This is a genomic window from Pseudonocardia bannensis (assembly GCF_012911875.1).
GTDB lineage: Bacteria > Actinomycetota > Actinomycetes > Mycobacteriales > Pseudonocardiaceae > Pseudonocardia > Pseudonocardia bannensis.
Map to the genome: position 1 here is coordinate 1 of NZ_JAAXKZ010000002.1, position 56,500 is coordinate 56,500.

The following is a 56,500-nucleotide window of genomic DNA, read 5'->3' on the forward strand; positions in this document are numbered from 1 at the left end:
GGGCAGGGCGGCGAGGGGCGGCGGTAGTTCGTCGTCCGGCGCGGCCAGGACCACCTCGGGAGCGGCGTCCGACACGACATGCCCGAGCTCGCGCTCACCGATCTTCGGGTTGACCGGGACGGCCGGCACGCCGGCCAGCAACGCGGCGACCACACCGACGGCGGTGTTCAGGCTGGGCGTCGCCCACACCGCCACCCGGCCCCGCCCGGCGAGGCGCCCGGCCAGTCCGCCCGCGACCTCGGCGAGCTCGCGGTAGGTCAGCGCAGCACCGGGGTCGGTACCGAAGGCCAGCGCCCGGCGGTCCGATGGATCGGCCAGCGGGGGAAGCAGGCGCCCGGTGCTCACCGCGCACCGTCCGTGATCGGCACCCGGGAGTCGGATCCGCGAGATCCGCGGTCGCCGGCTTCCGGCCGGTGATCAGGTGGGGCTGGGCGCTTCGGGGCGGCGGTCACCCGATCACTTTGCCCGGGTTGAGGATGTCGTGCGGATCCAGGGCCGCCTTGATCGCCCGCTGCATCGCCAGCGCACCCGGCCCGAGCTCGCGGCGCATGCCCGCGCGCTTGAGCAGCCCGACGCCGTGCTCCCCGGTCACGGTGCCACCGAGGTCGATGGCGGCGATCACGATCTCGTCGAAGGCGGCCTGGGCACGCGCCTTCGCCGCCGGATCGCCGTGCGGGACGATGATCAGCGGGTGCAGGTTGCCGTCGCCGGCGTGCGCGATGTTCGCGACCAACGTCCGGTGCCGGGCCGCGATCTCCTCGACCCGCCCCAGCATCTCGGCCAGTCGGCCCCGCGGCAGGCAGACGTCCTCGGTCAGCACCGCGTCGCCCCGCTGCTCCAGTGCCGGGTAGGCGAGCCGGCGGGCATCGAACAGCGCCTCGGCCTCCACCGGGTCGGTGGACATCATCGCGTCCTTCGCCCCGGCCGCGACGAACTCGGCGTGGATCGCCTCGGCCTCGGCGCTCGCCGCCGGCTCGGGCAGGTCGGTCTGCGCGAGCAGCAGCGCCGCCGCGTCCTCCGGCAGCCCGGCCTGCTTCCACTCGTTCACCGCGTGCAGGCAGTGCCGGTCGATCAGCTCGAATGCGGCGGGCTGCAGGCCCCGCGCCGTGACGGCGGCGACGGCGGCTCCGCAGTCGGCGAGGGTGTCGAAGAACCCGACGACGGTGCGCGGCGGCGTGGCACGCAGCGGCCGCAGCTTCACGGTGATCTCGGTGATCACCCCGAGGGTGCCCTCGGAGCCGACCATCAGCCCGGCCAGGTCGTAGCCGGCGACGCCCTTGGCGGTGCGCCGGCCCAGGCGGACCACCTCCCCGGACGCGGTGACGACCTCGAGCGCGAGCACGTAGTCGCGGGTGACCCCGTACTTCACGCAGCACAGCCCGCCGGCGTTCGTGGCGACGTTCCCGCCGATGGTCGACCAGGGGGCGCTGGCCGGGTCGGGTGGGTACCACAGGCCCTGGGCGGCGACCGCCGCGCGCAGGTCGTCGTTGACGACCCCGGGCTGGACGACGGCGAGCCGCTCCCCGGGGTCGATCTCGACGATCTCGCGCATCCGCTCGGTGCACAGCACCACGCACCCGTCGACGGCGTTGGCCCCGCCGGACAGGCCGGTCCCCGCTCCCCGGGTGACGACCGGGACGCGGGCCGCGGCGCACGCGGTGACCACCGCGGCGACCTCGGCGGTGCTGCGCGGGCGGACGACGGCGACGGGGCTGCCGTGGTCGGCCCATTCCGCCTCGTCGTGCACGTAGGGCGCGATGGTGTCGGGGTCGGTGAGCACCCGGTCGGCCGGCAGCGCGGCGACCAGATCCGACAGCACGGCCGCCCCTGCCGGGTCGTCGGCCGGCGGAGCCGGGACCGGCCCCGGCCCCGGCCCGCCGAAGGGGCGGGCGGGACGCACATCGACGGGCTCCACCATGTGCGCGACGCTAACCGGTGAGCCGCCGGCGGGCCACCTCCCGGCCGAGCAGGGTGCCCGACCGCCAGGCCGTCTCGATCCGGGCACTCCCCCAGCCGTCGCCGGCCAGGCCGATCCCGTCGTCGGTGAGCAGGAACGGCTCGTCCCGGTCGGACTCGGGCGCGGCGAAGCGCCACCGGTGCGCGTTCGTCCACTCCGGAGCGTGCTGCAGGTCCAGCAGGTCCTGCATGGCCTCGACGACCTCGGGCACCGCGGCGTCCGGGTCCTCGTCGTGGCGACGGGCCACGGCACTCGTGGTGTGCGCGACCAGCACCGGGGCGCCGTCGCCACGGCGGTCCCCGTCGTCGGCGATCAGTGACAGCACCGGGTGGTCGTTGACGAACGCGGCGGGCAGTTCGGTCCACTCCCGGAGCGGGTAGCGGGCCGTGACCGCCACCACCGGACGCCAGGTGCGGCCGGTGACGGCCGCTGCGGCGCACGACGACGGATCGAGCAGCCGCGCCGCCTGTGGATCGGGCATCGCGAGCACCACGGCATCGGCCGGCCGACCGTCGACCACCGGACCGGGGCCCACGTGGCGCACCTCGTGTCCCAGCTCGACGTCGAGGCCTGCCGCCAGCTCGGCGACCAGGCTGCGCAGCCCGTGCGAGGCGGCCCAGCGCATCGGCCCGGGCGAGCGCCGCCGGCCCCCGGGACCGAGGACGGCGAGTTCCGAGGTCCACGGCCGGGCCAGGCCCGCCGTCCGCCAGCGGCCGACGACCTCGGCGAACTCCGGGTCACGCATCGTGAAGTACGCGGCCCCGTAGTCGACCTCGCGGCCCTCCATCTCCTTGCTGGCCATCCGCCCGCCGACCCTGTCGGCCCGGTCGAGCACACGGACGCCGACACCGGCGGCCCGCAACTCCACGGCGCAGGCGATGCCGGCGAGCCCGGCCCCCACCACGACGACGGACATGATGGATTCAGCGTAGGGCCCGGTCGGCGCCCCGCCCACCTCCCGCGCCGCCGTCCCCGGCCGACGGACTCATCGCCGGCCAGGGCGGCGGAGCACCGCTCAGCCTGCTCGACGCGGATCGATGAGGGCCGACACGCGGGCCAGGCGGCCCGACCACCAGTGCGCACGCTCCGGGCCGGCGGCCACGTCGGCACGGCGAACCGGCTCCGGCGCGGCGCGGCGCACCGGCAACCAGCCGTCGACGGGTCGCAGCTCCTCGACCGGGTCCACGACGTCCTCGCGCAGCAGTGCACGGGTGCCGAGCCCGCACGCGAAGTCCAGTTGCGGCAACGCGGCCGCGAGCGCGATCTCCGCCGCCAGCCCGACGCTCGTCTCCAGCGCGGACGACACCACGCAGGGCAGCCCGCAGGCCTCCGCCACGGCCAGGGCCCGGCGCACCCCGCCGAGCGGGGCGCACTTGAGCACCGCGACGTCGGCCGCCTCGGCGACCGCCACCCGCAGCGGATCCTCGGCTCGGCGGATCGACTCGTCCGCGGCGATCCGCACGTCCACCCGCCGCCGGACGGCGGCGAGCTCGTCGACGGTGACGCACGGCTGCTCGACGTACTGCAGTCCGCCCGCGGCCCGGTCCAGTGCCCGGATCGCGGTCACCGCCTCGTCGACGTCCCAGCGCGCGTTGGCGTCGACCCGGACGGCACCGGCCGGGCCCAGCGCGTCGCGGACCGCGGCGACCCGTTCGAGATCGGCCGGCAGCGAGCCCGGTTCGTCGGCCACCTTGACCTTGGCCGTCGCGCAGCCCGACGCGACGACCATGGCGTGCGCCCGCTCCGGGACGACCGCCGGGACGATGCAGTTCACCGGGATCCGCTCGCGGACCGGCTCGGGCCAGCCGTCGTGCGCCGCCTCGAGCGCCGCGGCGAGCCACGGCGCGGCCTCGGCGTCGTCGTACTCGGGGAACGGGCAGAACTCGCCCCAGCCCGCCGGGCCCGCGAGCAGCATCCCTTCACGGACGCTGATCCCGCGGAACCGGGTGGTCGTCTCGATCGCGTAGACGTCGGCCTGCACGCCGGGAGAACCTACGCCGGACGGTCAGACCAGCAGCTCGTGGTCCGCCGGATCGATCTTGCGGGTGCGCTTGCGGAAGTTGAACGTGTAGTCCGGCCACAGCGTCCGGTTCCTGCCGTGCTCGTCGAGGTACCAGCTCGCGCAGCCGCCCTGGGTCCACACCGACTTGTCCAGCTTGCGCTGGATCGCGGCGTTGAAGGCGTCCTGCCGGTCGCGGACCGTGTCGATGGCCCGCGCCCGGTGCCGGTCGGTCACCTGCATGGCGTCGACGATGTAGTTCACCTGAGACTCGATCATGTAGACCATCGAGCTGTGCCCGAGGCCGGTGTTCGGCCCGACGATGAGGAACAGGTTCGGGAAGCCGGACACGGTGGTGCCGAGCAGCGCCTCGACGCCGTCGCGCCAGACGTCGCCCAGCTTGACGCCGTCGCGGCCGGTGACGGCGACCTGGCTCATCCCGTCGGCGACCTTGAACCCGGTGCCGAAGATGATCGTGTCGACCTCGTGCTCGCGGCCGTCGGCGGTGACCACCCCGGTCTCGGTGATCCGGACGATCTCATCCGTCTCGACGGCCACGTTGTCCCGACGTAAGGCCGGGTAGTAGTCGTTCGACAACAGGATGCGCTTGCAGCCGATGGTGAAGTTCGGCGTGACCTTGGCCCTCAGCTCCGGGTCGCCGGCGAACTTGCGGTCGAGGTACTTGTGCGCGAACCGCTCGACCAGCTTCATGTACCTGGGGTTCAGGAACCCGCCGACCAGGGCCTCGTGCCGCCAGTACAGCGCCGTGCGGTTGAGCTTCTGCAGGAGCGGGAAGCGGGCGAAGAGCGTCCGGGCGCGCTCGCTGATGGGGCGGTCGGGCTTGGGCAGCACCCACGGCGCCGTCCGCTGGAACAGGGTCAGCGAGGCGACCTCGGGGGCGATGGCGGGCACGAACTGGATCGCGCTGGCCCCGGTGCCGATCACCGCGACGCGCTTGCCCGTCAGGTCGTGGGAGTGGTCCCACTGCGCGGAGTGGAAGGCCGTGCCGGCGAAGCGGTCGAGGCCTTCGATCTCGGGCACCGAGGGCTCGTGCAGCGCGCCGGTGCCCCAGATGACGAAGCGCGCCCGGATCGTCGACCCGTCGGCGGTGCGGACGTCCCAGTGCGTGCCGTCCCACTCCGCGCCGGTGACCGTGACGCCGTAGCGGATCCGGTCACGCAGCCGGTAGTGGTCGGCGACGTCCTCCAGATACGCGCGGATCTCCGGCTGCCGGGCGAACGTGCGCGTCCAGTTCGGGTTCTGCCGGAAGGAGAACGAGTACAGGTGGGACTCGACGTCGCAGGCGCAGCCGGGATAGGTGTTGTCCCGCCAGGTGCCGCCGAGGGTGTCGCCCTTCTCCAGGATGACGAAGTCGCGGCGCCCCGCCTCGTCCAGCTTCACCGCGGCGCCGAGGCCGGCGAACCCGCTGCCGACGATGACGACCTCGGTGACGTCCCCGCTCAGCGGGACCTGCTCGCTCATCTCGCGCTCCTCCCGATCTCGTTACCGGCGGTAAGTTACCACGGGTAACCTACTTGCGGTAGAGTCTTCTCGTGGAGACCAGCACACCCCGCCGCAGGGTCGGTCGCGCCGAGCGCGAACGCCAGATCCTCGACGCGGCCGTCGCCGTGTTCTCCGAGCGGGGGTACCAGAACGCGTCGATGGACGCCGTCGCGGAACGGGTCGGGGTCACCAAGCCCGTCGTCTACACCCATTTCGGCTCCAAGGAGGGCCTGCTGCTGGCCTGCGTCGCGCGGGCCCGTACCGACCTGCTCGAGGTCACCGCGGCCGCCGCGGCCGCCGCCCAGGGGTCCGAGGACATGCTGCGGCAGGGCACGAAGGCCTTCTTCGACTACCTCGACACCCAGCGTCCGGCGTGGACGCTGCTCTACTCCGAAGCCGCCATCTCCGCGGGCGCAGGCCCCGCGCTGGAGGAGATCCGCGCCCAGCAGACCGACTTCATCGCCGCGCTGCTCGCCACCCAGGCCCCCGACGCCGACCCCCAGCGGCTCGCCGGCTGGTCGCAGGTGATCGTCGGCGCGTGCGAGCGGCTGGCCCTGTGGCGCGGGCAGGACCCTCGCGTCAGCAGCGAACAGGCCACCGAGTACCTCATGGACCTGGCCTGGACGGGCCTCGCCCACCTCCGGTGAGCGGATGGCGCCGTTCCGGCACCCGTTGCCGCGCACGACCTGCGAAGCGGCAGAATCGGTACCGATGACGACGACGGCACCACGGCTGCTGCAGGTGCGGCGCAGCGAGCAGATCACCCCGCGGATGATCCGCGTGACCCTCGGCGGCGAGGAACTGGCCGGCTTTCCCGGCGAGGGACCGGATCGGCGGATCAAGATGTTCTTCCCGGTCGAGGGCCAGGAACGCCCCGCGATCCCGCGCGCGAGCACCGGCGGCCCCGTCTGGCCCACCGGCGAGGCCCGGCCCGCGATCCGCACCTACACCGTCCGCCGCTTCGACGCGGGCGCCGGCGAGCTCGACGTCGACTTCGTACTGCACGAAGGGCACGGCCCCGCCGCGGCGTGGGCGCGCGCTGCGGGCCCCGGCGCCTGGGTCGGGGTGTCGGAGCCCGGCGGGCGCTACGTGCCGGACCCGGCCGCGACGTTCCACCTGATCCTCGGGGACGAGACCGCGCTGCCGGCCGTCGCGACGGTGCTCCAGGCACTACCGGCCGGTGTCCCGGCGCTCGCGTTCCTCGAGGTCGCCGACACCGACGAGGAGCAGCGGCTGCCCGGATCCGCGGAGATCCACTGGGTGCACCGCGGGGGCCGCGAGGCCGGGACGCCGCTGGTCGAGACCGTCCGCGCCGCGGAGCTGCCCGACGGGGCCGGGCAGGCCTGGCTCGCCGGTGAGTCGGCCGCGGTCCGCGACCTGCGCAAACACCTGCTCGACGACCGCAAGCTCGACCGCCGCGCCGTCTACGCCACGGGCTACTGGCGCCTGCGCTGACCCCTGCCGCCCGCATCAAGGCTCCACAACGCGCCCGCAGCAGCAGCCCCCACTGCGTCAAGGCTCCACAACGCGCCCGCAGTAGCCCGTCGATCGCGTCGAGGGTCCACAACGCGGTCGGCGGTGGGGGCGGTCAGATGCGGTCGACCGTGGCGTGGCCGTCGGTGAGCGACACCCTGATCTTGCGGCCCACGACCTCGTCCTCCGGACCCTCGGCGAGCGCGTCCGGGTACAGCGACAGGGCCTGTGCGCTGGCGGCGTCCCCGGGCGGCGTCGACGCCGCGAACCGCCGTCCGTCCGCGGTGCGCGCGATGAGGAAGGCCTGCGCCGGCTCGCCGTCGCGGCCGTACTCGACGGTGGCGGTCTCCACCGTCATCTCGCCCTCGGCGGCCGGGGCGAGCTGCGGGGCCGGGCCGGCGGCGGCCGCGGTGTCCACGGCCTCCGGGTCGCCGATGTACCCGCGCGGGTGCGGGTCCCGGCCGAGCAGCACGGCGTGCTGGTGGGTGAGGTAGCCGCCGTTGGCGTGCACGAGCGCCGTGCGAGCACCGGTGCGCAGCCGGCCGGCCACCGCGACCAACGCGTGCAGGCTGTAGCTGCTCAACGGGCCGCCGAACGACGAGTGCCCGCCGGTCACGCTGGGCACGTCGGAGCGCGACATCCCCAGGTGGCCGGCCACGAGCTTGGGCACCACCGGGAAGCAGCTGTAGACGTCGACGACGTCGAGTGCGTCGGTGGGGATGCCGCCCGCGGCGAGGCAACGGTCCAGCGCCGACTCCAGGGCCGGCGACCGGTCGAAACCGGGCCTGGCCAGCACATCCGGGGAGTCGACGGCGCCGGCGCCACCCCACACGTACACGATCATGTCCTCGGGCACGCCGTACTCGCGGGCCGCGGCGAGTGAGGTGACGATCACCGCGGCGGCCTGGTCCACCATCGGCATCGCGTTCACGGCGAGCGGATAGGGCTCGCAGACCATCCGGTTGCCGGGGCCGACCGTCGCGATCTCCCCCGCCGACCGCACCTCCGGGTTCCAGGCCACGGGGTTGTCCGCGGCCACCCGCGAGAACGCGGCATAGAGGTCCGCGGCCCAGGTGGCGGCCTGCGCCGGGCTGTCACCGAGGCGGTGGCGCAGGGCGTTCTCGAACATCGGGTAGACCCGGGTCGGGAGTACCAGTCCGGCGGCCCGCATCGCCGGACTGCCCAGCTCGTCGGGGCTGAAAGCCGGGGGGCCACCGGGCTCGGCGCTCCAGCCGAGATCGCCCGCGGGGTCGACGCCGGCCTTGGCCAGGGCCACCACGCTGGCCTGCGCCTCGCCGCCGACGAGCAGCGACACCCGCGACTCCCCCGCCACCACCCGGGCGGCGGCGCGGTCGAGCAACTCGGCCGGCCGGTGCCCGCCGACCGGGGCGGCGAAGCGGTGCCTCGGCTGGGCGCCCAGCCGCTCGGCGAGGACGCCGGGCAGATCGTCGTAGCCCCAGCTCGCCACGTTGACCACATCGATGGCGTCGACGTCGCGCAGCAACCGGCAGGCGCCGCTGCCCGCGGCGTCGGACGCGGCGGCGGCCACCGCGTCGAGGATCAGGCGAACCGGTTCCCGGGCACCCGCCACCGTCCGGTCGCGGTTGCCCAGCACCTGGCCCGCACCGACCAGTACGGGCAGTCGTTCCTCGTCGCGCACCGCGCGCACGGTAATACAGACGGTTGCGGCCCGGAAACCGGGCCGACGGCGCGGGTACGATCGCCTGCGGCCGGCGCCGCGGCATCACCCGGCGACACACAGCTCCCGCACAGGAACCACTCACGACAGGCACAGCCCGCCGGGCGAGCCCGCACGCACACCCCGGCGGGTACCGAGGTGACGGTCGGGCTGACCCGCTCCGCCGACGGGGCCGCGCTGCTCACCGTCACCGACATCGGCCCCGGCATCCCGCCCGAGTTGCTGCCGCACGTCTTCGAGCGTTTCGCGCGCGGGGAGAAGTCGCGCTCGCGGGCCCAGGGCAGTACCGGGCTCAGGCTCGCGATCGTCGACGCGGTGGTGGCCGCGATCCGCGGGACCGTCGGGGTGCAGAGTGCGGCGGGCACACCGAGTTCACGGCGCGGCTGCCGGGCGGCGGCACGCCCGCACCGGACGTGACCGACCACGCGACCCCAGCCGGCACCCACCCTGACCCGGGGACTCCTCCTTCGGCCCCCGCTTCTCGACTCCCCGGTTCACCGACCGGCCGCGTTCACGGTCGTCCCGGAACGGCGGTGCGGGCGAGAACCGCGGTCAGTCGCGGGCGGCCCGGTGGTCGGTACACCGCGCGCAGTCGCGCCCGGGACGCAGGTGCTCGTGTGTCGCGCGCTCGGCGCCGCAGCGGCAGGTGCTCGAGATCGGGCCGCGGCGCGGCGTGGTACGGGCCGGGCGGGTGGCCCGGGCCGGCAGGGTGGCGGTGGTCGACCGGCCACGGCGCGGCAGGACGGAGGCGCTGTACAGCTGCATGAAGGTCCCCGACGAATCCGGTGGTGGACGGGCCGCGAGCGGCGGCCCACAGAATCGTCGTCATCCGCCCGTGACGTGTTGCAGGTCTTGATCGTGATTTCTGACACATTCACGGCGTTGTGAGTTCCGTCATGCGCCCCGGCTCACGGTCGATCGCCACGGCGCTGTGGGCGTTCCCGCTGTTCTGGCTGGTCGACATGGGTCAGACCTGGAGCATCACGCTCGCCCTGACCGTCGCCCAGCTGGCCCTGTCGATGATGTACGGCCCGCTCGCGGCATTCTTCTCCGAGATGTTCAGCGCCGAGCTGCGCTACAGCGGCGCGTCGCTGGGCTACCAGCTCGGTGCGCTGCTCGGCGGCGCGATCGCGCCACTGGTGTCAGTCGCCCTGCTCGAGACGACCGGCGGCACCGCCGCGATCTCGATCTACATCATCGTGGTGTCGCTGATCGCCATCGGCTGCACCCTCGCGCTCACCGAGACCTACCGGAACGAGATGGAGGACGCGAGGACCCACGCCTGAGCCGCCCGTCCCGGCCGTACGGGCGGCCCGCTGTCAGACTGAGGATCGTGATCGACGCATTCCGCGCGGCGGCCGGCACCACCTTCGAACGGACAGCCGGGACGGTGCGCGCCCTCGGCGCGCTCACCCGCTCCGGGGTGGTGCGGCCGATCCGCCCGGACCGGCTCGTCGGGCTGGCCGGCGGGGTGTTGCGCTACGGGCTCAGTGTCGCCGGCGGGTACGCGGTGGGCGCCGCCCGGCACCCCCGCCGCACCGCGATCATCGACGACGCGGGCGCGGTGAGCTACGCCGAGATCCACTGGCGGACCGACCGGCTGGCCCGCGCCCTCGCCGACACCGGGATCGGCGAGGGCACCGCCGTCGGGGTGCTGTGCCGCAACCACCGGGGGCCGATCGAGACGATGGTCGCGGCGGGCAAGCTGGGCGCCGACGTCGTCCTGCTCAACACCGGACTGTCCACCGAACAGCTCGGCGGGGTGGCCGACGAGCTCGACCTGCACACCGTGGTGGCCGACGCCGAGTTCTCCGAGTCCGGGGTGCTCGCGAAGCTGCCCGCAGGGTGCAACGTGATCACCGCGTGGGGATCGGCTCCGGAGGGTGGGACGACGCTCGAGGAGCTGATCGCCCGGGACGGGCGGTCGGCCCTGCCCGTCCGGCCGGCCCCGGGCCGCACGATCGTGCTCACCTCCGGCACCACCGGCACGCCGAAGGGCGCGCGCCGGCCGCACCCGTCCAGCCTCGCGCCGGCCGCGTCGATCCTGTCCGAGATCCCGCTGCGAGCGGGCGAGACGGTGTTCATCGCGGCCCCCCTGTTCCACACGTGGGGCAACGCCGGCCTGTTGCTGGCGGTGCTGCACGGATCGACGGTGGTGCTGCGCCGCCGGTTCACCCCGCAGGCGCTGCTCGACACCGTCGCCGAGTACCACTGCGACGTGGTGTTCGCGGTGCCGGTGATGCTGCAGCGGGTGCTGGAGTCCGACACCGGTGGCCGGCTCGGTGATCGGCCGCGGGTGGTCGCGGTCAGCGGCTCGGCCCTGCCCGGCGACCTCGCGGTCGCGTTCATGGACCGCTTCGGCGACGTCCTCTACAACCTCTACGGCTCCACCGAGGTGTCCTGGGTGAGCATCGCCGGTCCGGCCGACCTGCGTGACGCACCGGGCACCGCGGGCCGTGCACCGGTGGGCACGCGGCTGCTGATCCTCGACGACGACGGCCGCCCGGTCCCGCCCGGCACCGAGGGTCGCGTCTTCGTCGGCAACGACCTGCCGTTCGAGGGCTACACCCGCGAGGGCGTCGAGATCGAGCAGCACGACGGGCTGCTGGGCACCGGTGACATCGGCCGGCTCGACGAACGTGGCCGGCTGCACCTCACCGGCCGCGCCGACGACATGATCGTCTCGGGCGGGGAGAACGTGCACCCGGGCCCCGTCGAGGACCTCATCGCGCAGCACGACGAGGTACGGGAGGTGGCCGTGGTCGGGGTGCCCGACGAGTCGTTCGGGCAGCGCCTCGCGGCCTACGTGGTGGTGGCACCCGGCGCGTCGCTGGACGCCGACGCGGTGCGTGCACTCGTGAAGGGCCGGCTGGCCCGGTTCGCCGTCCCCCGCGACGTCGTGTTCGTCGACGAGCTGCCGCGCAACAGCACCGGCAAGGTCGTGACCCGCGAGCTCCCCCACCCGCAGTGAGCGTTGCGGCCGGCCCGGCGCCATCGCCGCCCGGCCGCGCGCGCCCCGTGCTTCCGACGCGCGCGTCCGGACGCGCTCGTGGTCGCACAACCCGCACGTAGGACCCCCCGGCCCACGCGCCGGGGCGCGGGGCCGTGTGGTGCGGTGGGGTTCGCGTAGCGTCGGGGGCCGTGCCGTCCACCGTCGAGGAGCTGTTCGCCCCGCCGGCCGCGATCGCCGGCCATCCGGCGGTCCGCGCCGCCGCCCGGCTCGCCGACGAGGTGCTGGCGCCGCACGCGACGGCCGCCGACGACCCGGCGCACGGCGTCGATCCGGCGCACCTCGCCCAGCTCGCCGGCGCCGGGCTGCTCAGCGTCAAGATCCCCCGCAGCGAGGGCGGGCACGGCGCGGACGACCGCGTGGACGCGGAGACCGTCGAGCTCATCAGTGGCGCCTGCGGGGCGACCTGGTTCGTCGCCACCCAGCACCGCACCCCGCAGGGCATGTCCCGGGGCCGGCTGACCGGGCTCGCGGACTCCGCCGTCGTGGTCGGCCCCGCGGCACAGCGGTTCCGGGCCGGCCTCGCCGACGCGAGCACGCTCTCGGGTATCGCCGTCGCCCACCTGCGCCGCCCGGGGACGCCCGCGGTGCGGGCCGAGCCGGCGCCCGGCGGGGGCTGGACCTTCACCGGGCACGCCGACTGGTGCACCGGCTGGGGCCTGACCGACCTGGTGATGATCGGCGCCACCACCGCCGACGACCGCTACGTCTTCGCTCTGCTGCCCGCCGCCGAGCGCCCCGGGTTGCGCGCCGGGACCGAGATCCCACTGGCCGTCATGGCCGGCACCCGGACCGTCGCCCTCGATCTCGACGGCCTGCAGATCGCGGGTGATGACGTCCTGTTCGACGTCGAGGGCCCGGCCTGGCGGGCCCACGACCTGGCCCGCACCGCCAACACGACGCCCGCGTCGCTGGGGCTGCTGCGCCGGGTGCTCGTCGAGCTGGAGCGGGTCGGCCTGCGCCGCGAGCGGCCGGAGGCCGCCGACCTCGCCGCACACCTCGCGGAGCTCGCCGCGGACCGCAGGTCGCAGGCGTACGCGCTGCTCACCGAGGTGCCGCTGGGTGTGCGGACCGCCGAGCGGACCGCATTGCGCGGCGAGATCACGGAGCTGACCGTCCGCGCCGCGCACGCCCTCATCGCCGCCCGGTCGGGAAGCGCGATGCTGCTGTCGAGCCCGGAGCAGCGGTGGGCGCGGGAGGCGGCGTTCCACCTGATCCAGGCCCAGACCGCACCGATCCGGGCCGCGCAGCTCGCGGCGTTCGGGGCGACCACACGGCTCGACCGGCGTCCGGAGATCGACACGGCGGTCTGATCCGGGGTACCGGTCGCCCACCCGTTGCTCCCACGCGACCGGCATGTCAGGTTGACCGGCGACGGCAGTGTCGCCGTCGGGAGGGAGCGCGACATGAGGGTCGAGACGCATCTGCCGCTGGGCAAGGTGGACCCGGGCATCCGGGCGGCGGAGATCAGCCTGGACCTCACGACGGTCGGCGCGCAGGCGGAGCTCGTCGAACGGCTGGGCTTCGACGGGCTGGTCCTCACCGAGACGAAGGAGGATCCCTTCGTCGTCATGGCCGTCGGCGCCGACCGCACCGAGCGGCTGCGGCTCACCACCGCGGTGGCCATCGCGTTCCCGCGCAGCCCCACCGTCACGGCGATGACCGCGTGGACGCTCGCCCGGCTGTCCCGGGGCCGCTTCACCCTCGGCCTCGGCACCCAGGTCAAGGGCCACATCGAGCGCCGCTACGGCATGCGCTGGTCGGCGCCCGGGCCGTGGATCAGGGAGTACGTCGACGCCGTGCGCGCGGTCTGGCGCACCTGGCAGGAGGGCGTCCCGCTCGACCACCGCGGCGAGCACTACCAGCTCACGCTGATGAACCCGCTGTTCGACCCCGGGCCCATCGAGCACCCCGACATCCCCGTGCACCTCGCCGCCGTCCGCCCGGGCATGGCCCGGATCGGCGGGCAGGTCGCCGACGGGGTGCGGCCGCACCCGATCTGCACCCGCGCCTACCTCGAGGACGTCCTGCGACCCGCCGTCGACGCGGGGGCCACCAGCCGCGGCCGCGCGCCGGAGGACGTCGAGGTGGTCGCGAGCCCACTGATCGTCACCGCGCCGAACGAGACCGAGCTGGCCAAGAAGGTCAGCGACGTCCGCGCGCGGATCTCGTTCTACGCCTCCACCCGCACCTACCGGCCGGTGTTCTCCCACCACGGCTGGGACGACATCGTCGAGCAGCTCTCCACGCTGTCCCGCGAGCAGCGCTGGGACGAGATGGAGGCTCTGGTGACCGACGAGATGGTGCACACCATCGGCGTCGTCGGCACCTACGACGAGATCGCCGAGAAGGTCTGGCGCCGCTACGAAGGAGTCTGCTCGGCCGTCGAGTTCAGCCTGCCGGTACACGGGCCGGAGGACCACGAGCGGTTGGCCGAGGCCGTGCGGGCCGTCCAGCGGGGCTTCTGAGAGCGGTCGACCATCCAGGCTGCTTGCCGCGACCGGCCCGCGCGGCGGCCCCCGGTTCGGCAGAGTGGAACCATGCAGACCGCACCGCCGCCCCCGCCGACTGCGCTCCCGCTGCGCCCGCCTGCCCACCAGGTGCACCCGCGGGCCGTGCGCTGGTGGCAGCTGCGCGACGTACTCGGCACGGTGCTGCTGACCGCCCCGCAACTGGCGGTGCTGCTGGTGCTCGGCGCCGACGCGCCGGGCTGGCTGCCGGTGACCGCCGGGGTCACCGCGGTGCTCGGGCTGGCGTACGCGCTCGTCGTCCCGCGGATCCTGTACCGGATCCACCGCTGGGAGGTCACCGGCGAGGCCGTCTACACGCTCTCGGGCTGGCTCGTGCGGGAGTGGCGGATCGCGCCGATCTCCCGGGTACAGACCGTCGACACCGAGCACGGGCCGCTGCAGCAGTTGCTCAAGCTGGCCAGCGTCACCGTGACGACGGCGTCGGCGCGCGGACCGGTCACGATCCGCGGGCTGGACGCGGACGACGCCGCCGAGCTGGCCCGCGTGCTCACCGAGACCACCCAGGCCGTGCCCGGGGACGCCACGTGACCGATGTGGAGCAGGTGGTGGCCCCGGCCGATCCGACCTCCGGTGCCCCGTGGCGGCACCTCGACCCCCGGATGCTCGTCGTCGGACCGCTGGGCGGCCTGATCCAGCTCGTCCCGGTCATCGCTGTGCTGCTGTTCACCGGTCGCGGAGAGCCGGTGCGGATCTGGGCGGCTCTCGCCATCGCCGGCCTGCTGGTCCTGACCGGCGTGGTGCGCTGGCGGACCACCCGGTACCGCGTGACCGAGGACCGTGTCGAGCTGCACAGCGGATGGCTGCGCCGGCAGCAGCGGTCGGTGCCGCGCGACCGCATCCGCACCGTCGACCTGACCGCGAAGCTGCTCCACCGGATCTTCGGGCTGAGTGTGGTCCGGGTCTGCGCGGCGTCCGGGTCGGGACTGGAGCAGCACGGGCTGAGCCTCGACGCGGTGAGCAAGGCCGAGGCCGAGCGGCTGCGCCGGGAGTTGCTGGAGCGGCCCTCCCCCGCCGTCGCCCGGCCCGCGGCCCCGGCGGTGGCCGGGCCGCCCGGCGGGCCTGCCACCGAGCCGCCTGGCGAGCTGCTGGCCCGGCTGCACTGGTCCTGGCTGCGGTTCGCGCCGCTGACCTTCTCCGCCCTGGCCGGCATCGGCGCCGTCGTGGCCGCGGTCCTCAACCTGCTCGACGACCTGGGGCTCGACCCGCGCGACGTCCCCGCCGTGGACGACGCCGCCGAACGGCTGGCCGGCGCGCCGGTGTGGGTCGGCGTCGGGATCGTCGGCGCGGTGCTGCTGGTGGTCGCGGTGGTCGGGTCGGTGCTGCTGTTCGCCGAGCGCTGGTGGGACTACCGGCTCACCCGGGAGCCGGACGGGACGCTGCGGGTGCTGCGCGGGCTGCTCACCCGGCGCTCGCTGTCGGTGTCGGAGGACCGGCTGCGCGGCGCCGCGATCAGCGAGCCGCTGTTGCTGCGCGCGGGCCGGGGTGCGCAGTGCCACGCCCTGTCCACCGGGCTCGGCCGCGGCACCCAGGGCGGCGCCCTGCAGCCGCCCGCACCCCGCTCCGAGGCCCACCGGGTGGCGTCCGCGGTACTGCGTGAGCATCCGCTGGTGATCACGCGGGCTCCGCTGCTCCGTCATCCCCGCGCCGCGCTGCTCCGGCGGATGTCCCGGGCCGTCGTGCCGGCGGGGGTTCTGGTGGCCGGTGCGTGGCTGCTGGGCGCACTCGTCCCCGCCCTGGCCTGGCTGGGGCCCGCGTCGCTGGTGCTGCTGCCGTCGGCAGTTCTGCTCGGCCTGGACCGCTACCGCAACCTCGGGCACGCGCTGACCGGCCGCTATCTCGTGACCCGGCTCGGCAGCGTGCATCGGCGGACCGTGGCGCTGCGGCGCAGCGGGGTGATCGGGTGGACGTTCCGCCAGAGCGTGTTCCAGCGAGGGTCCGGGCTGGTCACCGTCGAGGCGGTGACCGCAGCCGGCCAGGGTGGGTACCAGGTGCTCGACATCGGCGCGGCGGACGGCGTCGCGCTCGCCGACGCGGCCACCCCCGGGCTGCTCGCCCCGTTCCGCGGCCTCCCGTCACCGGGTCGGCGCCGGGCTGCCCGATGACGGCGGTGTGGCGCTCGACGTGCTGCTCCCCGGTGGCCTCGTCGAGCGCGACTTCGCCACGCTCCCACGACTGACCGCCCACCGTCGTCGTGCGCGGCGACGGCCGCCGGAACAGCGTTTCCCGCTCACGGGGTCAGCGGCGGCGGGTGCCGAAGAGCCCCCGGGTGATCTCCCGGCCCAGCGCGCTGGCCGCCGACCGCAGGAACGACTTCACCACCGGCGAGTCGAACGCCTTCTCGAGGAAGCCGGGCTCCTCGCGTTCGGCGCGCCGCTCGGGCTCCGGGGCGGGCGGCGCCGGCGCGTCGGCCGGCGCCGGCGCCGGCGCCTCGGCGATCTTCGCGGTGAGCTTCTCGTAGGCGGACTCGCGGTCGATCGTCTCGCCGTACCTGGCGTACAGCGGCGAGGCCTTGGCCGCGGCCGTCACCGCATCGGTCCCGATCGCGGCCATCAACGACCGCGGCGCGCGCATCCGGGCCCACGCGACGGGCGTCGGCGCTCCCCGCTCGGACAGCACGGTGATGATCGCCTCACCGGTGCCCAGCGACGTCAGGGCCTCGTCGAGCTCGTAGTTCCTGGTCGTCGGGTAGGTCTTGACGGTCTTGGCCAGCGCCGCCTGGTCCTCCGGGGTGAACGCGCGCAGCGCGTGCTGGATCCGGGCGCCGAGCTGGGAGAGCACCGCGTTGGGCACGTCGGTGGGCAGCTGGGTGCAGAAGAACACCCCGACGCCCTTGGACCGGATGAGCTTCACGGTCTGCTCGATGCGTTCCAGGAACGCCTTCGACGCGTCGTTGAACAGCAGGTGCGCCTCGTCGAAGAAGAACACCAGCTTCGGCTTGTCGAGATCGCCCGCCTCGGGCAGCTCCTCGAACAACTCGGCCAGCAGCCACATCAGGAACGTGGAGAACAGTCGCGGGTCGGCCTGCTGGTCGGCGAGCTCCAGCAGCGTGACGACCCCTCTGCCGTCGACCTGTCGCAGCAGGTCGGACGGCTCGAACTCGGGCTCGCCGAAGAACGCCTCACCACCCCGGACCTCGAGGTTGACCAGCGCGCGCAGAATCACCCCGGCCGTTGCCGGGGAGACCCCGCCGAGACCCTTGAGGTCGGCCTTGCCCTCGTCGGAGGTCAGGTGCTGGATGACCGCGCGCAGGTCCTTGATGTCGAGCAGTGGCAGGCCACGCTGGTCGGCCCAGTGGAAGATCAGGCCGAGGGTGGACTCCTGGGTGTCGTTGAGGTCGAGGACCTTGGACAGCAGGATCGGCCCGAACTGGGTGATCGTCGCCCGGATCGGCACCGCGGAGCTGCCGCCGCCCAGTGACAGGAACTCGACGGGGAACGCGGTGGGTACCCAGTCGTCGCCGGTGTCCACGGCCCGTGACTCGATCTTGGGGTTGGACTCCCCCGCCCGGGCCAGCCCGGACAGGTCACCCTTGACGTCGGCCAGCAGCACCGGGACGCCGGCCGCCGAGAGCTGCTCGGCGAGGCCCTGCAGGGTCTTGGTCTTGCCGGTACCCGTGGCGCCGGCGACGAGACCGTGCCGGTTGAGGGTGGCGAACGGGATGCGGACCCGGGCGGTCGGGTCCACGGCGCCGTCGATCAGGACGGTGCCCAGCTCGAGTGCGGCGCCCTCGGTGGCGTACCCGGCGGCGATCTCCTGCGCTGCTGTGATGTCCCCCACGGCGGTGGAGCCTAAGGCATGTCCGACGGGCCAACGCCCCAGGCGTACGCCCACCAGTGCAAACACAGCGCTTAGGCTGGGCTGGTGAACGACCGTCTGGTGTGGATCGACTGCGAGATGACCGGGCTGGACCTGAACCGGGACGCCCTCATCGAGATCGCCGTGCTGGTGACCGACGGCGAACTGAACGTGCTCGGCGAAGGCGTCGACGTGGTTATTCACGCCGACGAGTCCGCGCTGGCCGCGATGCCCGAGGTGGTCCGCGACATGCACGAGCGTTCGGGGCTGACCGAGGAGGTGCGGACCTCCACGATGCGACTCGCGGAGGCCGAGCAGCTCGCCCTGGCCTACATCCGCGAGCACGTGCCCGAGCCGGGGACGGCACCGCTCGCCGGCAACTCCATCGCCACCGACCGCGGCTTCCTGGCCCGCGACATGCCCGAACTCGATGCGTACCTCCACTATCGGATGATCGATGTGAGTTCGCTCAAAGAACTGGCCCGGCGCTGGTTTCCGCGGGTGTTCTACGCCAAGCCGGAGAAGGGCCTCGCCCACCGCGCGCTGGCCGACATCAAGGAGTCCATCCGCGAGCTGGCGTACTACCGCAAGACCCTGTTCGTCGCCCCGCCCGGCCCGACTTCGGAGGAGGCTCAGGCGGTGGCCGCATCCCTGGCCCCACCTGCGGAATAGCGTCGCCGGGAGGCCCGTTTCCGAGGGTGCCGGACGGGGCGCTACGATCGTTCCCGTCACCGACTCCGGTCGGTGGTGCGTGATGGTGGGTGTAGCTCAGCTGGTAGAGCACCTGGTTGTGGTCCAGGAAGTCGCGGGTTCGAGTCCCGTCACTCACCCGGCCGCGGTGCCCCACCGCGAGGGGCCTGAAGGACGCTGTGCTAGCGTTCCGCAGGCGCCGAGCGGTAGGGCGCAGCGACTGAAATACGGCAAGCGCCGCTAGCTCAATTGGCAGAGCAGCTGGCTCTTAACCAGCGGGTTCGGGGTTCGAGTCCCTGGCGGCGCACAGCTTGTCCTGATCCCCCCGATCGCCTCGGCGATCGGGGGGATCGTTCGTTTCGGGGGTTGTGCCCGGACCGCTCGGCGGTGGACGTGATGTCCGTTATTAGGCTCACGCCATGGCCGTTTCCCCGTCGCCCGCCGGATCGCGCAGCATCGGCGAACGATTCCGCGAGGGCGGCTGGTACTTCGTGCTCGTCATCGCATCGGCCGGCATCCTCAGCCCGGTCCCGTTCGCACATGCCGCGTCCCGCCTGCGGCAGCGGGCCCTGTGGGCCTGGGCGGGGCTCTACGCCGCGGTGGCGATCGTGGTGATCGCACTCAGCCCGGACACCGACGAGGCGGGCAGGCCGGTGGATTCCGGCGCCGCGGACGATGTGTTCGGCGTCGTCGCCCTCGCGCTCATCGTCTCGGCCTGCCTGCACCTGCGTCCCGTCCGCCGCCGCGTGTACGGCCTGCCGGACCCGCCGCCGGTCCCCCCGGTCGCCCCCGTGCACAGCAGCGACCCTGCGGTGGCCGCGGCGCTGGCGGCCCGGACCCGGCGCGACGAGGCGCGCCGGCTCGCCGCCGCCGACCCGCTGCTGGCGCGGGAACTGCGGATCGGACGTCCCGATCTGCCGCGTGACTACGACGACGGCGGGCTGGTCGATCTCAACTCCGCCCCCGCCGAGGTGATCGCCGACCTCTGCGGGATCGATCCGGGCATCGCCCGGCGCATCGTCGAGGCCCGTACGACCGCCGGCGTCCCGTTCGCACACGTGGACGACGCGTTCGCCTACACCGACATCCCGGTGGCGCTGTGGGACCGCATCCGCGACCGCGCGGTGATCCTCACCCGCTGACGTCTCGGCCCCTCCCGCGACGCGAGGCGAGCCGGTGCCTGCGCACCCGAACGCGGCTCGCGGGCCCGCTGAACCCGGTGCCGGCCCGACCCCACCACGGCGTAGCGTCGGCGCCCGTGTCGATCGACGAGCAGGCGGTACCGATCGCGCGGGTCGTGCGGGGCGGCGTGGTCGAGTCGGTGCACCTCGGGCACCTCGCAGGCCTGGACGCGAGCGGGACCGTCACCGTCCGCCGCGGCGACCCGGCAACCGTGATCTTCCCGCGCTCGTCGCTCAAACCGGTCCAGGCCGTCGCCATGCTCCGCGCCGGCCTGGACCTCGACGGTGAGTTGCTCGCGCTGGCCTGCGCGAGCCATTCCGGGGAGGACGCCCATCTCGCCGGCGTCGCGCGTCTGCTCGCCGGCGCCGGGCTCGCCGAGCGGGATCTGCAGAACACGCCCGGCCGGCCGCTGGACGAGGCCGCGGCCGTCTCCTGGCGGGCTGCGGGGCGCCCGGCGGCGTCGCTCGCGCAGAACTGTTCGGGCAAGCACGCAGCCATGCTCGCCACCTGCGTGGCCGCGGCCTGGGACACCGCGACCTACCGCGACCCCGGCCACCCGCTGCAGCGCGCCATCCGGGACACCGTGGCCGAGCTGACCGGGGACGGCGCGGACGCCCGCGCGCACGTCACCGTCGACGGCTGCGGAGCACCGCTGTTCTCCTGCACCCTCGGCGGCCTCGCCCGCGCCCTCGCCCGGATCGCGACCGCGGAAGGTGGAACGCCCGAGCACCGCGTCGCGGCGGCGATCCGGGCCCACCCGTGGTGGCTCGGTGGAACCGGTCGCACGGTCACCCGGCTGATCGAGGGCGTCCCCGGACTGATAGCCAAGGACGGCGCCGAGGGCATGTTCGCCGCGGCGCTGCCGGACGGGCGCGCGGTCGCGCTCAAGGTGTTGGACGGCGCGGCGCGGCCGGTGCCGGTGGTGGTGGCCGCGGCGCTGCGCGCGCTGGGGGCCGACGCGCCGGTCCTCGACGAGGTGGGCCGGGTCGACGTGCTCGGCCACGGCGAGCCGGTGGGGTCGGTGGCGGCCGTCGGGCTCGGCCGGCCCAGCCAGGTCGCCCCGTCCGCGAACAGGACGTGCACCGTGCACGGCGCACCGGCCCCATGAGCAACGTCGAGGACCGCGTGATGAAGGCGGTCGACGCCGTCCACCGCGGGATCTTCCGGGCTTCGAGGGGCCGGGCGCCGGGGCGGGCCGGGAGCATGCCGGTCGTCGAGCTGACCACCACCGGGGTCGGCGACGGGCGCGAGCGCCTCTGGTCGCGCCTCACCGCGGCGCACGCGAACTACGCCGGCTACCAGCGGCGCACCGGGCGGCCCATTCCGGTCGTCGTCCTGGACCCGGTCCAGGGACGCGACGGGTCGCCTCCTACGGTCGGTGCATGACCCAGCGCGAAGGACGAATCGGGCGGTACGTGCGGATGGTCGCCCAGCCAGGGCAGGGCGACGCCCTGGCCGAGCAGCTGCTCCACGTGGCCGACGGACTGCGTGACGTCCCGGGCTGCGAGCTGTACATCATCAACCGGGAGCCGGACGAGGCCGACACGGTGTGGGTGACCGAGGTCTGGACGAGCCAGGAGGCCTCCGACGCCGCGCTGTCCCAGGATCTCGGCGACGCCGGCATCGGGCGGGTGCTCTCCCTTCTGGCCGGCCCGCCCGATCTCATCGACCTGGCCCCGGTGGGCGGCCCGGGGCTGCGCTGAGCCCCTGGCGGCGCGCTGTCAGGACGTGCGCCGCCACACCCCACCGGTACCGATCAGGCCCAGGGTGCCCGGATCGGCGCAGCGGCCGCCGCGGCGGTGGGCGTCGAACAGCTCGATGTCGTCGAACGTGCGGTGACAGTCGGGCCGCGCCGCGCAGTGGGCGCGCACCGGACCCATCCAGCTGGCACCGCAGCGGCACCGGATCCGGTGGTTGCGGGGGTCGTCACGAGGCACGGCCGTAGCGTAGGTACGGCCCCCGACAGTTCCCGCGGGGGGCCGTGGCGTCAGCCCCGCTCCTCGACCCGGCTCTGCTTGCGCGCCCGCAGCGACCCGGCGTGCGCCTTCGCCTCCGGGTCCTTGCGGGTCTTCGCCAGGCTCGCCACCGTGACGACCGTCAGCACGACGACGATGACACCGAGGCTGACCGGCGTGGAGATCTCCGGCACCGCGGTGCTGATGTCCTCGTGCGCCCAGTGCAGGATCAGCTTCACCCCGATGAAGGCCAGGATCAGCGACAGCCCGGTGGACAGGTAGACGAGCCGGTCGAGCAGACCCTTGACCAGGAAGTACAGCGCCCGCAGACCGAGCAGGGCGAACGCGTTGGCCGTGAAGACGATGAACGGCTCCTCCGTCACGCCGAACACCGCGGGGATCGAGTCGAGCGCGAACAGCAGGTCGGCGCTGCCGATCGCGATGAGCACGATGAGCAGCGGCGTGACCATCCGCTTGCCGTCGACCTTGGTGACGAGCTTGCCGCCGACGAAATCGTCGGTCACGGGCAGCACCCGGCGGGACACGCGGACCACGGCGTTGTCCGGATCCGGGTCCTCGTCGCGGTGCCGGAACAGCTGCACGGCGGTGACCACCAGCAGCAGCCCGAAGACGAGGAACATGAAGGAGAACAGGCTGAGCAGCGTCGCGCCGACGACGATGAAGACCGCGCGCATGAGCAGCGCGAGGATGATGCCGAAGGTCAGCACCTTGTGCTGGTGCTCCTCGGGCACCGCGAACGTGGTCATGATGATGACGAAGACGAACAGGTTGTCGACCGAGAGGCTCTTCTCGACGATGTAGCCGGCGAAGTACTCGGTGCCGAACCCACCGCCCGCGATCATCGTGAACACCGCCCCGAACGCGATCGCGACGAGGATGTAGAACACAGACCAGGCGACGGCCTCCTTGAATCCCACCCGGTGCGGCCGTAACGCCGCCAGGGTCAGATCCAGCGCGAGCAGCCCGACGATCACACCGATCGTCACCGCCCACGCGAGTCCGCTGACTTCCAGCACCGCTACCTCCGCCGTCTCGTCCCGTCGCGTGCCCACGCGACCTGGCACCCTTGTCGGCTCATCACCCTAGGCAGATCCGGACGATGCCGCTGAAGGGGAAGAACAACGCACATCGCCCGCCGGGTTAACGCTCCCCGGCGGAGGACCGAATCCGTCTCGTGTTCCCGTCGCCCGATCCGGCCCCCGGGGCGAGCCACACACCGATGCAGCAGACCCTCGTGGCCCGGGCCCGGATCGACGCGCCGGCCGGTGTCGTCCTGCAGACCGGCGAGCTCGTGCTGCGGACGGCCCGCCCCGGGACGCCGCGTCCTGTGGAGCTGCCCCCGCGACCGACCGGGTTCGTCGGTCGCATCGCGGAGATCGCCGCGATCGCCCGCGCCGCCGCACCGGCCGGGAGCCCCCGGGGGTTGCTCGTCACCGGGCGGCCCGGCGTGGGGAAGACGGCGCTGGCCGTCGAGGCCGGCCACCGGCTCGCCGAGTTGTTCGGAGACGGTGTCCTCTGGGTCGAACCGGGGCGGCCTCCGACGACGCACGAACTGGCGGGACGGCTGCTGCGTTCGCTCGGCGTGGCCGAGGTACCGAGGAGCCCGGACCGGCGACTCGCGGCCTACCACCGGGCGCTCGGCGAGCGCCGCGCGCTGGTGGTGTTCGACGACGTCGCCACCGCGGACCCGGTCCTCCCGCTGCTGCCGGCCGCCGGCCACTCGTTCGCGCTGCTGACGTCGCGGGCGGCCCTGCCTGACCTGGTGCCGGTGGCCCGGCTGCGGCTCGGGGACCTCGACGCCGCGGACGCGCACCGGCTCCTCACCACCGCCGCCCGGCTTCCCGGCGGCCCCGGGACGTGGGCCGAACTGGTCCGGCTCTGCACCGGGCTCCCCCTCGCTCTGCGCATCGCCGCGGCCCGGTTGGCGGACGAGCCCGACCTGTCACCTGCCCGGCTCGGCACGCTGCTGTCCGGCGAGCCCCGGACCCTGTGCGAGCTGCGGGCCGGTGATCAAGCGCTCGGAACGAGGTTCGGCGTCTCCTACGACCGCCTGGGCCCCGCCGAACGGATCGTGTTCCGGCGCCTCGGCGCGGTCCCGCCGTGCGACCTGACGACCGGCTGCGCGGCTGCGCTGGCCGGCGGCCCGCCCGAGGTCGTGGCGCCGCTCCTGGACCGGCTGGACGCGGCGCACCTGGTGGACGCCGTACCGGCGGCCGGCGAGCACCGGTACCGGCTCCACGATCTGCTGCACACCTACGCCGGCCAGCGGTTGCGCGCGGCCGAGCCACCGGTCGCCGTGGCCGCCGCCCGGCGCCGGCTGGCTCACCAGCGGGTGGGCCACCGTGCCGACCGCACGTGCCACCCCGGCCACCTGGCTCCGCTGGGCGGGCGGCCGTCTCGCTGACCGCGCCCGCCCGAGGCGCCTCACCAGGCGCCGAGAGGGTTCCCGTGTGGGTCGTACACCCGGCCGTCGCGGGCGAACCAGCAATGCGCCACGCCCGCGAAGACGCCGGAGTGGCCGCACACCGCCAACCCGGTCGCCGACCCGACCGCAGCCCGTTCGGACTCCCCGAACGACGTGTCCGCGCGGCGCGTGCGCGCATCGCCGCCGAACCACGACGCCGGTGCCGCCGCACCGTCGTGTCCCAGCAGCGCGAGCAGCGCGGCGAGGTCGTCCTCGGGTCCGGAGCCCGGGTCTGGGTTCGTCATCCGTCGTCCTCTCGATGGGGGTCGGGGCCGGCAGCGGAGCGGGCCAGGCGCTGAGCCAGTTCACGCGCCGCCCGCACGTGGTTCCTGAGCCGCTGTGACACGTCGGCCGATTCCCAGGCCGACCAGTGCGCGGCCGCCTTGCGGGCGGTCTCGGCGACGAGCCCCGGATCGGCGTCGGCGGGAAGGCCGAGGCAGTCGGCGGCGTGCACGCCGGTGGCCAGCATCTCGAGGGCGGCGGCGTCGGCGGCGGGCAGCGTGCAGCGCCCGCTGAGCAGGTCGGTGAGCGCGCCGGCCAGCCGGACCTGTGCGAGCTCCGGTTGGTTGCGGTAGGCGGCGAGCTCACCGCCGAGGGCGGCGAGTCCGCGGGCCCTGTCGGGCCCGGCGGCGCGCACCGCCCGCTCCGCCACCCTCAGCAGCCGGGCGCACCGCAGCCGGTCGCCGGCGGCCAGCAGGGGGCCCGTCACGCGGGCGACGAGCGCCGCGGCCCCCGAGCGTTCCCACAGCACCGCCCGCGAGGCGGCCACGTCGTCGGCGCCGGCCGCGACCAGTTCCCGGATCCCGTACACACCGATCACCTCGACGAGCCGGAGCCGGTCCTGCCGGCCGACCGGCCCGTCGGCCCAGTCGCGGAACTCCCACTCGTCGGCCAGGGCCAGGGCACGCCGCTGCGGGTCCGCGGCGCGCAACGTGCGCACCGTGCGGGCGTGGTCCTCACCGAACCCGCCGGGCAGCGCCGCGGCGGCGAGCAGACCGGCCACCGGGACCGGGTCGACCAGGAGACCGTGCAGCCGCTCGCCGTAGGCCCGGGCCACCTGCCGGGCGGCCGGCCAGGGATCCGCGTCGGCCACCGCGAGCCGCTCCGGCCGGGTGAGCACACCGACCGTGTTGACCGCGGTCAGGCCGGCGGCCAGGGCGAACCGCCGGACGGAGGCGACAGCCGGCTCCAGACCGGCGGCCGGCTCGGGCAGCACGAGCAGTACCGCGTCGGCCTCGTCGAGCACCGGAGGGACATCCCCGTGGTCGGGGCGCATCCCGGGTACGTCGATCACCGTCCAGTGGCGGAGCGCGTCGATCGGTGCCCGCAGCACGATCCGCTCGACCTCGCGCACGGCCAGGCCCAGCCCGGTGAGGTCGGGGGGCAGCGGCGCCGAGTCATCCCATCGGGTCGCACGCGCATCGCCGTTCCGCAGGATCGCCCGGAGCACACCGGGGTCGCCGTAGCGGAACCAGCCGGCCACCGACGCGGTCGGGACCCGGCCGACCGCGGCCCTCCGCGTCCCGAGGACGGTGTCCACCACCGTCGACACGCCGTCGGAGTGCCGGCCCACGACAGCGAGCCGAGGGGCGCGCTCGGCCAGCGCCTCCAGGCAGGCCCGCAGCCGGTCGGCGGTGGGCCCCGATCCGGCGCTGTCGAGCCCGGCCGCGATGACGTCGGCCAATCCGGCACACAGCGGACCGGTCATCGCACGGCTGCCTCGACATCCTCCGGATGAGCCAGGCCCACCACCGGGGCCGGCGGGACTGCCAGATCGTCGGCGAGATCAGCGGGACGGGTATGGCACGGGTGCGACATCAGAGCCCTCTGGTTGGACGAGTCGCCGGCGCAGCAGATCCTGGTCGAGGATCTTCAACCGGCGCGGGGACGACCGGTACCCGGTGTCGATGGCACCCGCGCGCACCAGCGCCGCGAGTTGCTGGCCCACGATGCGCGGGCGGGCCCGGACGAGGTCGGCGATGCGCACCTGGGACAGCGGGACGTCGATGACGATCACACCGACGTCGCCGGCCCGCCCGAACTCCGCGGCGTGGTCGAGCAGGACCCAGCCGACCCGGTCACCGAGCCGGCCCTGCGCGTAGCGGATGCGCCGGTCGGTGGCCCGGCGCATCTTGTCGATCACCGCGTTCGTGACCGCCCGGTACGCCTCCGGCCGGCGGGCCAGGAAGCGGTCGAGCGGTGACCGGTGGAAGACCCGGCACCGGGTCGGGGCGACCGCACGCACGGTCGCCGAGCGCGGCCGTCCATCGAGACACCCGAACTCCCCGACCAGATCTCCGGCGCCGCGGAAGGCGAGGAAGACGTCCTGGCCCAAGGCGTCGGACACGCTGACGGCGGTCAGCCCGTCCTCCAACAGCAGCATCGCCTCCGACGGGGAACCCTGCAGCAGGATCGTCTCCCCGGCCGGGTAGCTGACGACGTGTCCCAGCTCACACAGCTCCGCCCAGGCCACCGGGCCCAGGCCGGCCAGCACCGCGGGCGTCGTCGTCGGCATCGGGTACCCCTCCCCACCTGCGCCGTCGGAACCTATCGGGACCGGGACGGGTTCCGTAATGTGCCGAACGGGGAGAACTCGGCCGCGGATCAGGGCGGATGATCATGACGAGTGCGCGTCGGCTGTGCGTGGCCGTCGATCTGGAGGGGTACAGCCGGCGCTCGCTGCCCGACCAGGAACGCGCCCAGGAACGCATCGTCGACCTGCTGGACGCCTCCTGGGTCGCCAGCGGTGTTCCCCGGTACGCGGTGTCGCGGCAGCCGACCGGGGACGGGGAACTCGCGCTCCTCGGCGAGGGCGTCGCCGAGACCGAGGCGCTGCCGGCGTTCCTCACGGCCCTGCGGGCGGGCCTGCGCTCGGTGAACCGCGCGGCGGGCGGCGGGCCCCGGATGCGGTTACGGGTCGCCGCGCACGCCGGGAACGCCGGGCCCGGGCCGAACGGTTTCGTCGGGCACGCCGTGATCCGCACCTGCCGACTGGTCGCCAGCGCCGCGCTGCACACGGCGCTGGCCGAGCACCCGGGGTCCGACCTGGGCCTCATCGTGTCCGATTCGCTGTTCGAGGACGTGGCCGGCCTGGGGCGTGGCGTCGATCTCGCCGACTGGGGCTTCGAGCCGGTGCACGTCGTGGACCTGGCCAAGTGGTTCTCGGCGCACGCGTGGCTGCACGTCGACGGCCGGGCACCGGGCGTCGCGGCGACGGTCCACACCCGGGCGGCGGCCGAGCCGTGGCTGCGGATCGACGTCGCGGACGGCGGGAACGTGGGCTCGATCGTGCAGGCCGGTGTGCTGCACGGGGGTCTCGTGCTCAACCCGCCCCCACCGCGCCGGTGACCGGGCCGGGCGGTCCCCCGGCCGGTATCGACCTGTCCCTGCAGGTCGGCGCCCCGGTCGACGTGGCCGTTCAGGTGGGGCGGATCGTGCTGGAGCCCGCCGGTCCCGCGACGGTCCCGGACGCACCGGCGCTCGTCGGGCGGTCGGCGGAGACGGTCGCCCTCGGCGCTCTCCTGACGGGCCGTGCCCGGCCGCCCGGTGTGCTGTTGCACGGCCCGTCCGGCATCGGCACGACGGCCGTGGCGCTCGCGGTCGCCGGCCGCCACGGCCCCGCGTTCCCCGGTGGGGTGCTGCTCGCCCGGCTCGGCGACGCAGGGGAGGACCCCGGCCCGGCGCTGCGCCGGCTGCTGCTGGATCTGGGGGTGGCCGACCCGGACGTACCGGCCGCCGAGGCCGACCGGACGGCGCTGTACCGCTCGCTGCTCGCCGCCCGGCCCGCGCTGGTGCTGCTGGACGGCGCCCGCGCCGCCCGGCATGTGCGGGCCCTGCTGCCCGGTGGGGCGTCCTTCGCGCTGGTGACGGCCCGGGGTCCGTTGCCGGGGCTGACCGTCGACGGCGTCCCGGGCCACCCGCTCCGGGGTCTCGACCCGCCGGCGGCGGCCATGCTGCTGGGCCGCGACGCGCCGGTGCCCTGGCAGGACCCGGCACACGTCGAGCCGCTGGTCCGGTGGTGCCAGGGATCTCCGCTCGCCCTGCTGCTCCTCGGGTGCGGGCCCGCGGCGGCGGCGTCGCCCGCGGACGTGCACGCCGCGCTCGACGCGACCCGGGCGGACGGCCCCGCCGCGGCGGCGGTCGCCGCGGCGGGGCTCGCCGTCGCGACGGCGCCCGCGCCGGCGCGCGACCTGCTGGCGGTCGCGGCCGAGGCCGGGCTGGTGGAGATCGGTGCTGCGACGCTGGCGGCGCTCACCGGGCACGCGCCGGACGTCACCGCAGAACTGCTCGGCGAGCTGGGCCGGCGCCGGCTGCTGACCTCGCTGCCGGATGGGCGGTTCACGCTCCCGGGCCCGGTCCGCCGGGCGACACCGGCCGCCGCGTCCGGGGTGCGCCGGCGGTACCTGGAGCTCGCCACCGGCCGCGGGCCGGCCGCCCGCCCGGCCGGCTGGTTCGGCACGGAGCAGCGCAACCTGCTGGCGCTCGCGGCGGACGCCGCCCGGCGGCAGGACCGGGCGTCGCTGGCGGCGCTGGCCCGGTCGGTCGAGCCACCGGTCGACGTGGCCTGGATCGTCGCGCTGGCCGCCGACGAGGCGGCGCTCGGCGGTGATGACGCGAGCGAGGCCGCGATCCGGCTGCGTGCGGCCGCCGTGCATCGCCGCGGCGGCGCCTGGGGACCGGCGCTGCGGGAGGCGACGCGCGCCCTCGAGCTGGCGGAGCGGCTGGACGACATGCGGCTGGGCGGCCATGCGGTGCGGCTGGTGGCCGACGTGCTCGCCGAGCGGGATCGGCTCGACGCTGCCGAGCGTCTGTACCGGACGGCCTGCGTGCTGCTCACCGATCGCGATCCCGAGCAGCACGCCCACGCCCTGCGCGGTCTGGGCAGGGTCCGGCGTCAGCGGGGTCGCGCCGGCCTCGCCGTCCAGGCCCTGCGCTCCGCGCTCGCGGCCTACCAGCGGCTGGGTCATCACCGGGCCGCGGCCGCGGCCTGGCAGGACATCGGGGACACCGAGCGCGACCGAGGCGACCGCACCCGCGCCGCGGCCGCCTACCGGGCGGCGCTCTCGACGCTGGCCGCGGACGGGGACGCGCTGGCCCGGCGCTGGACGGCGCTGGTCCGCAACGGCCGGCTGCAGGTGGGAAGCGGTCTGCCCGGCCCGGCCGCGGCGCTCGCCGGGCGGGCGCTGATCGCGGCCACCGGCGAGGGGACCGCCACGGAGGCACCGGATCAGGCGTTGCCCCGGGTCACCGGCGACGGGACCGCGGCTCGGGCGATCCGGGCCCTCACCGAGCTCGGCGAGGACCCGGACGGGGTGTCCGGGATCGACCGGCTCGCCGCGTTGCACGCGCTCGCGGACCGGGCGCGGCCCGGACCGGGATGAGACCCGGGGCGCCGTCAGCGCCCGGCGAGCACCCCGTCGGGGAAGCAACCGGCCGCGATCAGCGCCCGCACCAGCGTCCCGCCCAGCTCGGCCAGTCGCGCCGCGTCGTCGGCCCCCAGGTGCGCCCACGGGCCGATGCCCAGCCGGTCGGTGTCGTCCTCGAGCCGGTGGCGGTGGCCGTGATCAGCGCCTCGAGACCGGTCAGACCCGCGTCGAGCAGCAGGGCGATGTGTCCGTCGCCGCGGTGCTCGCGCAGGATCGACAGGGCGTGCCAGAGCACCAGGTGGGGTTCGGTGGGCCACTCGACGTCGAGATGCCCCGCTGCCAGCGGCCGCCCCTGCGGGGTGATCAGTCCTCGACGGCCTGGCGGACCCGCCGCGACGGCGTGAACACGCTCAGATCGAGCAGTCCGGGCGGGTCCGCGACACCCGGACCGCCGGACCGCACCCACTCGACCACCTCGTCGGTGGTGGCGGCGGTCAGCACCCCGGCCAGCCACACCGGCCGGGCTCCGGTCAGCCGACCCTGCGCCGAGGGAGCGACCACGACCACGTTGGAGTCGGTGCAGGCATCCAGGCAGTCGCTGAGCCGCACCCGGCCGGTCTCGCCGACACCGGCGGTCAGCCGCTCCACCTGGGCCGCGTGGTCGACCCCCGGGTGCTTGCGCTCGGTGCCGCAGCAGCAGCCCCGGCACACCGTGACCGTGCAGCCGGCCGTTCCGTTGCGGCCGCCGCCGCGCCGCCCCGAGTTCTGCCGGCCCATGACTCCCCTACCGGTCGACGCTCGACCCGCCCCGTACCCACGAACACCGCCGACGAGCCTACGGCCGTGTGCCGGGTCCCCGGGTGGGCGCCCGGCGCCCGACCTCGGCAGGACGCGCCCACCCGTAGCTGCGGTTGACCGCACGACCCCAGTTCTCGTGCTCGGCACGGCGCAGCTCGGCGTCCATCGCCGGCTCCCAGGCGGCGGCCCGGTGCCAGTTCCCCCGCAGCACCTCGAGATCGGCCCAGTACCCCACGGCCAGCCCCGCGGCATAGGCCGCGCCCAGCGACACCGCCTCCGACCCGAGCAGCCGCTCGACCGGGACGCCGAGCACGTCGGCCACGAACTGCATCAGCAGATGGTTCGCCGTCATCCCGCCGTCGACCTTGAGCCGGGTCACGGGCAGGCCGGAGTCGGCGTTCATCGCGTCGACGACCTCGCGCGTCTGCCAGCCGGTCGCCTCCAGGACCGCGCGGGCCAGATGCCCGCGGTTGATGTAGGAGGTGAGGCCGACCATCACGCCGCGCGCCTCGGGATGCCAGCGCGGCGCGTACAGCCCCGAGAACGCCGGCACGATGTAGCAGCCCCCGTTGTCCGGCACCGTGCCTGCCAGTGTCTCGATCTGGGCGGCGGTGCTGATCATGCCGAGGGCGTCGCGGAACCACTGCACGAGCGACCCGGTCATCGCGATCGAGCCCTCCAGCGCGTACACCGGCGCGTCGCCGAGCAGGTAACCGACGGTCGGGATCAGCCCGTGGGTGGACTCGGCGATCCGCGGCCCGGTGTTCATCAGCAGGAACGCCCCGGTGCCGTAGGTGCACTTCGCCTCGCCCGGCGCGAAGCAGGTCTGCCCGACGAGTGCGGCGTGCTGGTCACCCAGCGCGCCCGCGACCGGCACCCCCGGCAGCACGGTGGTCGCGGTCCCGTACACCTCCGCGTTCGGCCGGATCTCCGGCAGCATCCGGTGGGGCACCCCCAGCACCTCCACCAGGTCCGGTGACCATTCCAGCGACCGGATGTCCATCAACATGGTGCGGCTCGCGTTGGTCACGTCCGTGACGTGCCGGCCGCCGTCCGGACCACCGGTCAGCCGCCAGATCAGCCAGCTCTCCATCGTGCCGAAGAGGACGTCACCGGCCTCGGCACCCTCCCGGGCACCGGGCAGGCTGTCGAGCAGCCAGCGCAGGCGTGGCCCCGCGAAGTACGTGGCCGGCGCCAGCCCGCTGATCTCGGCGAACAACGGGGCCTGGCCGTCACCGGCCAGCTGCACGACGATCCCGTCGGTCCGGGTGTCCTGCCAGGTGATCGCCCGGGCGAGCGGGGTGCCGGTGCGCCGGTCCCAGACGAGCGTGGTCTCCCGCTGGTTCGCGATGCCCAGAGCGGCGATGTTCTCCGGGTGCAGGCCGGCCTGCTGCAGCGCCGCGGGCACCACGCGGGTGACGTTGCGCCAGATCTCCTCGGCGTCGTGCTCGACCCACCCGGGACGCGGGTAGTACTGGCGGTGCTCGCGCTGGGCCACCGCGACCATGCGGCCGGAGCGGTTGAACAGCAGGCACCGGGTGGACGTGGTGCCCTGGTCGATCGCCGCGATCACTCGCTCGGTCACCGGACCGCCTCCCCCACCCTCACCGGCCGCTCACCAGGTCGCCCCCAGCGCCGCGGAGATCTCCCGGGCGGCGCCGAACAGTTCCGCGAGGAACCGGGGCCTCGGTTCGCCACCGGAACCGAACAACTGCTCGATCGGCCCGGCGACACCGAGCGCGCCGACGGCAAGTCCCCCGGCGCTGCGCAGTGGCACTGCGGCCCCGCCGATGCCTGGCTCGAACTCCCCGACATCGGTGGCGCAGCCCCGCTTGCGAGCCGACGCCAGGTGCGCCTCCAGCCCCGCGACGGTCACGCAGGTCCGGCCGGTGTAGCGCTCCAGGTCCAGTTCCCGCGGCGCCGGGGTGGCGGTCGGTGCGAAGGCGAGCAGGCACTTGCCCAGTGCGGTGGCGTGCAGCGGGTGTTCGGAGTTGGTCCGCAGGCGCTGCGGCGAACCGTCGGGGCGGAAGACGTGGTGCACCAGGCTGACGGCGGCGCCCGCCGGCACGCCCAGGTACACCGCGCACCCGGTGCTGCCGGCCAGCGAGTCCGCCCAGTTCATCGCCCGGGCCCGTAGGTCGTGCCGGTCCCACCCGGCGGTGCCGAGGCGGTGCAGCCTCGATCCGATGCGATAGCAGGACGACGCGACGTCCTGGTCGACGAAACCCACCTCGCGCAGCGTGCGGACGATGCCGTGTGCGGTCGGCCGGGGCAGATCGAGGGCGGCTGCCAGCTCACCGAGAGCGAGGGGGCGGCCGGCGCTCCCCAGCAATCGGAGCATCGCCGCGGCCCGTTCGATGGACTGGATGGGGCCTGGCACTACCGCAGCGTAACCCCGAATGTGATCTGTTCGACAAAGCGCGTTCGACATTGCCGAACGAGCGCCGTTGCCGGGATCACATTCCCGTTCCTACCGTCGACGCACACCGCACAGCAGCCGGAAGGAGAGTTCGATGAGGAACTCGTTGCTCGGGGAGTTGTCCTCCGAGTTCGCCGGGACGATGATCCTGATCCTGTTCGGCACCGGGGTGGTCGCCCAAGTGGTGACGTCCCCGGACGGAAGCCTCGGCGACCACGACTCGATCGCGTGGGCCTGGGGCATCGGCGTGACCATGGGTGTGTACGTGGCCGGCCGGCTGAGCGGGGCCCACATCAACCCGGCCGTCACCATCGCCTTCGCCGCCTACAAGGGCTTCCCGTGGCGCAAGGTCCTCCCCTACATCGCGGCCCAGTTCGCGGGCGCGTTCGTGGCGTCGCTCATCGTCCGCGCCACCTACGCCGATGCGATCAACAAGGTCGACCCCGGCCACACCATCAAGACCCAGGGGATCTTCTCGACACTGCCCGGCAACGGCGTGGACGGCATCGGTATCCCGACCGCGTTCCTCGACCAGGTCGTCGGCACGGCCATCCTCATCTTCGTGGTGTTCGCCCTCGTCTCGGCCGTGAACAACCCACCGCTCGCGAACATGACCCCGTTCATCATCGGCCTGCTCGTCGTCGGCATCGGCATGTCGTGGGGCACCAACGCCGGCTACGCCATCAACCCGGCTCGTGACTTCGGCCCGCGGCTGGGCCAGTTCATCACCGGTTACAGCACCGCCATGTTCGACCAGCACGGAGACCTGTACTTCTGGCTGCCGATCATCGCGCCGATCGTCGGTGGGCTCATCGGCGGCGGCCTGTTCGTCCTGCTCATCGAGCGCTTCCTGCCCAGCGAGGCAGCGCTGGAGCCGGGTCCCGCCACGGCCGAACCGCAGCCGTCACGCAACCCCGCGAACCCGACCTGACGAGAGGGAGACGACATCATGGCCGATTTCGTCGGCGCGATCGACCAGGGCACGACCAGTACCCGTTTCATGATCTTCGACCACAGTGGCAACGAGGTGGGGCGCCACCAGCTCGAGCACGAGCAGATCCTGCCCCGGCCCGGCTGGGTCGAGCACAACCCCATCGAGATCTGGACCCGCACCGAGGCCGTCGTGCGGAGCGGACTGAACAAGACCGGCCTGGGGGCTTCCGACCTGTGCGCGCTGGGCATCACCAACCAGCGTGAGACCACGGTGGTCTGGGACAAGCGCACCGGCCGTCCGCTGTACAACGCGATCGTCTGGCAGGACACCCGCACCGACCGCATCGCCTCCGCCCTCGACCGGGACGGCCGCGGTGACGTCATCCGCAAGGTCGCGGGCCTGCCGCCGGCCACCTACTTCTCGGGCGGCAAGATCCAGTGGATCCTGGAGAACGTCGACGGGGTACGGGAGGCAGCCGAGCGCGGCGACGCCCTGTTCGGCAACACCGACACCTGGCTGCTGTGGAACCTCACCGGCGGCACGAGCGGCGGCGTGCACGTCACCGACGTCACCAACGCCAGTCGCACCATGCTGATGGACCTGGAGACCCTCGACTGGGACGAGCAGCTGCTGAACTTCTTCAACATCCCGCGTGCGATGTTGCCGTCGATCCGGCCCAGCTCGTCGCCGGACCCGTACGGCCTCACCCTGAACAGCGGCCCGCTCGGCGGCGAGGTCCCGCTCACCGGCGACCTGGGCGACCAGCAGGCCGCGACCGTCGGGCAGGTCTGCTTCGCCCCGGGAGAGGCCAAGAACACCTACGGCACCGGCAACTTCATGCTGCTCAACACGGGCCACGAGCTGGTCCACTCGAAGGCCGGGCTGCTCACCACCGTCTGCTACCAGTTCGACGACGACCGTCCCGTCTACGCCCTGGAGGGCTCGATCGCGGTCACCGGCTCCGCCGTGCAGTGGCTGCGCGACCAGCTCGGCATCATCTCCGGCGCGGAGAAGAGCGAGTCGCTGGCCCGACAGGTCGAGGACAACGGCGGGGTCTACTTCGTCCCCGCGTTCTCCGGACTGTTCGCGCCGTACTGGCGCTCCGACGCGCGCGGTGCGATCGTCGGGCTGTCGCGGTACAACACGAACGCACACATCGCGCGCGCGACACTGGAGGCGATCTGCTACCAGAGCCGCGACGTCGCCGAGGCCATGGAGTCCGACTCCGGTGTGCACCTCGAGGTGCTCAAGGTCGACGGCGGCGTCACCGCCAACGACCTGTGCATGCAGATCCAGGCCGACGTCCTCGGGGTCCCGGTGAGCAAACCCGTCGTCGCCGAGACCACCGCCCTGGGCGCGGCCTACGCGGCGGGCCTCGCGGTCGGGTTCTGGAACTCGACCGACGAACTGCGCGCGAACTGGAACGAGGACAAGCGCTGGGAGCCGGCGTGGACCCCCGAGCAGCGCGACAGCGCCTACGCGCGCTGGAAGAAGGCCGTGCAGCGCACCCTCGACTGGGTCGACGTCGACTGATCCGGTACCGAAGCACCACGGAAGGAACACCATGAGATCGGTCCCGCTCTCCCCGGAGGCCCGGAGCCGCGCACTGGAGGACATGGCGTCGGCCGAGCTCGACGTCCTGGTCGTCGGCGGTGGCGTCGTGGGTACCGGCAGCGCCCTCGACGCCGCCACCCGCGGGCTGCGCGTCGGGCTCGTCGAGGCGCGGGACTTCGCCTCGGGCACGTCGAGCCGCTCCAGCAAGCTCATCCACGGCGGTCTGCGCTACCTGGAGATGCTGGACTTCCGGCTGGTCGCGGAAGCCCTGCAGGAACGCGGGCTGCTGATCGACCGGCTGGCACCGCACCTCGTCCACCCGGTGCCGTTCCTCTACCCGCTGCAGCACCGCGGCTGGGAGCGGCTCTACGCCGGGGCCGGTGTCGCCCTCTACGACACCTTGGGGCTGTTGTCCGGCCGGGTCCGCGGGGTGCCGCACCACCGGCACCTGACCCGGCGCGGGGCGAAGCGGCTCGTGCCGTCGCTGCGCTCCGACGCCCTGGTCGGAGCGCTCCAGTACTACGACGCCCAGGTCGACGATGCCCGGCACACGATGTTCATCGCCCGCACCGCGGCGGCCTACGGGGCGCACGTCGCCTCCCGGGCCCGGGTGGTCGACCTGCTGCGCGAGGGCGGCCGGATCACCGGGGCCGAGGTCCACGACCTCGAGACCGGGAACCGCATCCGGGTCCGGGCGAAGCAGATCATCAACGCCACCGGCGTGTGGACCGACGAGACGCAGGACCTGGCCGGGGAGCGCGGCCGGTTCCACGTGCGGGCCAGCAAGGGCGTGCACCTGGTCGTGCCCCGGGACCGGATCATGTCGGAGTCCGGACTGATCCTGCGCACCGAGAAGTCCGTGCTGTTCGTCATCCCGTGGGGCCGGCACTGGATCATCGGCACCACCGACACCGACTGGTCGCTGGACAAGGCCCACCCGGCGGCGAGCGCCTCGGACATCGACTATCTGCTCGACCACGTCAACGCGGTACTCGAACAGCCGCTGACCCGCGACGACGTCGAGGGCGTGTACGCGGGGCTGCGACCGTTGCTGTCGGGCGAGTCCGACTCGACGTCGAAGCTGTCCCGCGAGCACGCGGTCGCCAAGCCCGTCCCGGGGCTGGTGGTCGTGGCCGGCGGCAAGTACACGACGTACCGGGTGATGGCGAAGGACGCCGTCGACGCGGCGGTGCACGGCATGGACCGCAAGGTGCCGCCGTCGTGCACCGAGGACGTCCCGCTGCTCGGCGCCGAGGGTTACAAGGCGCTGCGCAACGGGGTGCAGGTCCTGGCCGACCGGACCGGGCTGCACCCGGCCCGGATCGAGCATCTGCTGGGCCGCTACGGGACGCTCATCCACGAGGTGCTCGACCTCGTGTCCGCCGACCCGTCCCTGGGCGAGCCGCTGACCGGGGCGCCCGACCACCTGCGGGCCGAGGTCGTCTACGCCGTGTCGCACGAGGGGGCCCGGCACCTCGACGACGTGCTGACCCGGCGCACCCGGATCTCGATCGAGACCTTCGACCGGGGCCTGGGCTCCGCCGAGGACACCGCCGCGCTGATGGGCGGCGTGCTCGGCTGGAGCGACGAACAGCGCAAACGGGAGATCGAGCACTACCAGGGACGGGTGGCCGCCGAGCGGGAGAGCCAGCGGATGCCCGACGACGCGACGGCCGACTCCGCCCGGATGGGCGCGCCGGACGTGGTCCCGGTGGCCTGACTCCGGCCCCGGACCTGCGCTGACCCCGCCGGTGACGGTGGCCCCGGGCGGAACGCCGGGGGCCACCGTGTCGTCGGTCAGGGACGACGGTGCCGATCGCCTCGTGCTGCTTGCCGAACGTCACGAAGTCGTCCTCCATGATCGCTCGCGGGTTGAACAGCGGGTCGGCGAGCAGGCCGTGCACGCGGCGGCGCTGCATGCACTTGTACACGCAGCCGAACATCATCTCGGTGACCTGGATCTTGCTCATCGCGCCCACGAGTTCGGCGTGCTGGTCGTGCTTGTCCAGGTAGTCCGCGGCGCGCCAGGTGAAGTACCGGCCCATCTCGATCTTCGATGCGACGTCGCCAGCAGGTAACCGACGTTCTGGAAGTGGATGATCGGCTTGAGCGTGCCGGCGGTGTTGTTGCTGGCGAAGTCGAGCGCCTTCTCGTAGGCGGCCCGAGCCACCCCGACCGCGGCGTTCGAGGTGAGACGGTGGCCCTCCTTGTCGGTGTACTTGTACGTGACTCCGGGCGTGCCGCGCTCCACGACGATCGCCGAGAGGCCCTCGGTCCCGCCTGCTTCGGGGTCGGTGCGGACGATGACGGTCTGGGCGTTCACCCCCTGCTCGTCCCAGCCGGCCGAGGACGGCCAGTACTTGCGGCCGTTGAGGACGTAGTGGTCGCCGTCGCGGGTCGCGGTGAGCCCGACACCGGCCGGCCGGGGCAGCGGGATGTCGAAGTTCGCGGTGCCGCTCGGATTGCCCGGCGGCTCGCTCGCGGTCCAACCGCCCAGGTACTCGCCGCTCGGGTCCGAGGTCGCGGCGCGCAGGAAACGCTCCTTCTGCTCCTCGGATCCGTACCAGGCCACCGGCATCAGGCCCAAGGGGATGACGGGTCGTGGCGGGGAATGGGCCGAACAACATCCGGATTGCTCCATCGGTCGCAGCGGAACGCACGCGAACGCGAACTCCGGACCGGGATAGCGTGCGGGGCATGGGCGAACTGGTCGGCATCGAGGAGATCACCGCGGCGGCGGACCGCATCGCGGGCCACGTGCTGCGCACGCCGACCCTGCCGAGTCCGGGGCTGAGCGCGCATTTCGGCGTGCCGGTCACGGTCAAGCTGGAGCTGCTGCAGCGGACCGGCTCGTTCAAACCGCGGGGTGCGGTGGCGAAACTGCTGTCGCTGTCCGGCGCCGAGCGGGCGGCCGGGGTGGTCGCGGTCAGCGGCGGCAACCACGGCGTGGCGCTGGCCGACGTGGCCGGGTCGATGGGGGTGGCGGCGACGGTGGTCATGCCGGAGTCGGCACCGGCCCGCTCGATCGACGCGGCCCGCGCATCAGGGGCGACCGTGCGGCTGACCCCGGACATGGCGGGCGCCTTCGCACTCACCGAACGGCTCGTCGGCGAGGGACTGACCCTCGTGCACCCGTTCGACGACCCGGTGGTCATCGCCGGCCAGGGCACCGTCGGCGCGGAGCTCGTCGCCGACGCACCCGGGCTCACCGATGTGCTGGTCAGCATCGGCGGCGGCGGGCTGATCGCCGGGGTCGCAGCGGCGTTCCGGGCGCTCGCACCCCAGGTGCGGGTGTGGGGCGTCGAGACCGAGGGCGCCGACGCGATGTCGGCCGCGCGGGCGGTCGGCGGGCCGGTGCCCGTCGCGCTGTCGTCCATCGCCAGCACGCTCAGCGCTCCGAGCGTCTCGCAGCTCACCTACGACCACGTGGCCGCCCTGGTCTGCGACGTCCTGGTCGTCTCCGACGCCGACGCCGTCCGCGGGGTGCTGACGCTGGCCGAGCAGGCCAAGGTGTGGACCGAGCCCGCCGCCGGGTGCCTCGTGCTCGCGGCACACCGGGTACTCGACCGGGTCGGCCCGGACGCCCGGCTCGGCCTCGTGGTCTGCGGCGGCAACGTGACCGCGGCCGACGTGGCCGGCTGGGTGCAGCGCTTCGGCTCCGTGCCGTTCCCGCCCCGCACCGCCGGGGCCTGAGCCCGCGCCGCCGGACCGGCCGCCGCGCGCGTCCGGCCGGTGGATCACCGCCGGCTCGCTGTGACCTCGTTCCGCCCCTGCCCGGACGACCGGGCCGCGGACTGCGGGAGAGCCCCGCGGTGTTGCACAGGGCGTGTATGCGGACGTGGTCGTCATCGGGGCCGGGCAGGCCGGACTCTCGGCCGCGTACGGCCTGCGCCGGGGCGGCCTCGAACCGGGCCCGGGCTTCGTCGTGCTCGACGGCGAGGTCGGCCCGGGCGGTGCGTGGCGGCACCGGTGGCCGACGCTGCGGGTCGACGGCGCGCACCGGATCCACGACCTGCCGGGCCTGCCGTTCGCGCCGGACGATCCGGCCCGGCCGGCCGCCGAGGTGGTGCCGGAGTACTTCGACGCCTACGAGCGGGCGTTCGATCTGCGGGTCCGCCGCCCGGTCCGGGTGAGCGCGGTACGCGGCGACGGGCCGGACCTGCTCGTCGAGACCGATGCCGGCACCTGGAGCACCCGCGCCCTGATCAACGCGACCGGCACCTGGACCCGCCCGTTCCGCCCCTCCTACCCGGGCGCCGGCACGTTCCACGGTCGCCAGCCGCACACCGCCGACTACCGCGGCCCCGAGGACTTCACCGGGGAGCGCGTCGTCGTGGTGGGCGGCGGCACGTCGGCGGTGCAGCTGCTCCTGGAGATCGCCCCGCACGCCGCCGCGACGACCTGGGTGACCCGGCGTCCGCCGGAGTTCCGCGAGGGCCCCTTCGACGACGCCGCCGGCCGTGCCGCGGTCGCCCTGGTGGAGCAGCGGGTCCGCGCGGGCCTGCCCCCGGCGAGCGTGGTCGGCGTGACCGGCCTGCCGCTCACCCCGGCGATGCGGGCCGCGCGCGATGCCGGTGTGCTCGACCGGCGCCCGATGTTCGAGCGGATCACCCCCGGCGGTGTGGCCTGGGCGGACGGGACGATCGAGCCCGCCGACACGATCCTGTGGTGCACGGGCTGGCGCCCGGCCCTCGGGCATCTCGCGCCGCTGCGGCTGCGCGGCCCCAGGGGCGGGATCGCGCTCGACGGCACGGCCGCCGTCGCCGACCCGCGGGTGCACCTCGTCGGCTACGGCCCGTCGGCCAGCACGATCGGCGCGAACCGGGCGGGCCGGGCGGCCGCCCGTGCCGTGCTGACCCGGCTGCGCGGGACGGTCGGCGCGGCCGGCACGGCGTTCCACCGCACCGGTTGACCCGCGGCCGGGTGCGTCGTCAGTTCGCGGCGCCCCGGTCCGCCTGTTGCCGGCGCAGCAGCCGGTACTCCCGGACGATCATCACGATGATCGCGATGTCGATCACCGCCAGGATCGGCAGCAGGATCGACCCGGTGCGCGTCGCCCGGTACAACTCGTAGCCGACGAACATCCCCAGCACCGCCACGGCGATCGGGTAGGCCGGCAGGACCCTGCGCAGCAGGGCCCACACCAGCGCCAGCTTGATCACCCCGTGCAGGGCCAGGTAGAGCACGGCGAACGTCCGGTGACCCGACGTGAGCTCCGCGGTGCCGGCGACCAGGTGCCGGCTCAGCGAGCCGTCCGGCGGACCGAGCAGGTCGCGGCTGAGCACGTCACCGACGAGGCGGTGCACGGTCGCGCCGGACACGCAGAGCAGCACCAGGGCGCCGAGCAGCTCGGCCGCCCCGTCGATCCCCTTGATCAGCAGGGCGAACCGGAACAGCCGCTCCGTCCGGCGCGCCCCGCCGTCGCTCACCGCGTGATCCCCGTATGCCCCAGTGAGTAGCGACCCGGCTGCGGCCACACGCACAGCCCGTGCGGGCCGTTGCCGACCGGGATCCTGGTGATCAGCCGGCCGTCGCTGGTCGAGATCACGTAGATCTCGTTGTCGTAGCGGCCGGAGAGCCACAGCTGCGTCCCGTCGGCCGTCACGTTGCCCATGTCCGGGCTGCCCCCGCCGGGGATCGTCCACTTCGTGATCTGCGCGCCAGTGTAGGCGTCGAGCACGCTGATGCTGCCCTCGTGCCGGTTGGTGACGAACATCCGGGTGGCGTCGCGGGACAGGTACAGGCCGTGCGCGCCGTGGCCGGTCGGGATCTCCCGGATCACCTTCGTCGCCGCGGCATCGAGCACCCACAACCCGTTCTGCTGACTGTCGGCGACGTAGAAGACCGAGCCGTCGGGAGCCATCTTGACGTCCTGCGGGCCCATGGTGGTGTTGCGGGTGGGCATGTCGATCATCCGCACGAGCGTGCGCGTCGTCAGGTCGACCACCGCCATCCGGCCGGCGAACTCGCAGCTGAACAGCGCCGTGCGCCCGTCCGGGGTGAAGTCTGCGTGGTCGATGCCCGCGCAGTCAGGGGTGAGGATGGTCTCCTGCTCCTGCCAGGTCTGCGCGTCGTAGAACACAAGTCGCTTGCGGGCCTCGGCCACCGAGATCGCCGAGCGGCCGTCCGGGGTGAAGTACATGTTGTACGGGTCGATCACCGGGATGTCGGCGCCCGGCTTGCCGGTGACCGGGTCGAACGGCGTGATCTTGTTGGTGATGTCGTCGGTCGCGTAGAGGGTCTTCATGTCGTAGGACGGCACGACGTGCTGCAACTCGCCGCCCGGCCGGTACTTGCCCACGACGGCGAACGTGGCCGGGTCGATCACCCAGACCTCGCCGGACTTCGTGTGCGGCACGAACACCAGCGGCGTCGCGGCCTTCGCGGCGTCGGAGAGCATCCCCGCCCCGGCCGCGGCGTAGATGTTGCGCGGGTCGGCCACCGCCGGCATGCCCGGCAGGCCGGGCGGAGCCTCCGGCGCGGCGGGAGGCGCCGCGGCGGCACCGGCGGCCGACGGCGGCGGGGCGGCGGGCTCGGCCGGAGCATCGTTCGCGCACCCGGCCAGGCCGATCACGACGACCAGCATCGCGACGGCGAGCAGCCGTCCCGCCCGCGGCCGTCCGCCCCGCGGGCATCCCGTCCTGAGAGTTACCGACACGAAGAGTTCCTCCTCAGCCGAATAGGTGCCCCGCGGTCACCGGGGTGAGACCCCGGGCCGCCAGATCGTCGAGGGTCCCGGGGAGCGCGTCGAGCGTTCCTGGATGTCTCAGATGCATGCTCACCACGCTGCCGGGTCCGGCCGCGGCGACGTAGTGCCGAACGGCCGTGGCGCCGGGGCCGCTGAGGTCCCGGGGGTCGACGTCGTGGACAGCACGACGGGGTAGTCGGTCGCGCCGTCGAGGTCACCGGCCCCGTGGGAGGTCCGTGCGACCTCGGGGCGGCCCGACCGCGCGTGGTCGGCCTCGGAGGCCGGCCCGGTGCGGACCGCAGCGGGATCCGGACTCCGGGCGGGCCGGGCGGAGGCCGGTGCCGGTGGATCCGGGGACGGCACCGCGGGAGACCCGGAGCCCGCGGCCACGACGAGCCCGGCCGCCGCGCCCGCCCGCAGCAGTGACCGACGGGACGGCGCCGTGTCCTCACCGGGGCCCACGATCGGGCAGCGTACGGCTTCGACCTGCAGAACGCCGCCTCTGACGGGCCACCGGCTCTCCGACGGATGGCCCGGTCACCCGGGGCCGGCGTCAGCCCGTGGGGGCAGCGCCTTCTCGAACGGGTGCTCCCCGACCTGCTCGGCCGGCAGGGCCAGGTCGTAGAGCGGGGTGTAGCCGGTCGCCAGGTACAGCCCGGTCGCCTCGGGCTGGCGCGGACCCGTTGTCAGGTAGACGCGGGTGTAGCCGCGGCGGCGGGCCTCGGCCTCCAGCTCGGCGAGCACGCGGCGGGCCAGCCCGCGGCGGCGGTGGGCGCCGCTGGTCCAGATCCGTTTCAGCTCGGCGGTGTCGGGGTCGTAGCGACGGAACGCCCCGCCGGCCACCGGTGTGCCCCCGTCGAGCAGGACCAGCAGCGCACCGTGCGGCGGCGCGAACTCCGCGGCCGGGTAACGGGTCATCTCCGCACCGGCCCTGGGGCCGTAGCGGGTGCGGTACTCGTGGTCGAGCTCGGCGAGCATGGGGGCGACGAGCGGATCGTGCAGCGCGGCATGGCGCACCTCGAGGACCGACACACCTCCATGAAACGCGGCGCCGCACCGCCGTGTGGTGTGGGGCCGGGCGCGCAGGGGCGGAGACCACGTGACGGTGGAGCACCTCGGCCCGGTCGGGGCGGACGGCGGCCCGGCCGGGCCGCCGTCCGACGTGGGAACTGCGGTCAGCTCGCCGCCAGCGGTCCGACCACCGGCGTCCACGGCCAGGTACGGCTCTCCGCGATGACACCGTGCACGCTGAACGGGTCCCCGTCGATCCACGTCGCCAGCTCGCGCTCGTCCGCGACGTCGTAGATCAGCAGGCCGCCCGATCCGTCGCCGAACGGGCCGGCCTGCCGCACGACGCCCTGGGCAACCATGCCCTGCAGGTACTCCCGGTGCATCGGGCGCACCCGGTCGAGCAGCGCCGTGTCGTCGGTGTAGCGCCAGACCACCGCGAAGAGCGCCATCAGGCCTTCCCCCCGGTGAGGAACTCCAGCGCCAGGGCGTTGAACACCTCGGCCTGCTCCCACTGGGGCCAGTGCCCCGCGTCGGAGATCACCTCGAAGCGGGCGTCCGGCATCTTCGCCGCCATCTCCATTCCCGCCGCGGCGGGGCCGGACGGGTCGTCGCTGGTCCAGACGACCATGGCCGGTCCGGCGACGGCGGCCAGCTCGTCGTCGGTGACCAGGTTCCGGGCGCGGATCTCGGGGTCCTGCAGGCACAGCAGGTGCTTCATGGACCGGGCGAACCCGGGCCGGGCGTAGATGGCGCGGCGGATGCCGACCAGCTCGTCGGTCACCGACGAGGGATCGGCCATCAGCCACTCCAGCCGGGCCCGGATGCGCTCCTCGCTGGGGTCGTCGGCGGCGGCCTGGGACAGGCTGCGGATCCGCTCCATCACCTCGGGGGTGGCCATCGTGCCGCCCGGGGTGTTGAGCAGGACCCGGCCGACCCGCTCCGGGTGCGCGGCCGCGTACTTGAGCGCGAGCCAGCCCCCGAGCGACTCCCCGGACAGGTGGGCGCGGTCGACCCCGAGCGCGTCGAGCAGGCCGTCGAGGTGCGCCACGTAGTCCGGCAGCTCGAGGTCGCGGGTGGCGTGGGTCGTGTAGCCGTGCCCCGGGTACTCGTAGGCGATCACGCGGAAGTGCTCCGACAGCGGCGCGATGTTGTGCGCGTACGCCTCCAGGTGCCCACCGGTGCCGTGCATGAGCACGAGCGGCTCGCCCTCGCCGGCCTCCAGGACCCGGGTCCGCCACTCGCCGACCTGTACGTAACGGATCTCGAACGCGAGGCCCGCCAGCGCGGACCAGACCGACGGCCGGCTCATGCCGGCACCCCCGCGTCCTTCAGCGCGGCCAGTACGTCGGCACCGGTGACGACCTCGCCGAGCAGGCCGAGGGTCTCCAGCGATGCCTGGTGGACCTCCGGCGCGGCCGCGCTGCACGCGTCGGACACCACGATCGTGCGGTACCCGAGGTCACCGGCCGAACGAGCGGTGCTCTCGACCGAGATGTTGGTGGCCACGCCCGTGATCACCACGGTGTCGATGCCGCGGCCGCGCAGCACGGCGTCCAGCTCGCTGCCGACGAAGCCGCTGACCCGCTGATGGGTGACGACGATGTCGCCCGCGGCCGGGAGGAGCTCGTCGACGATGTCGGCGGCGGGGGTGCCGTCGACCAGGCAGCCCTGCTGACCGACCATCGCGAGCAGCGGGAAGTTGCCCACCAGGTCGCCGTAGCCGGGCTGGAACGCCACCCGGGTGTAGACGACCAGGGCTCCGGCCGCGCGCGCGGCGTCCTGCAGGGCCTTCGTGGTCGGCACCACGCCGGTGGCCGTGGCCTGCTCGGCGAACAGCGCGCCGAAGGCGCCGTCGGGGGTGATCACATCGTTCTGGAAGTGCACCGCGATGATCGCGGTCCGGCGCGGGTCGAGTTCCATGGGGCCCTTCTCTGATGCTGCGGGGACAGATCTCAGGTGAGCGAGCGGGCGGTGGTCAGCCCGAATCCGGCGATCCACTCGGGGATCGCCTCGTAGAAGGAGGTCTCGACCTCGTAGCGGCCGGCGACGGCGAGCGCGGCGTACGCCGCGATCCAGGTGCGCACCTCGTGCGCGGAGTGCCCGCCCTGCTCGACGAACCAGTCGTTGCGCCAGTCGTCGACCCGCTCCAGCTCGCCGGACGCGAGCACGGCCAGCACCTCCTGGTCCCACCGCGGGTTGAGCGGCATCAGATCCGACGTTCCGGCGGCGAACGCGGCGATGGCGTCGACCACCCGGGCCTCCCGGGCCGCGCGCTCCTCGGCGGTGGGGTTGCGCCCGGCGATCAGCCGCTCGACGACCGGGGGCGGCGCCGAGTCCAGGCGCGGGACCGGCGGGTCGTGGGAGAGCCCGCCGGACCCGACGACGAGCACCCGCTTGCCGGTGGCCACCGCGGCCCGGCCGACGGCCTCGCCGAGGAGCCGGGCGCGGCCGACCGGGCCGAGCGGCTCGGCGACGCAGTTGATGAACACGGGCACCACCGGCACCGCGTCGATCGATCCGAAGAGCAGCTCCAGGGGCTGGCAGAAACCATGGTCGACCTGCATGCGTTCGGACATCGCGACGTCGATGCCGGAGGCGAGGACCTCACGGGAGATGGCGTGCGCGGCGTCGGCGTCGACCGGCAACGGACCCTTGGGCAGGCCGTAGTCGCCGACCGACTCGGCCGCCGCGCCGATGCAGAACGGCGGCATCATGTCGTAGAAGAACCCGTTGTAGTGGTCGGGCCCGAAGATCACGACGAGCTCGGGATCGTAGTCGCCGATGAATGCGCGGGCCCGGTCGAACGCCGCCTCCACCCGGCCGGCGGCCTCCGGCGCGGGTTCGGCCCGCCCCATCAGAGGAGTGTGCGAGGTCGTGCAGAGTGCCAAGGACATCGTCGGCTCCTAGCATTCTAGCGTTCCAACGATCGTAGGGGTGGGCGGTGAGCGCGGGCAAGACCTCCGCCCGCGGTCGCGGCGCCACCGGCTGCCCGCCCGGTTAGGCTGACAGGATGACCATGAGCGACCGCTCCGGACTTCGGCCCGCTGCGGGTGCTGCCCGCTCGTCGTCCGTGCGCCTCGGTTCGCTCGTCTACGAAGAGATCAAGGAGCGGCTGCTCGAAGGTGGCTACGCCGCAGGCGAGCGACTGCAGGTCGAGGCGCTCAAGGCGCAGTTCCAGGTGAGCAAGCAACCGGTGATGGAGGCGCTGCGCCGGCTGTCCGGGGAAGGGCTCGTCGAGATCATCCCGCAGGTCGGCTGCCAGGTGTGCAGCTATCCGCCGCAGGAGGTCGACGACTTCTTCCGGCTCTTCGGTGGCCTGGAGGGCACGATCGCCGAGGTCGCGGCGGCCCGGCGCACCGAGGCCCAGCTGCAGCGTCTCGCGCAGGTCGAGGACCACATCGCGAGGCTGCGCGCGGAGGTCGACCCCGGGCGGCGAAGCCACGGCTACCGAGTGCACAACCGCGAGTTCCACGCCGTGGTGCACGAGATGGCCGGCTCCCAGATCATGGCCGCCACCAGCCAGCGGATGTGGGACCTCAGCGACTTCCTGATCAACACGACCGGCATCTCCACCCCGCTGTCCGAGGCGCTCGACCAGCGCCACGCCGACCACGAGCGGATCACCGAGGCACTGCGTGCTCAGGACGGCGCCGCGGCGCGCCGCGAGATGGAGTCCCACATCGCGGGCACCGTCGACATCATCCGGCTGGAGGTCAGGGCGGCGGGCCCGGCCGCTGGCCGCAGCGGCAGCTGACGAGCCCTCACCCCAGCGCCGCGGCCAGCAGGTCCACCTGCGCGGGCTCGGCCCGGCACGGGAAGAGCACCAGCTCGTCGCAGCCCGCTTCACCCATCGCGGCCACGGTGTCGCGCACGGCGTCCGGGGTGGTCAGCGCGGAGTCGGCCACCGCGGCGGCCCCGGCGCCGACGAACGCGTAATAGTCCGTCAGGTACTCCCGGGCGTACCGCGCCCCGTCCTCACCCAGGGCGAAGTAGGCCACGGCCATCAGCCGGGGCGCGCCGTCACGGCCATGCCGCCGCCACGCCGCGCGCACCGCGGCCGCTCCCTCCGCGAAGAACCCGGTGCTGCCGGCGATCCAGCCGTCGCCGAACCGGCCCACCCGGTCCAGGGCCGGGCCGGACCGCCCACCGAGCACGATCCGCGGCCGGCCGTTCGACGGCGCAGGTCCCACGCGGACCGGCCCGGGCCGGCCGGTCCAGGTCTCGTGCAGCTCGGTGAGCACCTCGTCGAGCCGCCGGCCCCGCCTGCCGAAGTCGGCGCCGGTGGCCCGGTAGTCGTCCGGCCGGGTGCCGACGCCCAGGCCCAGGGTGAACCGCCCGCCCGAGAGCCGGTCGAGCGTCGCGGCCTGGCTGGCCAGCAGCGCCGACGGCCCCCGGTTCGGGGCCAGCAGCACGTAGGTGCCCAGCCCGATCCGCTCGGTCACGGCTGCGGCCGCCCCGAGCGTGACCAGCGGCTCGTAGTTGTCGTAGACCAGCCGGTCCAGTGTGGCCAGTGAGGCGAACCCGGCGGCCTCCGACCGCCGGGCCCACTCCACGATCTGGCCCGGCCGCGCGCCGGGGATCGCCGCGGGCAGCCCGATCCCGACGCGCGTGCCTGCCGAATCAGCCAAGCTCCAGCCCCTTCAGTGCCGGGATCACCTCGCGCCCGTACAGCTCGTAGGAGCGCAGGGTCTGCTCGCGGGTGAGGGTGCCGAACGACCCCCAGAAGATGATGTTGCCGCACTGCAGCGTCTTCGCCTGCTCGGCCAGCTGGTCGCGCACCGTCTCCGGCGAGCCCACGCAGATGATGCCCGCCTCGATAAGGCCCTCCCAGCTGATCGGGCCGGACGTGAACGGCCGGAAGAACGACTGGTAGTACTCGTATCCGGCCGGGACGTTGTCCAGGTCCTCGAAGATCGCGTGCTCCTTGAACAGCGCGAACAGGTGGCCGAGCGCGGGCTCGGCGATGTCGCGGGCCTGCTCGTCGGAGTCGGCGACGAAGATGTTGCGCATCACGGCGAGCTGGTCCGGACTCGTCGAGTTCCCGGCATCGGCCGCCGCCTTGCGGTACCGGTCGAACATGTCCTTGGTCTCGCCGACCGGCAGGAACGTGTGGCCCATCTTGTAGCCCTTGCGGCCCGCCCACTCCACGGTCTCCGGGCTCAGCGCCGTGATCCAGACCGGCGGGTTGGGCTGCTGCAGCGGCCGCGGCCAGATGCTGACGTCCTGGTAGTCCCAGAACCTGCCGTGGTGGCTGAAGACCGGGTTGTGCCACGCGGTGTGGATGAGCTCCATGCCCTCCTCGAAGCGCGGCCGGGTCTCCTCCATCGGCACGCCCTGACGCAGGAACTCCTGCTCGTCCACCCCGCGACCCAGGCCGACCTCGAGCCGCCCGCCGGTGAGGTAGTCGAGCATCGCCGCCTCCTCCGCGAGCCGGCGCGGGTCGTGGAACGGGATGATGTTGGCCATCACGCCCAGCCGCATGTTCTTCGTCAGCTTCGCGACCGTCGCCACCAGCAGGTTGGGTGAGGGGCTGACGTTGTAGGCGGTGAAGTGGTGCTCGCTGAAGAAGATCCCGTCGAAGCCCTGGTCGTCGGCCTTCAGCCAGGACTCGAAGTGCCAGTCGTAGAGCTCGGCGCACTTCGCCGGGTCGAACTTCTCCGGGTCCGGGTCGAACGGGTAGTTGAAGATGTCGAAGATCCAGCTCTTGACCATGGACGCTCCTTTGCGCTCCGGGCAGTGCGGACTGACGGACGGGACTGGACGGTCAGGGGGTCTCGGTCCACCTCGGGGTGGCGAACTCAGGGCGCAGCGTCGGTTCGAAACGGTCCAGCTTGATACCGATCTTGGGCAGCACCTGCTCGACCAGCAGTTCGTTGCTGCGCAGCAGCTTGTCGATCGGCGCGGGACCGACGCCCATCCAGAGCACGAGCAACTCGATGCCGAACATCTCGATCGCCTGCTCGAGCTTGCGGGCCACGGTGTCCACCGAGCCGGTGATCGAGTACCCGCGGTCGACCATGGTCTGGTAGGTGTTCGCGATCGACCCCTCCTCTCCGGGGTAGCGCAGGGCCTCGTTGAACCCGAAGTGGTCGTGCCACTCCGGCCAGATGAAGCCGAGCGCGTCCGAGCCGATCGCGAAGGCCTCCTCGTCGGTGTCGGCCACGACGACCTCGCGGAAGTGCCCGACGTTGCGCCCCCAGCCGATCGACGGGTCCCGTTGCCGCGCCTCGTCGTGGTAGGCGTCGAGGCAGGCCTTCACCGTCTGCTCGATCGGGGAGAAGATGATCGGCCAGCCGCCCTCGCGCGCCGCCCAGCGGATCGTGTTCGGGCTCAGCGTGAACGGCACCATCAGCTCGATCGTGGACGGATCCTGCAGCGTGTTGGGCGCGATGCCGATCTTCTGCAGCTCCCCGTCCGCCCCGACCGTGGCGGGCGCCATCACCCGGGTGCCGGGGTGGTCCCAGGCGATCCCGGACGGGGGCACCTGCCAGTGCCTGCCCTGGAAGGAGAACTCCCGGTTCTCCCAGAGCCCGCGGACGACCTGGTAGGACTCCTCGAACAGCTCGCGGTTGATCGCGTCGTGCTGCGCGTACTCCGGGTCGGTGGCGAAGGTGGCGACGGCACCGTTGCGCTGCCCGATCGTCGTCACGTGCCGGCTCTGGTAGCCGCGGGCGAACCCGGCGAACATCCGGCCGCCGCTGAAGTGGTCGAGCATGGCCAGGTCCTCGGCCACCAGGATCGGGTTCCGCGCGGGCAGCACGGTCGCCATCTGGCCGATGCGCAGCTTCTTCGTGATCCCGGCGGCCCACGAGCCCAGCAGGATCGGGTTGTTCGACATCTCGAGACCCTCGAGATGGAAGTGGTGCTCGGAGAACGCCGCGAAGTCGAACCCGAGATCGTCGAGCTGCCGCAGGACGGCAGCGTTCTCGAACAGGGCCCGCTGGTAGAAGTTCGGGTTCGCGCCGGCGTAGCCGCGACGGAACTCCTCCGGCGTCGCCGCCGCGCTGGGCAGCAGGAACGTTCCCAACCTCATCGTGGAAGAACCTCCGGGAGCGTCAGAAGGCCCCCATTGGCCTCCTAGCATGCCAGATGCAACACGTGCCCCGGATCACTGTCAAGAATCCTGCGACGGGTGATCGTTTCCTGGCGCGAGCGCACGCGCGGGACCCGACCCCGAACGGCCGGAAAGCCGCTGCCCCACCGGCGGACGGCGGGACAGCGGCTTTCCGGCACCGGCGGTGCGGGGGCTCAGGCGTCGGTGCGGACCTCGGCGCCGTCCTGTGCCCAGCGGGTGTGGAACGCACCCTCGGTGTCGGTACGCCGGTAGGTGTGCGCGCCGAAGAAGTCCCGCAGCCCCTGGATCAGGTTGGCCGGGCCGCGCTCGCGGCGGTAGCCGTCGTAGTAGGACAGCGACGAGGAGAACGCCGGGATCGCGACACCCTGCTCGGTCGCCTTCACCACGACCCTGCGCCACGCGTCCTGCGCGTTCGCGACGGCCTCGGTGAAGTAGGGCACCATCAGCAGGTTGTCCAGGTCCGGGTGTTCGGCGTAGGCGTCCCGGATCCGGTTGAGGAACTGCGCGCGGATGATGCAGCCACCACGCCAGATGGTGGCCATCGCACCCAGGTCGAGGTCCCAGCCGTTGGCCGCCGACGCCGCCCGCATCTGCGCGAAGCCCTGCGCGTAGGCGACGACCTTGCTCGCGTAGAGCGCCTGCCGGATGTCGTCGACCAGGTCGGTCTCGTCGGCGCCGCCGCCCGGAGTGGGCCCGGCGAGCGTCGTCGACGCGGCCTTGCGCTCGTCGCGCAGGGCCGAGAGCCCGCGGGCGAAGACCGCCTCGGTGATGCCGGTCAGCGGCACTCCGAGCTGGAGGGCGTCGATCGCGGTCCAGGTGCCGGTGCCCTTCTGCTCGGCCTGGTCGACGATCACGTCGACCAGCGGCTCCCCGGTCTTCTCGTCGGTCTTGGCGAGCACCTTGGCGGTGATCTCGATGAGGAACGACTCCAGGTCTCCGGAGTTCCACTCCTCGAAGATCTTCGCGATCGCCGGCACATCGAGCCCGGCGACGCTGCGGAGCAGGTCGTAGGCCTCGGCGATCAGCTGGATGTCGGCGTACTCGATTCCGTTGTGCACCATCTTCACGTAGTGACCGGCACCGTCCGGCCCGACCTGGGTGCAGCACGGAGTGCCGTCGACGACGGCGGCGATGGAGGTCAGGATCTCCTCGACCTCCGCGTAGGCGGCCGGATCGCCGCCGGGCATGATGCTCGGCCCGAGCAGCGCGCCCTCCTCGCCGCCGGACACGCCGATGCCCATGAACCGCAGGCCGCGCTCGGCGCACTCCTCGGTACGGCGCTTCGTGTCGGCGAAGTGCGAGTTGCCGGCGTCGATGATGATGTCGCCGGCGTCGAGCAGCGGGGACAGCTCCTCGATCACGCCGTCGACCGGAGCGCCGGCCTTGACCATGACGATGATGCGCCGCGGCCGCTCCAGCGCAGCCACGAAGTCGGCGAGGTTCTCGGCGGCGGTGAACGCGCCCTCGTCCCCGTACTCCTCCATGAACTCCTTGGTGCGCGCGCTCGTCCGGTTGTGGACGGCCACCGGGACGCCACGCCGGGCGATGTTGCGGGCCAGGTTGGCCCCCATCACGGCGAGCCCGGTGACCCCGATGCGGCTCTGTCCGGTCGTCGGCGTCGTCGAGGCGGTCATCGACACTCCCTCACTGCTCGAATCGGCTTTCACGGGCCCCGCGGACCCCGGCACTCGACGCTGCGGTCACGTAGCGAGGCCGGCTCGATCATTGCACGCCCACGACGCCGGTCAGCCCACGCAGCCGTGCTCCAGATGTGATCCGGATCGGCGTTCCGGGCTCTTCGTGCTGGTCGGTACCGCCCGTCCGGTTCGGTGGGCCCGCGGGGCGGCCCGACCCGTCGTCGTCCTTCTCATAGATCATCGCGTCGACCCGGCACGGACGGGGGACGAGGCCGCCCCCGGCCCGCCGCCGGACCCCTGTAGGTACCCGATCGTGCGGTTCCGCTCGTACGCGGTGGCCGGCGCCCTCGTGGTCCATACGATCGCGTCATGGCAACGATGCCCGCGCCTCCCACGCACGCCCCGGTCCTCGATCTCGCCATGAGCGGCCTGGTTGCACGGGCGTTGTTCACCGTGACCGAGCGAGGTGTGCCCGATCTGCTCGCCTCCGGTCCGCTCGGCTCCGCCGAGATCGCGGGGGCGACCGGGGCCCGGCCGCACGCCATGCACCAGGTGCTGCGCGCGCTCGCCGCCGCCGGCTACTTCCGCACCGACGGTTCTGGCCGGTTCGCTCTCACCGTGCTCGGGGAGACGCTGCGCACCGGGCACCCCAGCGCGGCCCGCGACCTCGTCCTGACGATGTGCGGCCCGTCGGTGTCGGCCGCGCTGGCCCGGTTCCCCGAGTCGGTCGACACCGGGCGGCCCGGGGTCGACCTCGAGTTCGGCGAGCCCTTCTTCGACCACCTGCACTCCCGGCCGGACGAGGCCGCCTCCTTCAACCGGATGATGATCAGCATCCACGGCACCGAACCGGCCGCGGTCGCGCAGGCCTACGACTTCAGCGGCGTCGGGCACGTCGTCGACGTCGGCGGCGGGATCGGGACCATGCTGCGCACGGTGCTGGAGGCGAACCCGGGTCTGCGCGGGACCCTGTTCGACCTGCCGAGCGTGCTCGTCCAGGCGCGGGAGCACCTCGCGGACCTCGGTGGGCGCTGCGATCTCGCCGGCGGCAGCTTCTTCGACGGGGTGCCGGCCGGCGCGGACGCCTACCTGCTCTCGCACATCGTGCACGACTGGAACATCGACGCCTGCCGCACGATCCTGGGCCACTGCCGGGACGCGCTGGCCCCCGGTGGCCGGGTGCTGATCGTCGAGATGGTGCTTCCGGAGGGCGACGAACCGCACCCGGGCAAGCTCCTCGACCTGGCGATGCTCGCGCTCGTGGGTGGGCAGGAGCGCACCGGCGAGGAGTACCGGGAACTCTTGGCCGGAGTCGGGCTCGAGATGACCCGGATCGTGCCGACGGCGTCGGCGGTCAGCGTGATCGAGGCCGTGCGCGCCGGCGACTGAGCGCTGCGGCACCCCTGCGGGACAAGCCGGCGGCGCCGCTGCGGACCGGGCCCGTCCCGCAGCGCGGCGATGCGCTCCTGAGCTTCGGTTCACCGGGACCGGGACGCGGCCCCTGGCGGTCGCGCGCCCGCTGCCCGGTTCCGCCCGGCCGGGCTCTCTTGCCGTTCGTGCGTGACGCAGGTTACGGTCTGTCGGCACGCTAGCATTCCAGTTGCAGGAGAAGGGGACCGGGACATGCCCGTCCGCACCGGCGCGCAGTACATCGAGAACCTCCAGAAGCACCCACGAGAGGTGTGGCTGCGCGGCGAACGCGTCGACGACGTCACCGCGCATCCGGCGCTGCGACGGCCGATCGAGCAGATCGCCCGGCTCTACGACATGCAGCACGACCCCGAACTGGCCTCCGTCCTCACCGGCCCGGGCCCTGACGGCGCCCCGGTCGGCCGGGCCTTCCTGCCCTGCCGGACGCCCGAGGACCTCGCCCTCCGGCGCGCCGCGTACCGGGCGTGGGCGGAGCCGACGCTGGGCCTGATGGGCCGCTCGCCGGACTTCCTGAACACCACGTTGATGGCGTTCACCGAGTCACCAGGGGTGTTCGCCAGGCTCGGGCAGCGGTATGCGGACAACATCGCGCGCTACTACGAGTACGTCCGCGACAACGACCTGTTCCTCACCCACGCGCTGATCACCCCTCAGACCGACCGCTCCAAGACCGCGTCCGAGCAGCAGGAGCAGTTCCTGCACATGGGCGTGGTCTCCGAGACCGCGGAGGGCCTGGTCGTGCGCGGGGCCCGGATGCTCGCCACGCTCGCCCCGATGGCCGACGAGCTGATCATCTACAGCCTGCCCGGCCTGCGACCCGGCGACGAGCGCCACGCCGCCTGCTTCGCGATTCCGATCGACACCCCGGGCCTGCGGCTGATCTCCCGCGCCCCGTTCGACGACGGCACCCGGCATCCGTTCGACCACCCGCTGTCCTCGCACTTCGAGGAGGCCGACTGCCTCGTCGTGTTCGACGACGTGCTCGTGCCCTGGGACCGGGTGTTCCTGCACGGCGACGTCGCGCTGGCGAACGCGCTCTACGCCGAGACCAACCTGCGACAGCACACCGCGCACCAGACCGGGGTGCGCGGCCTGGTCAAGCTCCAGTTCGTGACCGGGCTCGCGATGAAGCTGAGCCAGTCGGTGAAGATCGACGGCTTCCTGCACGTGCAGCAGAAGCTCGGCGAGTGCATCGCCGCCGTCGAGCAGGCGCACGCGCTGATCGTCGCGGCCGAGGCCGAGTACGAGACCACGGCGACCGGGACCGTCCGGCCCCGGTTCAACTCGCTGCAGACGCTGCGGGTGCTGCTGGCGACCCAGTACCCGAAGCTCGTCGAGATCCTGCAGACCCTCGGCGCCGGCGGGCTGCTCATGATGCCCTCTGCCGAGGACTTCGACTCCCCGATCGCCGAGGACGTCGCGCGCTACTACCGAGGCGCGGAGATGTCGGCCGTGGACCGGATCCGGCTGTACAAGCTGGCGTGGGACCTGTGCGGCGACGCGTTCGGCCAGCGCGCGCTGCAGTACGAGCGCTACTACGCCGGCGACCCGGTCCGGATCCTGGCCATGAACTACCTGAGCTACGACAAGGACTCCTGCTTCGCGCTCGTCGACCGGGCTCTGGCCCTGGCGGGTGACCCGACGTCACACCGCGATGATCCAGCCGGCTGACTTCCGCCGGGCACTGGGGCAGTTCGCCACCGGGGTCACCGTGATCAGCGCGACGACCCCGGACCGCGGGCCGGTCGGGTGCACGGTGAGCGCGTTCTGCTCGCTGTCACTCGACCCACCGCTGGTGCTGGTGTGCCTGAACAGGGACCGGGCGATGCACCACGCACTGGCCGGGGCGCCCGGCTACGCGGTGAGCATCCTCGCCTCCGACCAGGCCGAACTGGCCCGGGACTTCACCCGCCCGGTGCCCGACCGCTTCACCGGCGTCGCGCACTCCCCCGGCCGCTACGGCCCGCACCTGGACGGCGCGATCGCGCATCTGGACTGCGCCCGGCACGAACTGCTCGACGGCGGCGACCACGTGATCGTCGTCGGGCGGGTGGAGGGGCTGCGGGTGCACGACGGCGAACCGCTGCTCTACGCCCAGGGCGCGTTCCTGGACCTGCCCGGGCCGGACTGGCGGCGCGCCGGGGCGACCGCCCCGCACGAATGGCTGCTCTCCGCTCCCTGGTGATCCGCCGTCCCCTCCGCGCCGAGGCTTCGGGGAGCCCGCGCGTCCCACCCGTCGAGAGGTGCGCGTTGACGCCACCACCGACGACCGTTCCCACGACCACCACCGCAAAGGAGCAGTGATGGAGTTCTTCATCGGATCGTGCGCGAAGATCGACCAGGTCGGCATCGTGAAGCAGGCGGAGGACGTGGGCGTCACCCACTTCGGCGCGGGCGAGGGCCCGCTGCTGTTCAGTGACCCCTACCAGTTCCTCGCCCTCGCCGCGCGCGACACGACGTCGATCAACCTGGGCACCTGGGTGACCAACCCGCTGACCCGCATCCCGGCCGTCACCGCCAACTCCCACGCCACCCTCAACGCGCTGGCGCCGGGACGGGTGTTCATGGGCATCGGGACGGCGAACAACGCACTGCGCTCGATGGGCCACTCGCCCGCGACCATCGCCGAGCTGGACGATGCGCTGCGGGTCAGCACGGCCCTGATGGCCGGCGAGCGAGTGACCGAGACCTGGCGCGGCAAGGAGCGTGAGCTGCAGTTCCTGGACCCGAACGGGCACTGGTACAACTTCGCCGATCCGATCCCGGTGTGGATGGCCGCCGGCGGCCCCCGCGGTATCCAGGTGGCCGCGCGCTACGCCGACTACGTGGCCTACTGCCTCGGGCCGGACCCCGAGATGATCAAGTTGGTGCGCCGCGAACTGGACAAGGCCGTTGCCGACGCGGGGCGCGCCCCGGGTTCGGTCAAGCTGGTCGCGGTGAGCTGGTTCTACCAGCTGCGCAACGGCGAGACCTGGGAGGACGCCGTCGACTCCGGCTTCGGCTCCGGGCCGATCAGCTCGTGCCTGACCAACGTCGGGTTCATGCAGGCCCACGCCTCCGAGCTCGACCCGCAGATCGTGGAGGCGACGACGCAGGCCGCGATGGCCTATCTCGGCGACCCCAACGCCGCTGACCCGCCGCACTACCTGGAGACCTGGGCGAAGTACCTGCGCGGGCTCGACCCCGCGCACCGGTCGCTGATCACCAAGGAACTGTGCGACTACTGGTGCCTCTACGGGTCGCCGGACGAGATCTGGGAGAAGAGCCAGGGCATGCTCGAGGCCGGGGTGGACATGATGAGCGTGTTC

The 56,500-nt window shown here is 73.5% G+C and carries 55 protein-coding genes, 2 tRNA genes and 3 pseudogenes (1 of these 60 cut by a window edge); 29 read left to right on the forward strand and 31 right to left on the reverse strand.

Annotated elements, in window-relative coordinates:
• The 5 genes from HF519_RS00780 to HF519_RS00800 all read right to left on the reverse strand — a co-directional run.
• Positions 1–345 (reverse strand): AMP-binding protein (locus HF519_RS00780; protein ID WP_438826366.1); only part of this gene is annotated, 345 nt, incomplete at its 3' end.
• 103 nt (positions 346–448) lie between these two features.
• On the reverse strand, positions 449–1,918 hold the full coding sequence (locus tag HF519_RS00785) for an FAD-binding oxidoreductase (RefSeq protein ID WP_169409658.1): 1,470 nt from the start codon (positions 1,916–1,918) through the stop codon (positions 449–451).
• A 10-nt stretch (positions 1,919–1,928) separates the two neighbouring features.
• Positions 1,929–2,873, reverse strand: coding sequence for an NAD(P)/FAD-dependent oxidoreductase (locus HF519_RS00790; protein WP_169409659.1), 945 nt, complete (start codon positions 2,871–2,873; stop codon positions 1,929–1,931).
• Positions 2,874–2,972: 99 nt separating this feature from the next.
• Positions 2,973–3,938, reverse strand: coding sequence for an o-succinylbenzoate synthase (locus HF519_RS00795; protein WP_169409660.1), 966 nt, complete (start codon positions 3,936–3,938; stop codon positions 2,973–2,975).
• A gap of 24 nt (positions 3,939–3,962) precedes the next feature.
• A complete protein-coding gene (locus tag HF519_RS00800) occupies positions 3,963–5,438 on the reverse strand; it encodes a flavin-containing monooxygenase (protein ID WP_169409661.1) in 1,476 nt (491 codons plus the stop codon).
• A 71-nt stretch (positions 5,439–5,509) separates the two neighbouring features.
• On the opposite strand from HF519_RS00800, the gene HF519_RS00805 reads away from it, so the two are divergent.
• Together HF519_RS00805 and HF519_RS00810 are read left to right on the forward strand one after the other, a co-directional pair.
• A complete protein-coding gene (locus HF519_RS00805; RefSeq protein WP_169409662.1) occupies positions 5,510–6,106 on the forward strand; it encodes a TetR/AcrR family transcriptional regulator in 597 nt (198 codons plus the stop codon).
• Between the two features lie 64 nt (positions 6,107–6,170).
• A complete protein-coding gene (locus HF519_RS00810; protein WP_169409663.1) occupies positions 6,171–6,914 on the forward strand; it encodes a siderophore-interacting protein in 744 nt (247 codons plus the stop codon).
• Positions 6,915–7,047: 133 nt separating this feature from the next.
• Here HF519_RS00810 and HF519_RS00815 read toward each other — a convergent pair whose 3' ends face one another.
• Entirely contained in the window at positions 7,048–8,592 is a 1,545-nt protein-coding gene (locus HF519_RS00815; protein WP_312859820.1) for a TLP1 C-terminal extension domain-containing protein, read from the reverse strand.
• Between the two features lie 177 nt (positions 8,593–8,769).
• Between HF519_RS00815 and HF519_RS30790 the strand changes: the two genes are divergently transcribed.
• The gene (locus HF519_RS30790; protein WP_438826367.1) at positions 8,770–9,048 is read left to right on the forward strand and encodes an ATP-binding protein; all 279 of its coding nucleotides are present in this window, start codon (positions 8,770–8,772) and stop codon (positions 9,046–9,048) included.
• 135 nt (positions 9,049–9,183) lie between these two features.
• Here HF519_RS30790 and HF519_RS00825 read toward each other — a convergent pair whose 3' ends face one another.
• On the reverse strand, positions 9,184–9,396 hold the full coding sequence (locus HF519_RS00825) for a hypothetical protein (protein WP_169409664.1): 213 nt from the start codon (positions 9,394–9,396) through the stop codon (positions 9,184–9,186).
• A gap of 119 nt (positions 9,397–9,515) precedes the next feature.
• Between HF519_RS00825 and HF519_RS00830 the strand changes: the two genes are divergently transcribed.
• The 6 genes from HF519_RS00830 (at position 9,516) to HF519_RS00855 (ending at position 16,274) form a co-directional block, all read left to right on the forward strand.
• Positions 9,516–9,917, forward strand: coding sequence for an MFS transporter (locus HF519_RS00830; RefSeq protein ID WP_169409665.1), 402 nt, complete (start codon positions 9,516–9,518; stop codon positions 9,915–9,917).
• Between the two features lie 47 nt (positions 9,918–9,964).
• Complete coding sequence (locus tag HF519_RS00835) at positions 9,965–11,602, forward strand: AMP-binding protein (protein ID WP_312859821.1); 1,638 nt, start codon at positions 9,965–9,967, stop codon at positions 11,600–11,602.
• A gap of 170 nt (positions 11,603–11,772) precedes the next feature.
• The gene (locus tag HF519_RS00840; RefSeq protein ID WP_169409666.1) at positions 11,773–12,954 is read left to right on the forward strand and encodes an acyl-CoA dehydrogenase family protein; all 1,182 of its coding nucleotides are present in this window, start codon (positions 11,773–11,775) and stop codon (positions 12,952–12,954) included.
• 93 nt (positions 12,955–13,047) lie between these two features.
• Positions 13,048–14,109, forward strand: coding sequence for a TIGR03617 family F420-dependent LLM class oxidoreductase (locus HF519_RS00845; RefSeq protein WP_169409667.1), 1,062 nt, complete (start codon positions 13,048–13,050; stop codon positions 14,107–14,109).
• A 72-nt stretch (positions 14,110–14,181) separates the two neighbouring features.
• A complete protein-coding gene (locus HF519_RS00850) occupies positions 14,182–14,700 on the forward strand; it encodes a PH domain-containing protein (protein WP_169409668.1) in 519 nt (172 codons plus the stop codon).
• The gene (locus HF519_RS00855; protein ID WP_312859822.1) at positions 14,697–16,274 is read left to right on the forward strand and encodes a PH domain-containing protein; all 1,578 of its coding nucleotides are present in this window, start codon (positions 14,697–14,699) and stop codon (positions 16,272–16,274) included. Before HF519_RS00850 ends, HF519_RS00855 begins: the two co-directional genes overlap by 4 nt.
• A gap of 133 nt (positions 16,275–16,407) precedes the next feature.
• Here the strand turns inward: HF519_RS00855 and HF519_RS00860 are convergent, their stop codons facing one another.
• Entirely contained in the window at positions 16,408–17,949 is a 1,542-nt protein-coding gene (locus HF519_RS00860) for a helicase HerA-like domain-containing protein (protein WP_312859823.1), read from the reverse strand.
• Between the two features lie 84 nt (positions 17,950–18,033).
• On the opposite strand from HF519_RS00860, the gene orn reads away from it, so the two are divergent.
• The 7 genes from orn (at position 18,034) to HF519_RS00895 (ending at position 21,542) form a co-directional block, all read left to right on the forward strand.
• Positions 18,034–18,639: an oligoribonuclease gene (orn, locus tag HF519_RS00865; protein WP_169409669.1), complete on the forward strand. Its 606-nt coding sequence runs from the start codon at positions 18,034–18,036 to the stop codon at positions 18,637–18,639.
• A gap of 85 nt (positions 18,640–18,724) precedes the next feature.
• A tRNA-His gene (locus HF519_RS00870) sits at positions 18,725–18,797 on the forward strand.
• A gap of 94 nt (positions 18,798–18,891) precedes the next feature.
• Positions 18,892–18,964 (forward strand) — tRNA-Lys (locus tag HF519_RS00875).
• A gap of 112 nt (positions 18,965–19,076) precedes the next feature.
• Positions 19,077–19,799 carry a ComEA family DNA-binding protein gene (locus HF519_RS00880; RefSeq protein ID WP_169409670.1) on the forward strand — a complete coding sequence of 241 codons (723 nt, stop codon included), beginning with the start codon at positions 19,077–19,079 and terminating at the stop codon, positions 19,797–19,799.
• A gap of 116 nt (positions 19,800–19,915) precedes the next feature.
• Positions 19,916–20,947 carry an asparaginase gene (locus HF519_RS00885; protein WP_312859824.1) on the forward strand — a complete coding sequence of 344 codons (1,032 nt, stop codon included), beginning with the start codon at positions 19,916–19,918 and terminating at the stop codon, positions 20,945–20,947.
• Positions 20,944–21,225, forward strand: a complete 282-nt coding sequence (locus tag HF519_RS00890) for a nitroreductase/quinone reductase family protein (protein WP_169409671.1) — start codon at positions 20,944–20,946, stop codon at positions 21,223–21,225. Before HF519_RS00885 ends, HF519_RS00890 begins: the two co-directional genes overlap by 4 nt.
• Entirely contained in the window at positions 21,222–21,542 is a 321-nt protein-coding gene (locus HF519_RS00895; RefSeq protein WP_169409672.1) for a putative quinol monooxygenase, read from the forward strand. Before HF519_RS00890 ends, HF519_RS00895 begins: the two co-directional genes overlap by 4 nt.
• An 18-nt stretch (positions 21,543–21,560) precedes the next feature.
• On the opposite strand, the gene HF519_RS00900 is transcribed toward HF519_RS00895, so the two are convergent.
• Positions 21,561–21,776, reverse strand: a complete 216-nt coding sequence (locus tag HF519_RS00900) for an FDXHR family putative zinc-binding protein (RefSeq protein WP_169409656.1) — start codon at positions 21,774–21,776, stop codon at positions 21,561–21,563.
• 50 nt (positions 21,777–21,826) lie between these two features.
• Positions 21,827–22,831: a TerC family protein gene (locus tag HF519_RS00905; RefSeq protein WP_169409752.1), complete on the reverse strand. Its 1,005-nt coding sequence runs from the start codon at positions 22,829–22,831 to the stop codon at positions 21,827–21,829.
• A gap of 203 nt (positions 22,832–23,034) precedes the next feature.
• Between HF519_RS00905 and HF519_RS00910 the strand changes: the two genes are divergently transcribed.
• Complete coding sequence (locus tag HF519_RS00910; RefSeq protein ID WP_169409673.1) at positions 23,035–24,219, forward strand: NB-ARC domain-containing protein; 1,185 nt, start codon at positions 23,035–23,037, stop codon at positions 24,217–24,219.
• A 20-nt stretch (positions 24,220–24,239) separates the two neighbouring features.
• On the opposite strand, the gene HF519_RS00915 is transcribed toward HF519_RS00910, so the two are convergent.
• The 3 genes from HF519_RS00915 to HF519_RS00925 form a co-directional block, all read right to left on the reverse strand.
• Entirely contained in the window at positions 24,240–24,524 is a 285-nt protein-coding gene (locus HF519_RS00915) for a hypothetical protein (protein ID WP_169409674.1), read from the reverse strand.
• Positions 24,521–25,987, reverse strand: a complete 1,467-nt coding sequence (locus HF519_RS00920; protein ID WP_169409675.1) for a hypothetical protein — start codon at positions 25,985–25,987, stop codon at positions 24,521–24,523. The genes HF519_RS00915 and HF519_RS00920 overlap by 4 nt, the downstream gene beginning before the upstream one ends.
• Positions 25,988–26,065: 78 nt before the next feature.
• Complete coding sequence (locus HF519_RS00925) at positions 26,066–26,794, reverse strand: Crp/Fnr family transcriptional regulator (RefSeq protein WP_169409676.1); 729 nt, start codon at positions 26,792–26,794, stop codon at positions 26,066–26,068.
• A 104-nt stretch (positions 26,795–26,898) separates the two neighbouring features.
• Here HF519_RS00925 and HF519_RS00930 point away from each other — a divergent pair, with 104 nt between their 5' ends.
• Both HF519_RS00930 and HF519_RS00935 read left to right on the forward strand, forming a co-directional pair.
• Positions 26,899–27,627, forward strand: a complete 729-nt coding sequence (locus HF519_RS00930) for a hypothetical protein (protein WP_169409677.1) — start codon at positions 26,899–26,901, stop codon at positions 27,625–27,627.
• A complete protein-coding gene (locus HF519_RS00935) occupies positions 27,624–29,660 on the forward strand; it encodes a tetratricopeptide repeat protein (RefSeq protein ID WP_169409678.1) in 2,037 nt (678 codons plus the stop codon). Before HF519_RS00930 ends, HF519_RS00935 begins: the two co-directional genes overlap by 4 nt.
• Positions 29,661–29,674: 14 nt before the next feature.
• Here HF519_RS00935 and HF519_RS33470 read toward each other — a convergent pair.
• From HF519_RS33470 to HF519_RS00955, 4 genes and pseudogenes are all read right to left on the reverse strand, one after another.
• Positions 29,675–30,111: pseudogene (locus tag HF519_RS33470) on the reverse strand (helix-turn-helix domain-containing protein).
• Complete coding sequence (locus HF519_RS00945) at positions 30,009–30,422, reverse strand: hypothetical protein (protein ID WP_169409679.1); 414 nt, start codon at positions 30,420–30,422, stop codon at positions 30,009–30,011. The pseudogene HF519_RS33470 and the gene HF519_RS00945 overlap by 103 nt, the downstream one beginning before the upstream one ends.
• A gap of 58 nt (positions 30,423–30,480) precedes the next feature.
• Positions 30,481–32,028: a glycerol kinase GlpK gene (gene glpK, locus HF519_RS00950; protein ID WP_169409680.1), complete on the reverse strand. Its 1,548-nt coding sequence runs from the start codon at positions 32,026–32,028 to the stop codon at positions 30,481–30,483.
• 30 nt (positions 32,029–32,058) lie between these two features.
• Positions 32,059–32,823 (reverse strand): IclR family transcriptional regulator, encoded by a 765-nt coding sequence (locus HF519_RS00955; RefSeq protein ID WP_169409681.1) that lies wholly within the window; start codon positions 32,821–32,823, stop codon positions 32,059–32,061.
• A gap of 133 nt (positions 32,824–32,956) precedes the next feature.
• Here HF519_RS00955 and HF519_RS00960 point away from each other — a divergent pair, with 133 nt between their 5' ends.
• From HF519_RS00960 to HF519_RS00970, 3 genes are read left to right on the forward strand one after another with little or no spacing between them, the layout of a single operon-like run.
• Complete coding sequence (locus tag HF519_RS00960) at positions 32,957–33,793, forward strand: MIP/aquaporin family protein (protein ID WP_169409682.1); 837 nt, start codon at positions 32,957–32,959, stop codon at positions 33,791–33,793.
• Between the two features lie 18 nt (positions 33,794–33,811).
• Positions 33,812–35,329, forward strand: coding sequence for a glycerol kinase GlpK (glpK, locus tag HF519_RS00965; protein ID WP_169409683.1), 1,518 nt, complete (start codon positions 33,812–33,814; stop codon positions 35,327–35,329).
• A gap of 31 nt (positions 35,330–35,360) precedes the next feature.
• Positions 35,361–37,070: a glycerol-3-phosphate dehydrogenase/oxidase gene (locus HF519_RS00970; protein ID WP_169409684.1), complete on the forward strand. Its 1,710-nt coding sequence runs from the start codon at positions 35,361–35,363 to the stop codon at positions 37,068–37,070.
• 235 nt (positions 37,071–37,305) lie between these two features.
• Here the strand turns inward: HF519_RS00970 and HF519_RS33160 are convergent.
• Positions 37,306–37,707: pseudogene (locus tag HF519_RS33160) on the reverse strand (hypothetical protein); the annotation flags it as partial.
• Positions 37,599–37,991, reverse strand: a pseudogene (locus HF519_RS33165) (hypothetical protein); the annotation flags it as partial. The pseudogenes HF519_RS33165 and HF519_RS33160, both read right to left, overlap by 109 nt.
• 56 nt (positions 37,992–38,047) lie before the next feature.
• Here HF519_RS33165 and HF519_RS00980 point away from each other — a divergent pair.
• Both HF519_RS00980 and HF519_RS00985 read left to right on the forward strand, forming a co-directional pair.
• Complete coding sequence (locus HF519_RS00980; RefSeq protein WP_246242063.1) at positions 38,048–39,043, forward strand: threonine ammonia-lyase; 996 nt, start codon at positions 38,048–38,050, stop codon at positions 39,041–39,043.
• A 133-nt stretch (positions 39,044–39,176) separates the two neighbouring features.
• Positions 39,177–40,262, forward strand: coding sequence for a flavin-containing monooxygenase (locus HF519_RS00985; protein WP_169409685.1), 1,086 nt, complete (start codon positions 39,177–39,179; stop codon positions 40,260–40,262).
• A 19-nt stretch (positions 40,263–40,281) separates the two neighbouring features.
• Here HF519_RS00985 and HF519_RS00990 read toward each other — a convergent pair whose 3' ends face one another.
• The 8 genes from HF519_RS00990 to HF519_RS01025 all read right to left on the reverse strand — a co-directional run bounded on the left by HF519_RS00990 (position 40,282) and on the right by HF519_RS01025 (position 45,943).
• Complete coding sequence (locus HF519_RS00990; RefSeq protein ID WP_169409686.1) at positions 40,282–40,779, reverse strand: DUF2127 domain-containing protein; 498 nt, start codon at positions 40,777–40,779, stop codon at positions 40,282–40,284.
• Entirely contained in the window at positions 40,776–42,008 is a 1,233-nt protein-coding gene (locus HF519_RS00995; RefSeq protein ID WP_312859825.1) for a YncE family protein, read from the reverse strand. The genes HF519_RS00990 and HF519_RS00995 overlap by 4 nt, the downstream gene beginning before the upstream one ends.
• 120 nt (positions 42,009–42,128) lie before the next feature.
• A complete protein-coding gene (locus HF519_RS01000) occupies positions 42,129–42,500 on the reverse strand; it encodes a twin-arginine translocation signal domain-containing protein (protein WP_169409687.1) in 372 nt (123 codons plus the stop codon).
• A gap of 75 nt (positions 42,501–42,575) precedes the next feature.
• On the reverse strand, positions 42,576–43,070 hold the full coding sequence (locus HF519_RS01005; RefSeq protein ID WP_312859826.1) for a GNAT family N-acetyltransferase: 495 nt from the start codon (positions 43,068–43,070) through the stop codon (positions 42,576–42,578).
• A gap of 143 nt (positions 43,071–43,213) precedes the next feature.
• Positions 43,214–43,498: a YciI family protein gene (locus HF519_RS01010; protein WP_169409688.1), complete on the reverse strand. Its 285-nt coding sequence runs from the start codon at positions 43,496–43,498 to the stop codon at positions 43,214–43,216.
• Positions 43,498–44,358 (reverse strand): alpha/beta fold hydrolase, encoded by an 861-nt coding sequence (locus HF519_RS01015; RefSeq protein WP_169409689.1) that lies wholly within the window; start codon positions 44,356–44,358, stop codon positions 43,498–43,500. Before HF519_RS01015 ends, HF519_RS01010 begins: the two co-directional genes overlap by 1 nt.
• Positions 44,355–44,969: a cysteine hydrolase family protein gene (locus tag HF519_RS01020; RefSeq protein ID WP_169409690.1), complete on the reverse strand. Its 615-nt coding sequence runs from the start codon at positions 44,967–44,969 to the stop codon at positions 44,355–44,357. Before HF519_RS01020 ends, HF519_RS01015 begins: the two co-directional genes overlap by 4 nt.
• Positions 44,970–45,001: 32 nt before the next feature.
• Entirely contained in the window at positions 45,002–45,943 is a 942-nt protein-coding gene (locus HF519_RS01025) for a 3-carboxyethylcatechol 2,3-dioxygenase (RefSeq protein WP_169409691.1), read from the reverse strand.
• A 116-nt stretch (positions 45,944–46,059) separates the two neighbouring features.
• On the opposite strand from HF519_RS01025, the gene HF519_RS01030 reads away from it, so the two are divergent.
• Positions 46,060–46,803 (forward strand): GntR family transcriptional regulator, encoded by a 744-nt coding sequence (locus tag HF519_RS01030; RefSeq protein WP_169409692.1) that lies wholly within the window; start codon positions 46,060–46,062, stop codon positions 46,801–46,803.
• 7 nt (positions 46,804–46,810) lie between these two features.
• Here HF519_RS01030 and HF519_RS01035 read toward each other — a convergent pair whose 3' ends face one another.
• The 4 genes from HF519_RS01035 to gnd all read right to left on the reverse strand — a co-directional run bounded on the left by HF519_RS01035 (position 46,811) and on the right by gnd (position 51,758).
• Complete coding sequence (locus HF519_RS01035) at positions 46,811–47,677, reverse strand: LLM class flavin-dependent oxidoreductase (RefSeq protein ID WP_169409693.1); 867 nt, start codon at positions 47,675–47,677, stop codon at positions 46,811–46,813.
• On the reverse strand, positions 47,670–48,761 hold the full coding sequence (locus HF519_RS01040; RefSeq protein WP_169409694.1) for an LLM class flavin-dependent oxidoreductase: 1,092 nt from the start codon (positions 48,759–48,761) through the stop codon (positions 47,670–47,672). The genes HF519_RS01035 and HF519_RS01040 overlap by 8 nt, the downstream gene beginning before the upstream one ends.
• A gap of 52 nt (positions 48,762–48,813) precedes the next feature.
• The gene (locus tag HF519_RS01045) at positions 48,814–50,082 is read right to left on the reverse strand and encodes an LLM class flavin-dependent oxidoreductase (RefSeq protein ID WP_169409695.1); all 1,269 of its coding nucleotides are present in this window, start codon (positions 50,080–50,082) and stop codon (positions 48,814–48,816) included.
• 215 nt (positions 50,083–50,297) lie between these two features.
• On the reverse strand, positions 50,298–51,758 hold the full coding sequence (gene gnd / locus HF519_RS01050; protein WP_211169353.1) for an NADP-dependent phosphogluconate dehydrogenase: 1,461 nt from the start codon (positions 51,756–51,758) through the stop codon (positions 50,298–50,300).
• Between the two features lie 372 nt (positions 51,759–52,130).
• Here gnd and HF519_RS01055 point away from each other — a divergent pair, with 372 nt between their 5' ends.
• From HF519_RS01055 to HF519_RS01070, 4 genes are all read left to right on the forward strand, one after another.
• Entirely contained in the window at positions 52,131–53,150 is a 1,020-nt protein-coding gene (locus HF519_RS01055) for a methyltransferase (protein WP_169409697.1), read from the forward strand.
• Between the two features lie 234 nt (positions 53,151–53,384).
• On the forward strand, positions 53,385–54,863 hold the full coding sequence (hpaB, locus tag HF519_RS01060) for a 4-hydroxyphenylacetate 3-monooxygenase, oxygenase component (RefSeq protein ID WP_169409698.1): 1,479 nt from the start codon (positions 53,385–53,387) through the stop codon (positions 54,861–54,863).
• On the forward strand, positions 54,847–55,377 hold the full coding sequence (locus tag HF519_RS01065; protein WP_169409699.1) for a flavin reductase family protein: 531 nt from the start codon (positions 54,847–54,849) through the stop codon (positions 55,375–55,377). The genes hpaB and HF519_RS01065 overlap by 17 nt, the downstream gene beginning before the upstream one ends.
• A 118-nt stretch (positions 55,378–55,495) precedes the next feature.
• On the forward strand, positions 55,496–56,500 hold the 5' portion of the coding sequence (locus tag HF519_RS01070; protein ID WP_169409700.1) for an LLM class flavin-dependent oxidoreductase. Its footprint extends 69 nt past the window's final position; the window shows 1,005 of its 1,074 coding nt (coding positions 1–1,005); the start codon lies at positions 55,496–55,498; the stop codon falls past the right edge of the window.

Coding starts and splice junctions, on each gene's coding strand:
- HF519_RS00785 (WP_169409658.1), bottom strand. CDS start 1,918: ATGGTGGAGCCCGTCGATGTGCGTCCCGCCCGCCCCTTCGGCGGGCCG.
- HF519_RS00790 (WP_169409659.1), bottom strand. CDS start 2,873: ATGTCCGTCGTCGTGGTGGGGGCCGGGCTCGCCGGCATCGCCTGCGCC.
- HF519_RS00800 (WP_169409661.1), bottom strand. CDS start 5,438: ATGAGCGAGCAGGTCCCGCTGAGCGGGGACGTCACCGAGGTCGTCATC.
- HF519_RS00810 (WP_169409663.1), top strand. CDS start 6,171: ATGACGACGACGGCACCACGGCTGCTGCAGGTGCGGCGCAGCGAGCAG.
- HF519_RS00825 (WP_169409664.1), bottom strand. CDS start 9,396: ATGCAGCTGTACAGCGCCTCCGTCCTGCCGCGCCGTGGCCGGTCGACC.
- HF519_RS00845 (WP_169409667.1), top strand. CDS start 13,048: ATGAGGGTCGAGACGCATCTGCCGCTGGGCAAGGTGGACCCGGGCATC.
- HF519_RS00850 (WP_169409668.1), top strand. CDS start 14,182: ATGCAGACCGCACCGCCGCCCCCGCCGACTGCGCTCCCGCTGCGCCCG.
- HF519_RS00880 (WP_169409670.1), top strand. CDS start 19,077: ATGGCCGTTTCCCCGTCGCCCGCCGGATCGCGCAGCATCGGCGAACGA.
- HF519_RS00890 (WP_169409671.1), top strand. CDS start 20,944: ATGAGCAACGTCGAGGACCGCGTGATGAAGGCGGTCGACGCCGTCCAC.
- HF519_RS00895 (WP_169409672.1), top strand. CDS start 21,222: ATGACCCAGCGCGAAGGACGAATCGGGCGGTACGTGCGGATGGTCGCC.
- HF519_RS00910 (WP_169409673.1), top strand. CDS start 23,035: ATGCAGCAGACCCTCGTGGCCCGGGCCCGGATCGACGCGCCGGCCGGT.
- HF519_RS00915 (WP_169409674.1), bottom strand. CDS start 24,524: ATGACGAACCCAGACCCGGGCTCCGGACCCGAGGACGACCTCGCCGCG.
- HF519_RS00920 (WP_169409675.1), bottom strand. CDS start 25,987: ATGACCGGTCCGCTGTGTGCCGGATTGGCCGACGTCATCGCGGCCGGG.
- HF519_RS00925 (WP_169409676.1), bottom strand. CDS start 26,794: ATGCCGACGACGACGCCCGCGGTGCTGGCCGGCCTGGGCCCGGTGGCC.
- HF519_RS00930 (WP_169409677.1), top strand. CDS start 26,899: ATGACGAGTGCGCGTCGGCTGTGCGTGGCCGTCGATCTGGAGGGGTAC.
- HF519_RS00945 (WP_169409679.1), bottom strand. CDS start 30,422: ATGGGCCGGCAGAACTCGGGGCGGCGCGGCGGCGGCCGCAACGGAACG.
- HF519_RS00960 (WP_169409682.1), top strand. CDS start 32,957: ATGAGGAACTCGTTGCTCGGGGAGTTGTCCTCCGAGTTCGCCGGGACG.
- glpK (WP_169409683.1), top strand. CDS start 33,812: ATGGCCGATTTCGTCGGCGCGATCGACCAGGGCACGACCAGTACCCGT.
- HF519_RS00970 (WP_169409684.1), top strand. CDS start 35,361: ATGAGATCGGTCCCGCTCTCCCCGGAGGCCCGGAGCCGCGCACTGGAG.
- HF519_RS00980 (WP_246242063.1), top strand. CDS start 38,048: ATGGGCGAACTGGTCGGCATCGAGGAGATCACCGCGGCGGCGGACCGC.
- HF519_RS01010 (WP_169409688.1), bottom strand. CDS start 43,498: ATGGCGCTCTTCGCGGTGGTCTGGCGCTACACCGACGACACGGCGCTG.
- HF519_RS01015 (WP_169409689.1), bottom strand. CDS start 44,358: ATGAGCCGGCCGTCGGTCTGGTCCGCGCTGGCGGGCCTCGCGTTCGAG.
- HF519_RS01020 (WP_169409690.1), bottom strand. CDS start 44,969: ATGGAACTCGACCCGCGCCGGACCGCGATCATCGCGGTGCACTTCCAG.
- HF519_RS01025 (WP_169409691.1), bottom strand. CDS start 45,943: ATGTCCTTGGCACTCTGCACGACCTCGCACACTCCTCTGATGGGGCGG.
- HF519_RS01030 (WP_169409692.1), top strand. CDS start 46,060: ATGACCATGAGCGACCGCTCCGGACTTCGGCCCGCTGCGGGTGCTGCC.
- HF519_RS01040 (WP_169409694.1), bottom strand. CDS start 48,761: ATGGTCAAGAGCTGGATCTTCGACATCTTCAACTACCCGTTCGACCCG.
- HF519_RS01045 (WP_169409695.1), bottom strand. CDS start 50,082: ATGAGGTTGGGAACGTTCCTGCTGCCCAGCGCGGCGGCGACGCCGGAG.
- gnd (WP_211169353.1), bottom strand. CDS start 51,758: ATGACCGCCTCGACGACGCCGACGACCGGACAGAGCCGCATCGGGGTC.
- HF519_RS01055 (WP_169409697.1), top strand. CDS start 52,131: ATGGCAACGATGCCCGCGCCTCCCACGCACGCCCCGGTCCTCGATCTC.
- hpaB (WP_169409698.1), top strand. CDS start 53,385: ATGCCCGTCCGCACCGGCGCGCAGTACATCGAGAACCTCCAGAAGCAC.
- HF519_RS01065 (WP_169409699.1), top strand. CDS start 54,847: ATGATCCAGCCGGCTGACTTCCGCCGGGCACTGGGGCAGTTCGCCACC.